The organism is Undibacterium sp. Rencai35W, assembly GCF_049340185.1.
Lineage (GTDB): Bacteria > Pseudomonadota > Gammaproteobacteria > Burkholderiales > Burkholderiaceae_D > Undibacterium.
The window spans coordinates 57,672-115,342 of sequence record NZ_JBMPPC010000002.1; the positions used below are offsets into that span (position 1 = coordinate 57,672).

At 48.8% G+C, this 57,671-nt stretch carries 56 protein-coding genes (2 of these 56 cut by a window edge); 15 read left to right on the forward strand and 41 right to left on the reverse strand.

Annotated features, from left to right (window positions below; translation table 11 throughout):
• Together ACO0K3_RS04220 and ACO0K3_RS04225 are read left to right on the forward strand one after the other, a co-directional pair.
• A protein-coding gene (locus ACO0K3_RS04220) for a carotenoid biosynthesis protein (RefSeq protein ID WP_422982203.1) crosses the window boundary here: on the forward strand, positions 1-578 show its 3' portion. It extends 1,702 nt beyond the left edge of the window; 578 of the gene's 2,280 nt are visible here — the last part of the coding sequence; its start codon lies off the left edge, out of view; the stop codon is at positions 576-578.
• Positions 579-850: 272 nt separating this feature from the next.
• Positions 851-2,617 (forward strand): diguanylate cyclase domain-containing protein, encoded by a 1,767-nt coding sequence (locus ACO0K3_RS04225; protein WP_422982205.1) that lies wholly within the window; start codon positions 851-853, stop codon positions 2,615-2,617.
• A 129-nt stretch (positions 2,618-2,746) separates the two neighbouring features.
• Here the strand turns inward: ACO0K3_RS04225 and ACO0K3_RS04230 are convergent, their stop codons facing one another.
• Positions 2,747-3,439: a tRNA-uridine aminocarboxypropyltransferase gene (locus tag ACO0K3_RS04230; RefSeq protein WP_422982207.1), complete on the reverse strand. Its 693-nt coding sequence runs from the start codon at positions 3,437-3,439 to the stop codon at positions 2,747-2,749.
• A gap of 98 nt (positions 3,440-3,537) precedes the next feature.
• Here ACO0K3_RS04230 and ACO0K3_RS04235 point away from each other — a divergent pair, with 98 nt between their 5' ends.
• The gene (locus ACO0K3_RS04235; protein WP_422982209.1) at positions 3,538-4,758 is read left to right on the forward strand and encodes a hypothetical protein; all 1,221 of its coding nucleotides are present in this window, start codon (positions 3,538-3,540) and stop codon (positions 4,756-4,758) included.
• A gap of 64 nt (positions 4,759-4,822) precedes the next feature.
• Here ACO0K3_RS04235 and ACO0K3_RS04240 read toward each other — a convergent pair whose 3' ends face one another.
• Positions 4,823-5,725, reverse strand: a complete 903-nt coding sequence (locus ACO0K3_RS04240) for a TIGR01777 family oxidoreductase (RefSeq protein WP_422982211.1) — start codon at positions 5,723-5,725, stop codon at positions 4,823-4,825.
• 132 nt (positions 5,726-5,857) lie between these two features.
• On the opposite strand from ACO0K3_RS04240, the gene ACO0K3_RS04245 reads away from it, so the two are divergent.
• Entirely contained in the window at positions 5,858-6,685 is an 828-nt protein-coding gene (locus ACO0K3_RS04245; RefSeq protein WP_422982213.1) for an NUDIX domain-containing protein, read from the forward strand.
• Between the two features lie 38 nt (positions 6,686-6,723).
• Here ACO0K3_RS04245 and ACO0K3_RS04250 read toward each other — a convergent pair whose 3' ends face one another.
• Positions 6,724-8,664, reverse strand: a complete 1,941-nt coding sequence (locus tag ACO0K3_RS04250) for a TonB family protein (RefSeq protein WP_422982215.1) — start codon at positions 8,662-8,664, stop codon at positions 6,724-6,726.
• 266 nt (positions 8,665-8,930) lie between these two features.
• Here ACO0K3_RS04250 and ACO0K3_RS04255 point away from each other — a divergent pair, with 266 nt between their 5' ends.
• Complete coding sequence (locus ACO0K3_RS04255) at positions 8,931-9,881, forward strand: proline racemase family protein (protein WP_422982217.1); 951 nt, start codon at positions 8,931-8,933, stop codon at positions 9,879-9,881.
• A 71-nt stretch (positions 9,882-9,952) separates the two neighbouring features.
• Here the strand turns inward: ACO0K3_RS04255 and ACO0K3_RS04260 are convergent, their stop codons facing one another.
• The gene (locus ACO0K3_RS04260) at positions 9,953-10,735 is read right to left on the reverse strand and encodes a helix-turn-helix domain-containing protein (protein ID WP_422982219.1); all 783 of its coding nucleotides are present in this window, start codon (positions 10,733-10,735) and stop codon (positions 9,953-9,955) included.
• A gap of 219 nt (positions 10,736-10,954) precedes the next feature.
• On the opposite strand from ACO0K3_RS04260, the gene ACO0K3_RS04265 reads away from it, so the two are divergent.
• Both ACO0K3_RS04265 and ACO0K3_RS04270 read left to right on the forward strand, forming a co-directional pair.
• A complete protein-coding gene (locus ACO0K3_RS04265) occupies positions 10,955-11,866 on the forward strand; it encodes a dihydrodipicolinate synthase family protein (protein WP_422982221.1) in 912 nt (303 codons plus the stop codon).
• 210 nt (positions 11,867-12,076) lie between these two features.
• Complete coding sequence (locus ACO0K3_RS04270; protein WP_422982223.1) at positions 12,077-12,772, forward strand: GntR family transcriptional regulator; 696 nt, start codon at positions 12,077-12,079, stop codon at positions 12,770-12,772.
• A gap of 148 nt (positions 12,773-12,920) precedes the next feature.
• Here ACO0K3_RS04270 and ACO0K3_RS04275 read toward each other — a convergent pair whose 3' ends face one another.
• The 4 genes from ACO0K3_RS04275 to ACO0K3_RS04290 all read right to left on the reverse strand — a co-directional run bounded on the left by ACO0K3_RS04275 (position 12,921) and on the right by ACO0K3_RS04290 (position 15,906).
• Entirely contained in the window at positions 12,921-13,448 is a 528-nt protein-coding gene (locus ACO0K3_RS04275) for a hypothetical protein (protein ID WP_422982225.1), read from the reverse strand.
• Between the two features lie 17 nt (positions 13,449-13,465).
• Positions 13,466-14,410: a ribosome biogenesis GTPase YlqF gene (ylqF, locus tag ACO0K3_RS04280; protein ID WP_422959635.1), complete on the reverse strand. Its 945-nt coding sequence runs from the start codon at positions 14,408-14,410 to the stop codon at positions 13,466-13,468.
• A 429-nt stretch (positions 14,411-14,839) separates the two neighbouring features.
• Positions 14,840-15,286: an SRPBCC family protein gene (locus ACO0K3_RS04285; RefSeq protein WP_422982227.1), complete on the reverse strand. Its 447-nt coding sequence runs from the start codon at positions 15,284-15,286 to the stop codon at positions 14,840-14,842.
• Positions 15,287-15,327: 41 nt separating this feature from the next.
• Positions 15,328-15,906: a cysteine hydrolase family protein gene (locus ACO0K3_RS04290; RefSeq protein WP_422982229.1), complete on the reverse strand. Its 579-nt coding sequence runs from the start codon at positions 15,904-15,906 to the stop codon at positions 15,328-15,330.
• A 352-nt stretch (positions 15,907-16,258) separates the two neighbouring features.
• Here ACO0K3_RS04290 and ACO0K3_RS04295 point away from each other — a divergent pair, with 352 nt between their 5' ends.
• Together ACO0K3_RS04295 and ACO0K3_RS04300 are read left to right on the forward strand one after the other, a co-directional pair.
• Positions 16,259-16,564: a high-potential iron-sulfur protein gene (locus ACO0K3_RS04295; RefSeq protein ID WP_422982230.1), complete on the forward strand. Its 306-nt coding sequence runs from the start codon at positions 16,259-16,261 to the stop codon at positions 16,562-16,564.
• A gap of 91 nt (positions 16,565-16,655) precedes the next feature.
• Positions 16,656-16,922, forward strand: a complete 267-nt coding sequence (locus ACO0K3_RS04300; protein WP_422982232.1) for a DUF2164 domain-containing protein — start codon at positions 16,656-16,658, stop codon at positions 16,920-16,922.
• A 27-nt stretch (positions 16,923-16,949) separates the two neighbouring features.
• On the opposite strand, the gene ACO0K3_RS04305 is transcribed toward ACO0K3_RS04300, so the two are convergent.
• On the reverse strand, positions 16,950-17,492 hold the full coding sequence (locus tag ACO0K3_RS04305) for a nuclear transport factor 2 family protein (RefSeq protein ID WP_422982234.1): 543 nt from the start codon (positions 17,490-17,492) through the stop codon (positions 16,950-16,952).
• Between the two features lie 279 nt (positions 17,493-17,771).
• On the opposite strand from ACO0K3_RS04305, the gene ACO0K3_RS04310 reads away from it, so the two are divergent.
• Entirely contained in the window at positions 17,772-18,008 is a 237-nt protein-coding gene (locus tag ACO0K3_RS04310) for a DUF2798 domain-containing protein (RefSeq protein ID WP_422982236.1), read from the forward strand.
• A gap of 74 nt (positions 18,009-18,082) precedes the next feature.
• Here ACO0K3_RS04310 and ACO0K3_RS04315 read toward each other — a convergent pair whose 3' ends face one another.
• The 17 genes from ACO0K3_RS04315 to ACO0K3_RS04395 form a co-directional block, all read right to left on the reverse strand.
• Positions 18,083-19,384 (reverse strand): tetratricopeptide repeat protein, encoded by a 1,302-nt coding sequence (locus ACO0K3_RS04315; RefSeq protein WP_422982238.1) that lies wholly within the window; start codon positions 19,382-19,384, stop codon positions 18,083-18,085.
• The gene (locus ACO0K3_RS04320) at positions 19,381-20,274 is read right to left on the reverse strand and encodes an ExeA family protein (RefSeq protein ID WP_422982240.1); all 894 of its coding nucleotides are present in this window, start codon (positions 20,272-20,274) and stop codon (positions 19,381-19,383) included. Before ACO0K3_RS04320 ends, ACO0K3_RS04315 begins: the two co-directional genes overlap by 4 nt.
• Positions 20,275-20,276: 2 nt before the next feature.
• On the reverse strand, positions 20,277-22,004 hold the full coding sequence (gene mshL / locus ACO0K3_RS04325) for a pilus (MSHA type) biogenesis protein MshL (protein ID WP_422982242.1): 1,728 nt from the start codon (positions 22,002-22,004) through the stop codon (positions 20,277-20,279).
• A gap of 28 nt (positions 22,005-22,032) precedes the next feature.
• Positions 22,033-22,455 carry an MSHA biogenesis protein MshK gene (locus ACO0K3_RS04330; protein ID WP_422982244.1) on the reverse strand — a complete coding sequence of 141 codons (423 nt, stop codon included), beginning with the start codon at positions 22,453-22,455 and terminating at the stop codon, positions 22,033-22,035.
• Entirely contained in the window at positions 22,452-23,195 is a 744-nt protein-coding gene (locus ACO0K3_RS04335) for an MSHA biogenesis protein MshJ (protein ID WP_422982246.1), read from the reverse strand. The genes ACO0K3_RS04330 and ACO0K3_RS04335 overlap by 4 nt, the downstream gene beginning before the upstream one ends.
• On the reverse strand, positions 23,192-23,875 hold the full coding sequence (locus ACO0K3_RS04340) for a PilN domain-containing protein (RefSeq protein ID WP_422982248.1): 684 nt from the start codon (positions 23,873-23,875) through the stop codon (positions 23,192-23,194). Before ACO0K3_RS04340 ends, ACO0K3_RS04335 begins: the two co-directional genes overlap by 4 nt.
• Positions 23,872-24,822, reverse strand: coding sequence for a type IV pilus biogenesis protein PilM (gene pilM / locus ACO0K3_RS04345; protein WP_422982250.1), 951 nt, complete (start codon positions 24,820-24,822; stop codon positions 23,872-23,874). The genes ACO0K3_RS04340 and pilM overlap by 4 nt, the downstream gene beginning before the upstream one ends.
• Before the next feature lie 106 nt (positions 24,823-24,928).
• Positions 24,929-28,099 (reverse strand): DUF6701 domain-containing protein, encoded by a 3,171-nt coding sequence (locus ACO0K3_RS04350; RefSeq protein WP_422982252.1) that lies wholly within the window; start codon positions 28,097-28,099, stop codon positions 24,929-24,931.
• Between the two features lie 70 nt (positions 28,100-28,169).
• Positions 28,170-28,562 carry a hypothetical protein gene (locus tag ACO0K3_RS04355; RefSeq protein ID WP_422982254.1) on the reverse strand — a complete coding sequence of 131 codons (393 nt, stop codon included), beginning with the start codon at positions 28,560-28,562 and terminating at the stop codon, positions 28,170-28,172.
• Between the two features lie 139 nt (positions 28,563-28,701).
• A complete protein-coding gene (locus tag ACO0K3_RS04360) occupies positions 28,702-29,550 on the reverse strand; it encodes a type II secretion system protein (protein ID WP_422982256.1) in 849 nt (282 codons plus the stop codon).
• 1 nt (position 29,551) lies between these two features.
• On the reverse strand, positions 29,552-30,142 hold the full coding sequence (locus ACO0K3_RS04365) for a type IV pilus modification PilV family protein (RefSeq protein ID WP_422982258.1): 591 nt from the start codon (positions 30,140-30,142) through the stop codon (positions 29,552-29,554).
• Complete coding sequence (locus ACO0K3_RS04370; protein ID WP_422982260.1) at positions 30,132-30,623, reverse strand: pilus assembly FimT family protein; 492 nt, start codon at positions 30,621-30,623, stop codon at positions 30,132-30,134. Before ACO0K3_RS04370 ends, ACO0K3_RS04365 begins: the two co-directional genes overlap by 11 nt.
• Before the next feature lie 245 nt (positions 30,624-30,868).
• Positions 30,869-31,300 carry a type II secretion system protein gene (locus ACO0K3_RS04375; protein WP_422982262.1) on the reverse strand — a complete coding sequence of 144 codons (432 nt, stop codon included), beginning with the start codon at positions 31,298-31,300 and terminating at the stop codon, positions 30,869-30,871.
• 169 nt (positions 31,301-31,469) lie between these two features.
• Entirely contained in the window at positions 31,470-31,955 is a 486-nt protein-coding gene (locus ACO0K3_RS04380) for a type II secretion system protein (RefSeq protein WP_422982264.1), read from the reverse strand.
• A gap of 328 nt (positions 31,956-32,283) precedes the next feature.
• Positions 32,284-33,513, reverse strand: a complete 1,230-nt coding sequence (locus tag ACO0K3_RS04385) for a type II secretion system F family protein (RefSeq protein ID WP_422982266.1) — start codon at positions 33,511-33,513, stop codon at positions 32,284-32,286.
• A gap of 1 nt (position 33,514) precedes the next feature.
• On the reverse strand, positions 33,515-35,218 hold the full coding sequence (locus ACO0K3_RS04390; RefSeq protein WP_422982268.1) for a GspE/PulE family protein: 1,704 nt from the start codon (positions 35,216-35,218) through the stop codon (positions 33,515-33,517).
• Positions 35,219-35,335: 117 nt separating this feature from the next.
• Complete coding sequence (locus tag ACO0K3_RS04395; protein WP_422983160.1) at positions 35,336-36,274, reverse strand: histone deacetylase family protein; 939 nt, start codon at positions 36,272-36,274, stop codon at positions 35,336-35,338.
• A gap of 272 nt (positions 36,275-36,546) precedes the next feature.
• Here ACO0K3_RS04395 and ACO0K3_RS04400 point away from each other — a divergent pair, with 272 nt between their 5' ends.
• From ACO0K3_RS04400 to ACO0K3_RS04420, 5 genes are all read left to right on the forward strand, one after another.
• Positions 36,547-37,467, forward strand: a complete 921-nt coding sequence (locus tag ACO0K3_RS04400) for an AAA family ATPase (RefSeq protein WP_422982270.1) — start codon at positions 36,547-36,549, stop codon at positions 37,465-37,467.
• A 50-nt stretch (positions 37,468-37,517) separates the two neighbouring features.
• Positions 37,518-38,507, forward strand: coding sequence for a DUF58 domain-containing protein (locus tag ACO0K3_RS04405; RefSeq protein ID WP_422982272.1), 990 nt, complete (start codon positions 37,518-37,520; stop codon positions 38,505-38,507).
• Positions 38,504-40,567 carry a transglutaminase TgpA family protein gene (locus ACO0K3_RS04410; protein WP_422982274.1) on the forward strand — a complete coding sequence of 688 codons (2,064 nt, stop codon included), beginning with the start codon at positions 38,504-38,506 and terminating at the stop codon, positions 40,565-40,567. The genes ACO0K3_RS04405 and ACO0K3_RS04410 overlap by 4 nt, the downstream gene beginning before the upstream one ends.
• Before the next feature lie 13 nt (positions 40,568-40,580).
• Complete coding sequence (gene mltB, locus ACO0K3_RS04415; RefSeq protein ID WP_422982276.1) at positions 40,581-41,717, forward strand: lytic murein transglycosylase B; 1,137 nt, start codon at positions 40,581-40,583, stop codon at positions 41,715-41,717.
• Between the two features lie 292 nt (positions 41,718-42,009).
• Positions 42,010-42,318, forward strand: coding sequence for a hypothetical protein (locus ACO0K3_RS04420; RefSeq protein WP_262835522.1), 309 nt, complete (start codon positions 42,010-42,012; stop codon positions 42,316-42,318).
• Positions 42,319-42,448: 130 nt separating this feature from the next.
• On the opposite strand, the gene cysM is transcribed toward ACO0K3_RS04420, so the two are convergent.
• From cysM to gyrA, 15 genes are all read right to left on the reverse strand, one after another.
• Positions 42,449-43,351 carry a cysteine synthase CysM gene (cysM, locus tag ACO0K3_RS04425; RefSeq protein WP_422982278.1) on the reverse strand — a complete coding sequence of 301 codons (903 nt, stop codon included), beginning with the start codon at positions 43,349-43,351 and terminating at the stop codon, positions 42,449-42,451.
• A 172-nt stretch (positions 43,352-43,523) separates the two neighbouring features.
• On the reverse strand, positions 43,524-43,955 hold the full coding sequence (locus tag ACO0K3_RS04430) for a helix-hairpin-helix domain-containing protein (RefSeq protein WP_422982280.1): 432 nt from the start codon (positions 43,953-43,955) through the stop codon (positions 43,524-43,526).
• Positions 43,956-44,130: 175 nt separating this feature from the next.
• Positions 44,131-45,048 carry a D-glycero-beta-D-manno-heptose-7-phosphate kinase gene (gene rfaE1 / locus ACO0K3_RS04435; RefSeq protein ID WP_422982282.1) on the reverse strand — a complete coding sequence of 306 codons (918 nt, stop codon included), beginning with the start codon at positions 45,046-45,048 and terminating at the stop codon, positions 44,131-44,133.
• Between the two features lie 5 nt (positions 45,049-45,053).
• Positions 45,054-46,427 (reverse strand): UDP-glucose dehydrogenase family protein, encoded by a 1,374-nt coding sequence (locus ACO0K3_RS04440; protein ID WP_422982284.1) that lies wholly within the window; start codon positions 46,425-46,427, stop codon positions 45,054-45,056.
• A 54-nt stretch (positions 46,428-46,481) separates the two neighbouring features.
• On the reverse strand, positions 46,482-47,657 hold the full coding sequence (lapB, locus tag ACO0K3_RS04445) for a lipopolysaccharide assembly protein LapB (RefSeq protein WP_422959668.1): 1,176 nt from the start codon (positions 47,655-47,657) through the stop codon (positions 46,482-46,484).
• A 24-nt stretch (positions 47,658-47,681) separates the two neighbouring features.
• Positions 47,682-47,996, reverse strand: coding sequence for a LapA family protein (locus tag ACO0K3_RS04450; protein ID WP_422982286.1), 315 nt, complete (start codon positions 47,994-47,996; stop codon positions 47,682-47,684).
• A 193-nt stretch (positions 47,997-48,189) separates the two neighbouring features.
• On the reverse strand, positions 48,190-48,495 hold the full coding sequence (locus ACO0K3_RS04455; protein WP_422959670.1) for an integration host factor subunit beta: 306 nt from the start codon (positions 48,493-48,495) through the stop codon (positions 48,190-48,192).
• 26 nt (positions 48,496-48,521) lie between these two features.
• Positions 48,522-50,237, reverse strand: coding sequence for a 30S ribosomal protein S1 (gene rpsA / locus ACO0K3_RS04460; RefSeq protein WP_422958048.1), 1,716 nt, complete (start codon positions 50,235-50,237; stop codon positions 48,522-48,524).
• A gap of 206 nt (positions 50,238-50,443) precedes the next feature.
• Positions 50,444-51,112, reverse strand: a complete 669-nt coding sequence (gene cmk / locus ACO0K3_RS04465) for a (d)CMP kinase (RefSeq protein ID WP_422982287.1) — start codon at positions 51,110-51,112, stop codon at positions 50,444-50,446.
• Positions 51,109-52,446 (reverse strand): 3-phosphoshikimate 1-carboxyvinyltransferase, encoded by a 1,338-nt coding sequence (gene aroA / locus ACO0K3_RS04470; RefSeq protein WP_422982289.1) that lies wholly within the window; start codon positions 52,444-52,446, stop codon positions 51,109-51,111. Before aroA ends, cmk begins: the two co-directional genes overlap by 4 nt.
• Before the next feature lie 210 nt (positions 52,447-52,656).
• Positions 52,657-53,607 carry a prephenate dehydrogenase gene (locus ACO0K3_RS04475; RefSeq protein ID WP_422982291.1) on the reverse strand — a complete coding sequence of 317 codons (951 nt, stop codon included), beginning with the start codon at positions 53,605-53,607 and terminating at the stop codon, positions 52,657-52,659.
• 42 nt (positions 53,608-53,649) lie between these two features.
• Complete coding sequence (gene hisC, locus ACO0K3_RS04480) at positions 53,650-54,771, reverse strand: histidinol-phosphate transaminase (RefSeq protein WP_422982293.1); 1,122 nt, start codon at positions 54,769-54,771, stop codon at positions 53,650-53,652.
• A 154-nt stretch (positions 54,772-54,925) separates the two neighbouring features.
• Positions 54,926-55,999 carry a prephenate dehydratase gene (pheA, locus tag ACO0K3_RS04485; protein ID WP_422958053.1) on the reverse strand — a complete coding sequence of 358 codons (1,074 nt, stop codon included), beginning with the start codon at positions 55,997-55,999 and terminating at the stop codon, positions 54,926-54,928.
• A 220-nt stretch (positions 56,000-56,219) separates the two neighbouring features.
• The gene (serC, locus tag ACO0K3_RS04490) at positions 56,220-57,323 is read right to left on the reverse strand and encodes a 3-phosphoserine/phosphohydroxythreonine transaminase (protein ID WP_422982295.1); all 1,104 of its coding nucleotides are present in this window, start codon (positions 57,321-57,323) and stop codon (positions 56,220-56,222) included.
• Positions 57,324-57,328: 5 nt separating this feature from the next.
• Positions 57,329-57,671 carry the end of a DNA gyrase subunit A gene (gene gyrA / locus ACO0K3_RS04495; RefSeq protein WP_422982297.1) on the reverse strand. 2,315 nt of this gene lie beyond the right edge of the window, so 343 of the gene's 2,658 nt are visible here — the last part of the coding sequence; its start codon lies beyond the right edge, outside the window; the stop codon is at positions 57,329-57,331.

A 57,671-nucleotide genomic window follows, 5' to 3' on the forward strand; every position in this document is an offset into this window, starting at 1 on the left:
ATATCCTCGGAATACAACGTGAATTAATGGCTGACGATATGGAGCAAGCCGAAGCCATGTTCGCGCAAATGCAAGCCCGCGGACGCGCAGATCCAATCTCGCCGGACCCACGTCCAGGTCTGGGTGTCGCACTGATGGCAACGATGGAATCTGTCATTCCCTTCCGTGTGATCAAAGCTTTTCCGGTTTTGATGACACGCTACCTGTGCGGCTCCGCCACTGCGCAAGATCTGGGAATTGATCAGCGCGTGGGCTTATTGCCAAAAACTGTCTTCAGCCTGTTCATGCTCATCACGGCAGCCATTGACGGCATGGTGCGTCTGGTGCTGCCGGAATTTTCTATCTCCCGCTTCATTACCCGGGTACTCGGTACGCAATTTATAAGCGACATCCTGATGGACCAGACACGTCCGCTCAAATTGCCGGAGCATCTTTTATCTAATGTGAATACGATGATGTCTGGCTGGTCCTCCGATCCAAAAGCTCCCGGCTGGATGAATTCTCTGGAAACCAAAATAGCCGAAGTGATCGAAAAAAAATCTATTCCCGATGAAAATTTATCGAGGATAAAAAACTAATGCGGCAACAAACGATTGAAATAATAAATTTGCATTATCTTCTGGACAAGTTTCACGAAATACTCATAACTTCGCACAAAATGGCGCTTGACAGAAAAACCTCAGCGCCACGATACTACATCCTTCGTTTTGTGCATCTAAGCACGTGCGTAACACGATCGCTTCCATCATTACAGGTGTAGCAGCCCATCTTGCAACTCATGAGAAGCCGACAAAATAATGCCACTCATTTTTTGATAAAAATCGCCAAATACTTTATTGGCGGTCTTCTCATGCCTGCATATTTCATTGCCATCTTAATGGCATGGTCACTAACCACAAACACCTTTGCCGCAGAACCAACGACGATGGTTCTGGCGGGGACGACACAAAAAACACTTGTACTACGTGATATAAATCCCACGATTGACGCCTGGTCCGCAGTCAATATGATGTCCGACCCCAAAGGCACGCTTAATCTAGAACAGGTCATTGCCGATCAGTCACAATTTACCCAGCCTAAAACATCCTCAGATACGCTGGGGCTGCGCAAAGATGTTGTGTGGATCCGCATCCCGCTTGCCGTCTCATCAGCCAGCGACGGCCTTTGGGTCCTGGATATTGACTACGCTGTTTTAAATAAAATCGATGTGTACCTGACTCAGAACAATCAGCAAGTACAACATAGCTTGCTGGGGAACATGCAAGCATATTCCAAACGACCAATCACCAGCCGCTCTCACGCACTAGGGCTAAAACTCAAGCCCAATACTGATTACACCCTTTACCTTCGAGTAAAAACTGTCGGCGCAATGATTGTACCGATCAGTTTAAGCAAGCCTTCGAGTTTCCATTCACGTGCGCTGAATGAGCAAATGCTGCAAGGATTGATGACAGGTCTGGCTTTATGTCTGCTCATGTACAGCCTAGCACAATGGTTCAGCCTGGGAGAGCATCTGTTCCTGAAATATGCCATCCTGCTGACGGGTAGCCTGATGTTTTCCCTGCTGCAGTTTGGTGTCGGCGCTCAATACGTCTGGACTGACAACGTCTGGATGGAGTTACACGCCGGTGGTCTTTCTGCACTGATCGCCGCATGCGGCTCCTTCCTCTTTATCGAGCAAGCACTGGCAGGCCGTGATCGCCATCGCTACTTCGGCGTCATGATGAAAGGCGGTGCCTGCCTGACGATGGTCTTCGCAGCGCTCTATTCGTTCGATATGATAGACATCCATATCGTAACCGCCATCATCAGTACGCTTGGTATGACCCCAGCTCTGATGGGCATGCCGGGCGCTATTGCCAGAGCTCGGCGCGGCGATACGGTAGGTGGCTACTTCCTTAGCGCGTGGGTCGTGTATTTTGTGACTACCGCTATTCTGATTGGTGTTATCAAGGGCAGTATCCCGGCGAATTTCTGGACCTTACATTCATTCCAGTTCGGTGCCACATTTGACATGCTGGTATTCATGCGCGTCCTTGGCCTGCGTACCAAGGCGATGCACACCGAAGCACAAATTGCGACGCGCGAACGGGATACCTTACATTCGATGGCGCACACGGATCCCCTGACCGGATTGCCGAACCGCCGAGGCCTCAATACCACACTAACCAATCTGCTACCGCATGCCTCACCCGAAAATATACTTGCCGTATATATGCTCGATCTTGACGGATTCAAACAGGTGAACGATCGATACGGACATGATATCGGCGATGAATTACTGGTCGCCGTGGCACAACGTCTGCAGGCCAATCTACGCAGTGTCGACCTCGTCTCGCGCTTGGGTGGCGATGAATTTGTTGTGATGTCGATGGGAGTCAATAACGTGCAGCAAGCACATGATCTCGGCAAGAAACTGCTTGATGCCTTCAGCGCGCCATTCAAATTACGGGAGCAAATTTGCAGTGTCGGCCTCACCATCGGTTACGCATTAGCGCCGCAAGACGGACATGATGCAATCAGCCTGCTAAAGCGCGCAGATGCTGCCATGTACTCAGGCAAACAAAGCGGCAAGCATTGCCTGCGCCGCGGGGAAGCGTCCGAAGGTTTAACCTGATAACAACGGGCATGACACCACAGCTCTGCATAACAGAGTTAATACCATCAGAATAAATGGTATTTTCAAAAAAGAATCCGCTTATTCCATGCGGCCTTCAGCCCGAAAAAGCCCTAGAAGGCGCATCAATCAAGGTGCTGATGTTTTTTTAAAACGCTTTACACGTCCCTTTTGATACATCGTCTGAATCGCCTCTTGCTGCGCAATAAACTGCTCAAAGGCCGTCAACAGAATCACATATCTTTGCTCACTCTCATCCGATTTCTCTAGCTGCATCAAGGCGTAACACGTTGCCTCTAAGGTGGACAACTGATCAGGTTTATGCGCTTTGCGAATCCGATATTGCGATTCTCCCGTATCACGTAAAGTCACACGCGGCAGAGTCTGTAGCAAACGATTTTGATAGAGCATCTTGCGACTTTTTCGCCAGGTCCCATCGAGTACGATTAAGCGCAATAACCGAGGCTGCGCCAGTATTACAGGGTCCAGCAAAGGCGCTGTCTCCATTCCTGATGATGCCTCTTGCGGCGTCTCTGGGTACAGCAACACATTATGCCGGTCACCCGCTTGCAAAATTGTAAGAAGCCAGTTCTCATCAAACACCTCACCGATATACAACTGACTCTCCTCCAGACACAGATGCAGCAAACGGGCGCTCCCTTTAGCATGCGGCACCTCCAAGGGATGCTGCAATATAACGACCTCTACCTCGCTGCTGATGGGGGTAACCCATGGGCAAATGCATGCAGATTGCGGGCGCAAGCATCGTTCGCAACCAGGTCGCCTGGTCATCACGGGTGGGTCGGTTGTGTGGTTCTGCATGGTTCAGATTCATCCGTCATAATGTTTTACATTTTCTGCGATCCCGACGCCAGCCGGGCGCGATATTATCCGCTGATTGATTATTTATTTTGCCGTTTATGATGCTGACTCGAATTCGCCCCTTAATTTACCTGATCCTGATACCGCTCTTTGTGAGTTGCGGTGGCGGCTCTGGCGGTGCTGCCACCAGTAATGCAGCCACCAATACCAGCACAAACACAGCGACGGGAACGAACACCGGTACCGTAGTTGTGCCAGACACGCCACCAGCTGCTTTTGAAAAACGTGCTGCATGGCTGGCCGCTCGCTGGGGCAGATCGTCACGATTGCTGCTAGGCCTTGGTTCTATTGATCTGGCGTCAATGCAAAAACAAACGCTTAAACCTGACATCTACGACATGTATCTGACCGGTGTCGGCGCCGGTGCCTGGCCAACCTGGAATAGCCCGTCTGGCGCCTACATTCAAGTCGTTGCAAAAAACGCCGACACCATTGGCGCCGTACCCATGTTCACCCTGTATCAGATGGCGGCTAACGGTGATGGTAATTTGAGCGGACTCAGCAATGCCAGCTTTATGAACCAATACTGGGCAAACGTACGCCTGCTGTTTCAACAAATCAAAACCTACGGCAAACCCACTCTGGTGAATCTGGAACCTGATTTCTGGGGTTACGCGCAGCGCGCTTCGACTAACAATGATCCGTCAACTGTCTTCGCCTATGTGAATACCGATGCTGATTGCAGCACTCTCGCCAACAATGTCAGCGGAGTAGCAAGCTGCCTGCTACAGATTGCGCGTAAATACGCGCCAAATGCGTACGTCGGCTTTCCACCTGCCTTGTTTGGCGATATTCAATCCTCGCATCTGAGCTTCATGCAGCAATTCGGCGCAGGCAAAGCTGATTTTATCGTTATGCAAACGCTAGACAGGGATGCTGGATGCTTTGAAAGCAAGCCACAACCCAGCTATTGCGTACGAGACGGGAGCAACTGGTACTGGGATGAAACAAACCAGACCTCACCCAATTTTTCCGAACATTTTGTGATCGCAAAAAGTTTTTATCAAGGCCTGCAACTACCGATTCTGTGGTGGCAAACCCCATTAGGTGTCGCGGCGACACAACCAGGATCATCGGGTGCATGGCGTGATAATCGTGTTCGTTATTTTCTGACGCATGCGAATGAATTGGTTGCCGCAGGCGGTCTGGGTGTCGTCTTCAGCGCCGGAGAAAGTCATCAGACGACGATCAATACGGATGGAGGTCAATACAAGACTTTATCTGAACGTTATCTGTCTGCGCCAGCGGTATTGCCCTAATCCGGATTTGCATCACGCCTTATTTTATCGGCAAACACAACAACTGATTCCGATGCATTCCAACTCACTCTTTTTGCAATAAATTTTTCAGGGCAGGTTTTAATACCGGATAGCGGAAAACAAAACCCGCTTTGTTCAAGGCCTGCGGTATCACTCGCTGCCCTCCTAACAACAAGACTGCCCTCTCCCCCATCGCCATCTTCAACAAACCAGCAGGTGCGACTATGCATGCAGGCCGGTGCAACACACCTGCTAAAGTTTGTGTGAACTCCTCATTCCGGACTGCGCCAGGAGCCGTCATGTTGACTACACCCGTCAAAGTAGTTTGCTCTAACGCGAACAGGAATGCCGCGACATAATCATCAATGTGTATCCAGCTCATCCACTGCTGACCTTCGCCAAGACGGGTACCCAGGCCGAGTTTAAAAGGCAGCAGCATTTTATGCAGCATGCCGCCAGTTGCATCGAAAACCAGTCCGGTGCGCAATATCACTGTACGAATACCGAGGTCATTTGCCTTAACGGCTTGCTGCTCCCATTGCGCACATAAACGCGCCCCAAAATCCAGTCCGGCGACCCCGTTTTCGTCATTCAGTCGATCGCCAGTATCACCGTACCAGCCAATCGCTGAGCCGCTCAAAAAAACGCCAGGCTTACTAGTCGCAGCCGCCATGCGGGCGACAAGATCACGTGTCAATGCGACCCGGCTATCGAGTAAAATTTGTTGTCGTTTTGCAGTCCAGCGCGCATCAACAATCGGTTCACCGGCGAGATTCACTACGGCATCAAATTGTACTTCCGGAGTCCACTCGCTGAGCGCTGCCATCGCTCGTACACCCGGCCCGCATATAACGCCGACCTTTGCAGGCCGCCGGCTCAAGACAGTGATCTCATGCCCCTTTGCCAGCAGTGCACGACACAAACCTCGCCCGATCAAACCCGTACCACCTGTGATGAGAATCCGCATATTCTTTGCCTGTTAGAATGATTGAAATGATTGAAATGACCGTACTGACTGATGCCAAATCGGTACAGCAAAGTACGATGCAATTGATCGCAATGGATATTCCTCATCTTGCCACAACCGGATTTTCCCGACATGCCTATCGACCTCGCCTTACTGCAAACACATCGTCCGGAATTCCAACATTATTTTGGCGACACATTAGAATTCATTGCATTTCTTGCGATAGCACCCCGTATAAAAATCACGGGACATGCCAGTTTATCTACCGCTGAGCTGGCAGCAAGCCAGCAACATGCCCTACGACTAGCCACAATCAATAGACCGGATGATCCGCATCTGATTATCACTTCTACATTGAGCAATACAAGCTGCTTAGAGGTAGAGGAAATCAATTTCTCCGGAATTTGCAGCCTGCGAGATCAAGCGCAACAACCGGCCATCTTGAGTGCAAGTGCCCTATTGGTATGTGAAGAAACGCAGGAACTCATTCTGCATCGTCGCTCTGAAAGTGTGGTCACTCATCCGAATCACTGGCATGTCATTGGTGGTGCAATGCATCCGCAACTCGACCTTGATCAAGGACAATTGAGTCTCTTCAAAACCATACAAAGAGAAGTGCAGGAAGAAACTGGCTTGATGATCGAGTTCGACAATATTCCGGCTCTGTCACTGGTCAGAGAAAGTAGTAATGGCTTCATACAATGCGCGGCCATCGGCATTGAAATCAGCGCTAAAACACTCGAGGATATCCAGGACAACTGGGAAGGTCGTACAGTGCGCATTCCGTTCACAGACCTGGCTACGTGCCTGCGAGAACCGCTGTGGGTTCCTAGCGGAAAAGCTCATGTACTTACCTGGCTGTCATTACGGGCAATGCAATCACTAGATGATGGGCAATTTCAAGAAAAGAACAGGCGATTCAATGCAGGAGAGTTACTGGCAGAGGTTTTACGTGACTGACGTGTTTTTTTACAGTAGCGCTAACGCCTGAAAAAAACTCAACGCATCTCTTCAAGAATTTTTAAAGTCTCATCAAAATTCCAGACACGGCGAATCTCTATGACATCATATTTCAGGGCGATATTCGGTGGGAATGCGGCATAACGTGCATTGACCCTGACGATACGGCGCACCGCCTCATCCAGATCAGCCCGGCCACTGGAACGGTTGATCACGACATCCTCAACGCTGCCATCACTACGAATAATCACCGTCACCACCGGATCGCCACGCGCTTTGTCTTTTGCCACTTGTGAATAATTCAGATTGCCATTGCGCTCAATTTTTTGACGCCAGCTCTCTACATACATCCGTACCGGAAATTCTTTATCCTCGCTACCCAGGAAACTGCGACGACGTGATTTACTCATATCCTCTGTGGATCGCGGCACAGGTGGATTGCCGCGCAACAAATCGAGACCGCGTGCCTGATCCAGAGCACGGCTAGCCAGATCGCTGCTGAGTAAATTTTTGGGTAAGACGATTCCCTTATCTGCGCTCTTGTCATTACCGGCGCCAGCAAGACTATCACCACTGCGATCACCACTCCGGTCACTAGCATTATTTCCAAGCGGCGCTAAGGTTCTCGGTTCAAATTTCGCTTGTCCTGAGCTTGCCTGAGCTGCCTGGGTCGCTTGTGTTACCTGTGCGGCTTGAGCAATACGTTCTCGTTCTTTTTGCGCTAATGCTTCGGCTAGCTGACGCGCCTGCTCTTCTGCCTTTTGTCGCACGACGAGTTCCTCTGCCTGCTTCTCAAGTTTTTGACGTAGGGCTAATTCTTCTGCCTGCTTTTCCATTTGTTTTTCGATCTGCTTTTGACGGGCTATTGCAATGGCTTGTTGCTGAGCAAGCTCCTCAGCCTGTTTGCGTAGCTGTAAGTCAAGTGCTTGCTTTTGCTTGCTATCTTCGTCCTGACGACGTGCCAGATCCAGACGCATGGCCTCTTGCTGCTGACGCTTTAATTCATCCTGACGTAACTGTTGCGCCAGCTCAGTACGCTTGCTCTGCTCTTCTAGCTGTTGCTTTTGCAAAGCCAACGCAGCAGCCTGCTTGGCGGCCTGCTCCGCCAATTTTTCATTTTGTTTACGTGTTACTTCTTCGGCCAACTGGCGGTTGTCTTCTTCAAGTTTTTTTGTTGCGAATTTTTGTTGCTGTTGCTGTACTTGCGTCTCAGCTAACTGGCGCATTTCCTCTTTGAGTTTTTTTTGCTGGACAATTTCTTGCTGAATCAGCTCCGCCTGTTTTTTCTCATCCGCCAATTTAGCCAGCTTTGCCGCCTCCGCCGCTTGCTGTAAGGCTGGATCAGGAGCCTCGGGCAGATCAGCAAGTTTGACTGGCTCAGATTGCTTCTCCGGTTTTGGTTTCAATTCTAGCTTCGGTGTACTTTTTCTTTCCGGTTCTTCCGGACTTGGCAATGGAACCACGAAGCTATCATCCCTCATCTCATCCTGAGCAATGATGCGTGGCGGATTCTCGGGCAAATCTTCAGTTGTAGACGGTATCGCGTTTGCGCTCGGCACGGGTGGAGTCAGTGGCGCCGGTAGTCTGGCTATTTTTTTGGTAGCTGTTTTATTTTTCACCGTAATCGACTTCGTCGGTACAGGAACAGGCTTAGGAATCGCCGGTGCGACAAGTTGTATTGCCGACACTGGCAGCGGCGTGACCAGCGCTTGCTGTGAGCTTGATGGTAACGGCGGAACAGGCACATCAGTCGCAGGCAAAGATTGCAGTGGTGGTGATGCGGGACTCTGAGCTGCTGGCAAGGCATTCACAATTTGTATACTTAAAGGAGGCGTCGGAGCACGCCGCTTTTCCCAGGGCATTTCTATGCCGGGTAGCCCCAGACCAGGAATACCAAACTGCAAAGACAGTACGAAGGCGTGGATCAATAGCGATACCAGCACGCCTATCAGCAGGCGCTTGGTTACTGGATCAGGCATTGATGATTCGCGTTGTCGTGGTCCGAAATTCATGCAAGGTGATGGTTCTTTTTCGTAATTCAGCGTGCATTATCGCATGGCAATTTTTATGTGCGCTACCCAATCTGTCAATCTGCCGTAAGCCCGCAGAATTACCCTATTTGAGAGGATAAAACCCTGAGCAACAGGCAGGCTAAGATTGTTGTCGTACTCACTATGCTCAATTCAGCATGTTTAGGATGGAATTTCATCAAGACACCCGCAAAACAATATCGTATGCTGATCGCATGAAAAAAATATCCATTATTGACTCCCATACCGGCGGCGAACCTACTCGCCTGATTATCGATGGCGGACCGGACCTCGGTACCGGCTCGTTGGCCGAGCGACTGGTGCGCTTCCGCACAGAATTTGATCACTATCGCTCTGCCACGGTGTGTGAGCCGCGTGGCTCCGATGTTATTGTCGGAGCCTTGGCCTGCGCACCGCACGATAGCTCATGTACGGCGGGTGTGATTTTTTTCAATAATGTTGGCTATCTCGGCATGTGTGGTCACGGCATGATTGGCTTTGTTGCAAGCCTGGCCTATCAACATGAAATCAATATTGGTCAGCATCGTATTGATACTCCCGTAGGGATCGTGCAAGTTGAACTACATGCAGATCATAGCGTGACCGTACATAACGTAGCCGCCCGACGCTACCGCCACGCAGTGACGCTTGAAGTCGATGGAATAGGCGCAGTCACCGGTGATATTGCCTGGGGTGGCAACTGGTTCTTTTTAATCGCCACACATGGACTGAGGTTGGACCGGTCGGATATTGATATCCTCACCGATTATTGCTGGCGAGTCCGGCAAGCAATTGAGGCACAGGGCATTACTGGCGAAAACGATGCTGTCATCGATCATATCGAACTGTTTGCAGAACCGGACTCATCGCAAAACCATAGCAAAAATTTTGTTCTATGTCCCGGCAAAGCCTATGACCGCTCACCTTGTGGCACAGGCACTAGCGCAAAGCTGGCCTGTCTGGCAGCTGATGGCAAATTGGCGGAAGCTGAAATCTGGCGGCAGGAGAGCATCATCGGTAGTGTCTTTGAGGCCTCATATAAACGCGCACCGGATAACTCTCAGGCAAACAGTATTCTGCCTAGCATACGCGGTCGCGCTTATGTGAATGCTGAAGCAAGTTTGCTTCTGGATGAAAACGATCCGTTCATCTGGGGAATTCGCTAAAGAAAAATTCGCTGACATCGTCAAAAAACATTCGCGCCATCTACCGGGTTTAGCCTTGCGGCGGCGGTAGTTTAAGCGCGACTCAATACAACATCGCGGTAGTCGCTCGGTGTCATGCCGACAGTAGATTTGAACATCCTGGAGAACGCACTGTGATCCTGATAACCGCATGCGGCGGAGATATCGGTAATAGTCTTTGTCGGATCAGCCAGCATCGATGACGCTGCATCGAGGCGGATCTTGACTATCATCTGGCGCGGTGTCAGAGCAAATATTTTATAGAAATACCGTTCTATCTGAGCCACGGACAAGCCCGTCAGCTGCGCCAGATCTGCCATCTGGATATTCTGAAAATAATGGCTATGCAAGTGCCTTACCGCAGCGGCTATCTGATGATAGATCGGATGCCGCTGATCCGGCATCGCCAGGTCGCGCGAGATTCCGGTCAAGCCGATGATGACATTATTCACATCGCGCAAAGGTAACTTCTTGGTCAAACACCAGCCTGGGTCCATATTCGGGTACAGATGCAGTTCTAGCTGATCATTCAGCGCTGTGTCGCCATTTAAAACCAGTTGATCTTGCTCATCGTAATTCACTGACAAAGAAGCCGGAAAAATCTCCGCAGCGGTTCTGCCAATTAATGCTGATTTTTCTCTTTCGCCGACCCGATTTACCAAAGTCTGGTTCACCACCACATAACGCCCTGCCATATCTTTTACGAAAAAAACGACATCCGGCATCGCATCAAATAAAGCTTCAGCAAAAAAAACGTCGGCAATTTCATTCGCAATCTGATGTCGCTTGGAATTAACGTCGGCGCTGGAGGTGATGGGCATGGAATCAATGAGCATGGATGGTGGCCGGGAGCATTATTGAAAGAATAATTAATATTATTCATTTTACATGGAACAACAGCAACAAGATAAATATTCAACAATATTTTAAAAACAATGCAACACTTTACATATATTGTTAATATATTTAAAGTATATTAACATATGAAATGAACTCTTACCCTGCTCTAAAATTTCCACTCAATCACTGGCATCATCAACCATCGAGGAAACAGCATGAAAAACAGCAAATGGCACGGCGTCTTCCCAGCAGTCACCACAAAATTTAAAGCCAATGAGGATCTTGATCATGCCGAGATGGAAAAGCATTACGACTTCCAGATTGAAAGCGGCGTACACGGTCTGGTGACTTGCGGCTCTCTGGGAGAAGCCAGCACGCTGTCGTTTGACGAAAAACTAGAGGTTGCTCAGATCGCCTTGCAGGTTGCCAACAAGCGAGTGCCGGTGCTGGTCAACGTCTCTGAAACCCGCACCGCCAATGCGGTTCGCTTTGTCCAGCGCGCGGCAGAGATGGGGGTGCAGGGTTTTATGGTCATGCCATCAGTGCTGTATGCCGCCGATGCGCGTGAGGCCAAAGACAATCTGCGCACCATTGCCAAAGCAGCCCAACTGCCCATCATGGTGTACAACAATCCGGTGACCTACAAAGTCGACCTGACGCCCGAGGATTTTCAGGATCTCGCCGATTGCGAATGGCTGGTGGCGATTAAAGAATCTACTGACAATATCCGACGCATCACGGATCTGCGTAATGCCGTCGGCAATCGCTATCAATTATTCATGGGAGTCGATGATCTCTCATTTGAAGGATTGGCCGTCGGTGCCGACGGTTTGCTGGCAGGTCTGGTCGTAGCATTCCCCAAAGAAACGGTCGCGCTCTATCAATTGATGCAAGCAAAACGCTATGACGAAGCGCTGAAGCTCTATCAGTGGTTTATGCCTCTGCTGCATCTGGATGTGTCGACCAAGCTCGTCCAGAATCTGAAACTGGTCGAAGCACTCGCTGGTGTTGGCAATGAAAATGTCCGCCTGCCACGCCAGCCGCTGGTCGGCGCAGAACGTGAACGGGTAAACGCAATCGTGCGCAAAGCACTAGATACACGCCCTGACGTCTCGGCCTATCTTTAAGCTAAGCTTAAAGCCAACCCAAGCTGGATGCGCGGATCACCACCGCGATCTCCACATCATTTCTAACACTAAAACCGGCACCGGTCTGTATAACCAATCCGTGCCCAAATAAACAAACCAAGCAAGAATTTGATAAAACATCAAAATTACAAAGTAAAATTCGAAAAATTAACGATAAAATCCATACAAAATACAGAATTCGGATACCCGATGTTTGCCACCGCCCCCAAGTCGCCCCCTGCCCCAATGATGCCTCTGAGTCTTCCGGCCCCGAAATTACGCGCGGCCGACATCGCCTACGATGCGATAGAAAGCATGATCGTCACGCTGCAACTCAAGCCAGGTTCACCCATTGTTGAAGCCGATCTGGTTGACCTCACAGGTATGGGACGCACGCCGCTGCGCGAAGCATTGATGCGCATGTCATCGAACGGTCTGATTGAACAATTGCCGCGCCGTGGACTAATCGTCAGCGATATCGAAGCCGCTGAACACATGACCCTGATTGAGACCCGCCGCGTGATCGAACGACTGATCGCCAGTAGTGCCGCCCGCCGTGCGACACCTCAGCATCGTATCGATATGGTCGAATGTGCGAATCACATGATCGTCGCCGCCAAATGTGCGGATCTGAATGCGTATATGGCAGCGGATCAGGCGCTCGACCATGTGGTACACGAAGCTTGCCGCAATCCCTCTGCTGTCGCTGCTGTCGTGCCTTTAGTAATTAAATGCCGTCGCTTCTGGTATGCGTTTCAGCATGAAGGTGATATTGAAGAAGGTGCGCGCTGTCACCTGATGCTTGCCAAAGCGATCGCCAAGGGCAATGAAGAACAAGCGGTCAAAGCCGCAGAATCATTGATGGATTATCTAGAATCATTTGCGCGCAAAGTCATCAACGGCTGAGAGAACTGGTATCGACCATGCTATCCGATGCCGCGACTCCCCACGCTGCGCCATGCATACCAAGGCAATCGTTGACCAATCGCTGACCAATCGTTTACTCAGGTAAGAAGCGGGACAAAAATCATTGCACAATACATTTTTCAGGCAATCATCTGGCATTTGCCCTTGATACGGGCAAGCGTTTGACATTCGGTAACGCGCTGCTTACCAACCATAATTTCAGCCGTATCATTTGAGGATCTGCGCGCCGGTGTTCGGTGCGTGCCGTTAACAATTTCAACAAACCTGATTCAGTGACGCCAGGCATCGTATGTTCAGGGATCGTCGCATAGCCTGCACCGAGCAGACGTAACTCGCGTTCGGCGACGCCTGGCTGAATCAGTTCAGACACATCTTTCAGCGGCACCCACACCACATCGTCAACCAGATAAAAGCGCAGATGATAGCCGTCAAATACATAGTATTTGCCCTGCCATTTATTCAGCGCAGCATACTCGGCCCAATATTTGATTGCAGGAAGGATGGCCAGCAGATCGCGGGCAAATAAATGGCCCCATAAGGGCGATGTGATTAACAGCCCGATCGGAGCATATTTTTCATCAAGAATAGCGCCGATTTTCCACGCCACGTAGGACATGGCAAAACAAAACAGCAAGCGGAAGAAGAAAGAGGTCATCGCCGCTCACCGATTGTTTATTGACGTGGCAGCGGATCCAGCTCGCCCTGTTCGCCTTGCGAGACATCGGTCGTTTTGCCCTGACCAAGCAGCACAGGCGGCACATAGGTTGCCAGCAGATGTTCACGGCTTGCCGGTGTCTCCAGACTGACGCGACCGAGAGCGCCACTGCGATAATCGAGTAGCAAAGTATGCGCGGCTTTTTCCAGATCCCACTCACCGCCTTTAAGTCGATACGCACGTTTTTTTGCCACACCTTCGATCACGCTGACACCATCGATGCCTTCGGTAGAAAAGCCATAACGCGCTGTGAGAAACTTAGAATAATTCAGCAATAAACGCTCTGCCAAAAAGGTCGCAACCTCTTCTTCGATCAAAGCATTCACACCGACCGCATGACTCGCCGCCAGCATCAAGCCATCGGTAGGATGCGCAATCTTTGGCCACAACATACCGGGAGTATCTACCAGAATCATATTCTTACCGAGGTACAGACGTTGCTGTACCTTGGTCACAGCAGGCTCATCACCCACATTGGCCACACGTTTTTTCAGCAAGGCATTCATCAGCGTCGATTTACCGACGTTAGGAATCCCCATGATCATCATACGCAAAGGCTTGGTCGGCACGCCACGGTGCGGTGCCAGCGCCAGCGCCAGACCGGGGACTTTGGCAACATCCGACGGCTTTTTACAACTCAGTGCAACCGCGTGTACGCCTTTTTGCGCATTATAAAAATCCAGCCATGCCTTGGTCGCATGCGGATCGGCAAGATCGCTTTTATTTAAAATTTTCAGACAGGGACGCTGACGAAAATTGCGCAACTGCTCAACCATAGGATTGCAGCTCGCTTGCGGGATACGTGCATCGAGCACTTCTATCACCAGATCGGTACTTTCCATGGTCTCTGCGGCTTTTTTGCGCGCAGCGTTCATGTGACCGGGGAACCATTGTATGGACATGCTTATTCTTCTTTTTGGTAAAACAAAGCGATATTGTACGGAAGTCTGTCGCCAAAGAGCCGGAAGTTTCTGGATTAAGCCGATAAAAGTTCAGTTTTAGGGGAGTATTAGCTAATTTAATGCCAATTCCGCATATTTTATGCGGCGATAAAAAAATACTCTACCCCAGTATATTTTAGTATGTCTATCTGATAAAACCTTGCAATTTGGACTTTAGCGACATCCGATTCGAGATTCTATGTCCTGCCTCAATCAGAACTGTCCATGACAGACCAGACGAGCAGAGGCGAATCCAAGATCTGATGCTGATCAGTGCCAATCAGTAACGACAAATACTGACCAGCAAAGATTGTGTGTCAGCCTGCCACCAATCCATGGTGGCAAGTTAAGAACACACTAATCTCGCCTAGTAAAAGGCAGGACCCCTTGTTACCCGGGAATATCAGGCTCAACCAGCGCCGCCAGTTGCACTAGCGATTCCTGCCAACCGAGATAACACATTTCGAGCGGAATGACATCCGGAATACCCGCCTGAGTTACGCTGAGCTCCGTCCCGCACAACACAGGTCTGAGCGTCACGGTCACCTCGATCACTCCGGGCAAAGCAGGATCGTCGAATTTATCGGTATAGCGAATCCGCTCATTCGGCACCAGCTCCAGATACTCGCCGCCAAACGAGTGACTATTCCCGCTAGAAAAGTGATGAAACGACATACGGAACGTACCTCCGACCTGGGCATCCATGTGATGCACCGTGCAGGTGAAGCCATACGGAGGAATCCACTTTGCCATGGCACCGCTCTCAAGAAAAGCGCGATACACTTTTTCAGGTTTAGTACGCAATACCCGATGCAGTTGGATGGTACGGTCAGACATAGTAGGTCTCCTTCGCTATATGTGAAATAACCAGATCAATCTTACTTTCGAACACCGCCAGGCACACTGAAATCAATCCCCTCCGCCGCGGCAATCCCGTTTACGCGACCAGGATAGCTCAGCCAGGTCATTGCGATATTGAGTTCGCTGATGATGCTTGAAGCCTCAAGCTTTGTGCCATGATCGAGATCCATACTTTTGGTCGCATGGGCATCCTTGACGAGAGTCAGGTCGTATCCACGCTCCAGTGCACCATAGGCCGTGGCGCGAATACACCAGTTGCTTGATGCCCCGGCGAGTACGATATGCGTTACGCCTAGTCTGGCAAGCTCCTCGTCTAACGCGGTTTGCTCAAACGAGGAATTGAAATGCTTGTGGATGAGCAATTCATTCTTTAGCGCCACTAACTCTGGCACCCATTGCCATTCCGGACTGTCATAGAGTAGATCCGCGTCGGCATGCTGAACCCAAATTACCGGAATCTCCTGCAGGCGAGCCCGCTCCACCGTACGTGCAATGTTTTTGATAATTCTCGACGCATCCCACGCGCCGTTCATTACACCAACCTGGACATCAACGACCAGTAAAACGCATTTATTACCGTCTCTTAGTGTTGCCATTACAAATACCTCCGGCTAAATATTAAAAGTTCATACAATCATAAAACATGGATATGTGTTTGCGTCATTCATATTTAATCATCTCAGCAACTGTCGAAACGTCGTTACGAAGGCGTTACAATGGCTGCACCAAATCGCATCAGCAAATTAAAGTCGTCCGAGAATTAGCATTTGGTCGCACAGAAGCAGGGGAGCGCATCGCACCAACTACATTAAGCGCCCACAAAAATAGCGGAATTGTGCAAATCGGTTTGCGATAATCTAGCCCACTAAATAGTTATTCGTGGATATTTCAACGTCACAAGATCGAACTCAAATCACTCAAAATCACTCAACCAGATCAGGAAAATATATGATCAGCCGCCGCCAATTTATCATCCAGATTAGTCTGGCAAGTAGTGCATTAGCCGGTCCTCAGCTTAGCGCAGAAAATACCATGCTCAGTGAGAGCGATCCAACGGCAATGGGCTTGGGCTACAAGTCTGATGCGAGCAAGGTCGATAGCAAGAAATTTCCTGATTATGTCGCAGGACAAGAATGCGCGAATTGCGCTCTTTATCAGGGCAAATCTAGCGATGCCAGCGGCGCATGCTCTATCTTCCCTGATAAGCTGGTCACTGCAAAAGGCTGGTGTAGCGCCTGGAATAATTTGGCATGATGCACGGATACGCCGTCGATCAATTTACATAGCGTCAACTAACAAAATACCTGCAACCGCTTAATCAGCAAGTTCAATTTTCAATCAAATCATGAGCATCGACATCCCAAAAGAAATCCGCAACAGAGCAATCTCCTCCATTGAACGTTACTTTCAGGAAAACATGGACGAGAAGATCGGCAACCTCGCTGCAGGCGCTTTACTGAGCTATTTTCTGGAAGAAATTGGTCCGGTTATTTACAACCAGGCCGTAACCGATGCGCAGCAGCGGCTAGCCGCGCGGGTGCAGGAATTAGATTTTGAGGTGCACGAAGAAGAATTTCAATACTGGCAAAAATTCGATCGCAAGCGCAAGTAAGGGAATCATTCTTGTCGGCAGATACGCCTACTTTTTACCTTCATCTGCCTCAAATTTTTTGATACTGTCGACAAGCTGATTCACCAGTGGATTTGGCACAGCAATCGATAGTTGATAGTGTTCGATCTCAAATCCGTTGTCCGTTTTATGTACGACACCGGATGCCTGACAGATGCCCATTTGCGTGGCTAACTGCTCGTCGAACCAGAACCAGGTTTTGTCAGACGACATGGCAATATGGCGATTGATTGCTTTGAACGCCCAGGCGCTGGGTCGTTCGAAATGGACTTTGCCCCAGGCTTTAAATTCATCGCGAGTCCAGCGTTCGGTTTTATCGGTACCTATGTACACACCGTTTTTTGCGATCTTGTCGAAATAGGCCAGACGGGAATGCGCGGCGTCGTCATGCCATTCGTCGAGAAAAGCATGCAGCGCCTTTATCTCGGCGGGTTGCTCTGCTTGCGACAGGGCAGGTTCTGCCACAGGCGCTGCACCGGCAATTGAGGCCATTGCAAACAAACTCGCTACAATAAAAAATATACGGAAATAATGCGAACATCGTTGGTTCATCGCGGCACTTTCGGTCGGCTTTCTGCCGACAAGGTCTGCTGACTCGTATCAGCAGACAATAAAGGGAGTATATGCATTTTTAATGCTTTATACGCTTGTAATACGTAGAGTTTAAAATATACACTAACCAGTATAGCAATTGATCAATGTTCATAAATGGTGAGTTATACGCTGTTGCATAATCAATCTGAAATGCGACCTGAGATGCGATTTATCAGTAATTCAGATGAAGATGAACGGGTCTATTTTGCTTGATCCTTCAGCACAAAGGAAATTGACATGAAAGGTCGTATCCCTGCCCGCTTCGCGCCGATATTATTTGGTGGCATGCTGTCCATCATTATGGTGTCAATTATTTCTGCGGTAGTGCTGGTGGTCAATCAGGGCATAACACCCGATTTCGCTATACGCTGGCTCAAAAGCTTTTTGAGCACGTGGCCGATTGCTTTCCCTACCGTACTGGTGATTGCACCACTCGTGCGTAAGTGCGTGGTATATCTGACGACGGATAGTTAGCCGCAGTTTTTGCGGGTGAAACATTGTAAGCGTACTCAGAAGACCAGGCTGTACGGCGTAGCGCTCAACTATCTCTAGCGCGTATGTAATTGTGCGATTCTTTGCTCTACATAGGCTTGCAATTCGGGACTGAGGCTGTTACTTGACTTTGCCCGCTGGAACGCGTCAGCCGCTTCGCCGGAACGCCCGTCGGCCTGTAATGAAATCCCCAACCCCATCCACCATACCCCACTCTGTGGATTTTTCTTCAGCGCACTTAAGTAGAGCTCTGCGGCTTCTTTATGACGTCCCTCACGCTGCTGTAATGCGGCCAGAAACGCGAAGTAATCTGCGCGTTCTGCGGCATAACTGACACTACGCTGCAAAGTCTCAATCGCGGACGGGACACTCACTTTTTCAACTTGTAGCCGAGCCAGTATCATCGCCAAATTGACTTGACTCTTGTCGAGCGCCAAGCCACTTTGCAGCCAGCGCATTGCCTCTTCATGACGTTTGCTGTCGATCAGTATGCTGATCAGGGTTTGTCTTGCTGCAGCATGTTGAGGATCAAATTTCAGTACCTGCTCAAGGCTGGCAATCGCATCGGCATTACGGCCTTGTTGCAGAAGGACTCTGGCTTGCCGATACTCGTTATCTGCTTGTTGTTGCGGCGTGATTTCTTTGACAGTTTTCACTATAGTGGCGACGGTGTTTGCAGTAGATACCGCGGAAGGCGTTGTTGATGTGATTGATACTGTCGCTGGTGTGTTCGACGACGCTGCCGAAGCAAGATTCGTATTGCCAGTTAAGGTACGTCCGTCCGCCTTACCCGACGTACTGCTTGGCGCTAATCTGGTCGCTTGCTGTTGCTGGCGCTGATTGTTGCGGTCGTCCTCTTGAGAACGGGCATTTTTTTCTGCAATCGCCCAACGCCCCATGGCATCAAGGTCCGAACTCATTTTCAGATGTAGTAATTGTGAGGATAAGGGAGGCAAAGTATCGGTACTGAGCTGCTTTTCTACGGGACTTAAAGGAGCGGTATCTGCTCCCGCTGATGCCGTAGTAGTAACTGCTGCAACTACCGTCTTAGCAAGCGATGCAGAGGCTGGCGTAGCAGTAGAAACTACAGGCACATCAGCAGATTTTTTTTGCGCTGACGTTGCTGATGCTGTGATGCCACTAACAGGTCTTACAGGTCGCCAGCTCATCCAGACGGCCACACCGGCAACGATGACGATAACACTAGCGATCAGTATTTTCATTAACAGGCCGTTACTGCCACTACGGTCAAACGACGTGTCAGGAATCGCCCGGACCATTGCAGGACCAGTTTCAACCGGATTAATCGCAACACCGCGTTTGTCCAGATCCTGCAACATTTGATTGATCAGACTCATTTGAAATAGATCCAGACCGAAATAAAAGCCAGCACCACAAGTCCTAGCGAGAAACGAGAAAGCCAATTACGGATACTGAATAAACTAACGCTGCCCAGAGTGTCATTAGCGGCCAGCAATACCTGGCGCAGACCAACCTGTTGCTTGCCCGCGCCAAAGCTGAGCATCAGTGCCTTGTTCGCAAGTATATTCAGCAAGCGCGGAATGCCACGGCTGCACAAAAACAGCGTGCTCAGCGCGACAGGGGTAAACAGATTACTCCGCTGGCAGCCCGCGACCGCCAGACGATGAGCAATATAGGTCTGGATTTCTTGTCTGTTCAAGGGGCGTAGATGGTATTGGAAAGTGATGCGTTGTGCTAATTGGCGAATATCATTACGGGCGAGCTTGATGTCTAACTCGGGCTGTCCGAACAGGACAATCTGTAGCAGTTTTCTTTTTTCTGTCTCCAGATTACTCAGCAGACGCAGGGCTTCCATGGTCTCCAGAGGCAGCGCCTGCGCTTCATCAATGCATAACAAAACACGCTTACCTTGTCTGGCAAGATCCAGCAGACGATGGTTGATCGATTTGAGTAACTGATGCGGATCCTGATTTACGGGTGCCTCAAGCTCATCCGCTACAGCTCGCATCAGGCTAGCCGGATCCAACAAAGGATTAGGGATATAGGCAGTGAAAAAATCCGGTCCCAGAGTCGCCATGAATTTACGGCACAGCATTGTTTTACCGGTACCGACCTCACCAGTAATTTTGATAAAGCCTTCACCATTTTTTGCGGCAATCAGCAGGGTATTTAGAGCAGCCTGAAAAGTTGCAAATAAAAAGAAGTAACTCGTATCCGGCGTGATACTGAACGGGACTTCACGCAAACCAAAGTGAGACTTGTACATACCTAATTTTTTTCTATCTTCCCGCGCGGTGCCAGATTCTGAATACGGTTTTGACTTTCCAGAATGTCCTGCTCCCATGCGCCGTCGCCCTGCACGATAGTCGGTTTGATCAATATCACGAGCTCACGCTTTTGTACCACCTGATTCGTATTACGGAACAAGGCACCGACTAGTGGCACATCACCAGCTCCCGGGATCTGCGAGCGATCATTCGTCGTTGCCTGGCGCATTAGTCCGCCGATCGCAACGATACGGCCATCCTGTCCGCGCACGACACTGTCAGTCTCTGATACGGCACTTGATGCCAGTGGCAATGTCAGCGTACCGGAGGTTCCGAGATTCAAAGTTTTTTCTACCGTCGTAACATTGCTGACAGACGGGTGTACATGCAAGGTGATATTGCCGTTCTCATCAATCTGAGGTGTCACGTCCAGAGCCACACCGGAAAAGAATGGTTGTACCTCGACACTTGATGTCGGCGCTGAAGAACCTGTCGTTGAACTTGTCCCGGGTGTAGAGGTCACCTTGGTAACGAAGAACTCGTCTTTACCGACTTTAAGCACGGCCTTTTGATTATTCAGTGTGGCAATCCGTGGACTAGATAAGACATGAACATTACCTTGCGACTCTAAAAAGGACAGCAGTGCAGCAAAATTACTGGTTTGAAAAGCCAATCCGAATAAGGACCCTGCAGCGGTGCTGACAGCACCCAGTGCAGTGCCACTGGTTGCCGTCAAACCCGTATCTGTCGCCGTCACCGTCGTCGTACTGAGGTTAGTACCGGGCGATACGAAGCCCAGCGAAGCACGACTGTTTGGCGCTGCGTTCAACGAAGCGAAGGACGCCCAGTTAATACCAGACTGAAAGCGGTCATTCAATTCGACTTCAAGTATCTTCGCCTCCAGAATCACCTGGCGATCAACCGACAGTTGGGTCGCCTTCAGATAGGCACTGACATTACGCATCTCGTCGGACATTGCACGGATCACGACAACACCGGATTGAGGACTGATGACGACCTGACGACCTTCTTTGCCGGCACCAACGATAGTGTCTAAAGACAGCTTTAACTCAGACCAAAAATCGCTATTGGAAGTCGTTGTGATTTTGCTCGAATTAATCGATTGTGAATTGTTTCCCTGATTGTTTTGACCCCCACTATTCGACGAGCTACCGCTACTTTGTACTGAATCGGAGACTGAGCCAGAAATGACACGAATATCAGATGTACCTTTACGACTTGAGGCCAGATAACTGATCTGAAAAATTCTAGTCTGCAAGGTCAGTGGTTTGATATAAATACGCGTCCCCTCAACCTTGTATTCATAACCGTATAACTCTCTGATCGCATCCAATGTTTCCATCAGACTGACGTCTTTCAGGTTCGCCGAAATCGTACCGGTAACATCAGGATGAACCAGCATGTTATAGCGCGTTCCGGACACAATTCCCATAAAAAACTGATTTGCCGGGACATTAATAAAGTTCAGATTAAAGCGCTCTTCTGCCGATTTGCTGGCTAATGGCAAATCTACTTTAAGCTCGGGCAATAATGATAACGACACGGCTTCAGGCGCGGCTGGCTTCACTGGCACAATCGCTGCCTTGCGCATTTCCTCCTTGATCAGGTCATACGTCTCTTGCTTCGATGCAGGCGTAGTGCATCCCGCTAATACGAGCAAGACCGCGGGGAATGCCGCTAGCAAAGGTGACAATAAGTTTTTTCTCATGCTGATATGCCTTTAAAGTCGTGCAATATTATTTTTTTGCATTAGCGGGAGGAGTATTTGATGCACGAGTAGGTTTTTTTTCAAAATCCGGAAATAATTTCAATGTCTGTAGTTCTTTGCCGTTGCGCAGAACAACCTCTGCCTCATTAATTTTGATCACTGTCTGCTCATTGAATTTATCATTCAGCCCAAGGGTTTTTCCACTAATGATCGCCAGCCTGCGACTGGGTGAAATCAATACTGATTGCAATACCGGGCCAGCAGCTATTTCATTACTACCCATCGTCGCTGGCAGCAACAAGGTATCCGGTGGCCGGGTAGGATCCGGGATACTTTGTGCCGCGACTAGTGCAGACTGACTCAACAACGACAACGCCATAAACAAGCTCACAATAGGCAGGATCAAAGTCTGACGGGAGCAATATCCGGGGTTCCTACTGAGGCAAGTCATAAATTGAGCCATTTCTTTTCCAGACTCAAGGTGAATAAAGTCAGTGTCAGGCTTGCGGTAGGATAGGTGTCTACCCGAATCCTTGCCTTGCTCCAGTACACCTGTTCAGGCATTTGCTCAAGCTCACGCATGTACGTCAACATATCGAGATAATTACCGGATACCACGATCTCAAATCCATGCTTATAAATGACACCATTTTCGGCAATCAGACCGTCAGCGGCAACGCTGGCTGGCGCACCTGCCGGATTAATTACTGGATTAATGACCGGCACCGCTCTGGCATTGATATCGACTTCCTCTGCGACACTGGATACTGGCAAAGTTTTCAGTGATACGAGCTGCAATTTCTGATTACGCTTTAAGATATTTTCTAGTAAAGTCCCCATCTTTTCAGGAGGAATCAGATCTTTTTGCACGTGCTGCATACGCTTTTCGAGCTCTGCTAACTGCTGCTGAGCTGAGAGCAATCTTTGCTTGTTCTCCGCATCTGGATCAACTTGCTTGATCGTGATTTTCTGCGCGATCTCTGCTTGTATTGCGCTGATTTGCGCTTGCTCTTGCTTGATTTTTTCTGATAGCGTTTTCTGTTTTAAGAATTGCGGTTCAATAAAAAAAGTATTTGCTCCAAGCATGATCGCCATCACTAAAACGGCAAACGTAATGCATCGTTCACGCAAACTCAGTTTGTCGATCTTAGCGGCAAAGTTAGTCCATTGCTGACGTAATTGTTGGTTCATTTTAGTTTGACTCCGACACCATCTGCTGCATCGATACTGCCAGAGGATCTTAGCGAGAACTCGATAAACGGAACCTGCGTTTTTGATTTTAATAAAGCGGTAGTACTGGCATCTGGCTTATCCGCGTCAACGGATGGCATCTGCATCTGTAAAGAAGAAAAGCTTTTTCCTTGCAAGCTATTTTCTTGCTTTAGCCGGTTGACATAGACAGGCAGCAGCTCAGGTTTAAGCGCTCTTCCCTGCAATCCAATATCGCTACCGGCACCGTCAATACTTAGTCCCGTGAGCCAGACGCCATTAGGAATCTGCCTTGCAAATGCCTGTAAATAAGCTGAGTAACCTTTGGTGTTACCAAAATCACTTTTCTGCAATAAATTCAAAATTTTTTGCTTGCTAGCTAATTCAGTTTCTGTTTTCAGAATTGAATTTTCGATTTGCCTGTTTTTTTGTGGCTCGATAGCATTGGCTCTTACTTTTCCCACTTTCGCTTCTGCGTCGCGCAATTGTATATTGACGATATCTGCCGTTTTGACAAAACTAGCCGTTTGTAGCGAGGTGTAGATGGTGATGGCGAACACACCTAACATCAGCAAACCCGCTGTCTGCAACATGGTGGCAGCTGAAAAATACGTATTTTTCTTGAGAAAAATCGGATTAAAGAGATTAATCTGCTGGCTCATAACACAGTCTCTTCGTGACGTAGCGCAGCACCGATTGTCATAAAAAACGCTTGCTGACTATCCTGGTGCGCCAGCACAGGCACCTTCGATATATCCAACACATCTGCAAAATTCAAAACCTCTACCGCCATATAAATATTGGCAGCAAGATAGGCCTGTAAATCTTTAGATATCTCATCGCCTAATGGTGCCAATACCAATTTAGCCGTGGTGATAAAAGTATGCTGCCGGTCAAAATTATCGAGTGAGCGTTGCAGCTCAAGCGCGATCCGTTCATAAATAGCATTTTTGCTATCGGCATCTTTAGTCTGCAGCTGCGGGAGACTGATATCAATTCGACGAGACAGATATAACTCACCTGCATAGCTGACTGTCAACAGACCACCGTTTCCATCAAATGATAATAAGGCCAGCCCTCTACCCTCCGGCTCTAGCAATACGGATACATTGCGCTGTGCGAGGTCAGTGATGTCGATGACATCCAATGGAATACCGGCATTCTCAAAAGCAGCCTGACGCTCGGAAATAATTTGATTACGAGCAGCTACCGCATACATGGAGTGTGCTCGCCCCTGAATAGCTTTATCTGCGGGAATATCAAGAACGTCAATGGTGGCATCGTCAATGTGATAATCCAGCATATCTTTCAACCGCCAACGCATCGCATTTTTTAGTTCATCTGGCGGCACATTCGGCGACTCAACCGAGAGCAACTGAAATTCACCTTGCGATAGCATCAGGCTGTATCGATAATTTTGTGCATTCAATTGTTTTTTGAGGAGCTTCAGCGTTTCTATCATGTTTGCTGCATTAGGAAATGAGGTAAGCATCTCTAGTACCGGCTTCCCATTTGCAGGCCGGGTGACGTGTGCAATTCGCGCACAATCACGCTCCAGACTGATTGCCATCCATCCTGCATATTTCTTGTTTTTTGCAAAAAATCTCATGCACAGAATCCAAAGAATTGTTTCACTTGACGTTAAGTTAATATCGAACCAGTGTCAATCAATGATACGCAAAAATGATGCGCTAACGACGATAAGCAGACAGATGTCAGTGATTTTCACGCAAATAGATAAATTCACCAGCGTTCTTGTAAATACCAAAGCTGGCTTTTGATTTTGGATTATCTACGCCTGTACCCAGCCAATTGTATTTAAGCCAGGGGAAATTGGCCGTCGTTGCAAGCGGTCCGGTTCCTCCAACAGCTACACACCGGTTACCCGCGGCGGTGCTATCCAGATTCAGCGTCAAGTCTGTCCAGCCAAAATTGCCTGCACCGGGAGCACTTAATTTAACAGTCTGATTCGGCGCAGTACCAGTTACGGTGATTGCCGTCTCACATGCTGTCAATTGAGTTTTAGTACTCGTTGCAGGATAGGCAAACGCCATATCGCTGGCTACGATATTACTGCAGCTATCCAGAGTATTCAGATTCCATCCAGAAGCTGCATTCCAGTATTCCAGTCTTAACGGAACAGGCAAGGCAAGCAATTCTGATCCAGATGCGTTTGATAATTTCAATCGTCCGTAACGCATTTTAGTGCTGGCTATTTTGACAGCTTTACAGGCACCGGCGGCGTTGCTGCTAGTGCCTGTAGGGTCTGGGACGCAGGTAGGATTGGTGGCGTCCATGTCTCGGTCCCAAAGCGGAACAAGTCCATTATCAATGCCTGAGCTCTCTGTCACGCCTAGCCCAATTGATAGAGTATCAAATGGACCATCAGGAGCTGCCAGTCGCGTAAATTTATTTGCAACAAAAGAATAGGCGCCATTCACCCATGGTGATGCCGGAGGTGCCGTAATCGCCAGGCGATTAATAGCAACCGTACTAGAGCCATCCAGCATCTGCCCCGTAACGGTGGCGTGTCCATATAGCTGCTGATAATTCAAGGTCTTCACATTACTGAAATTACGCGCCTCTATGGATGCAGTCAGGTTAAAAGGCTGATCCATATAAATGAATCCGCCTGCAGTACAAAATCCATTGAAGGTCGTCGGTTTGACAACAGAAAAGTGATCCGGAATGAATCGACCAAATGACTGTGTTGTTTTGTTCCCGATCGAGCATCCATAACGTCCGTTCGCGTCAATTACATCTGAGAGGTATGCATTGCCTGTCGTTGAGGTCACACAATCACACGTATTACTAGCCGCGCAGTTGGCAGGCTTGAGATCGATACTGGTGAAATTATCGTCGCGAAAACTACCGGTACTTGCATACAGATAACCAACCTCGGAATAACTCGCATTATTACTGACGCCAGTGGCGTTGGTGCCGACAGTCAGGTTATTCGTCGTGTTAGCGAGGTATAGGTTGCCTACCTGACCGCCATTTTGTTGGGAGGCAGTACTTGGATCTTGTGCTGTTAATTTGGATGTATCAAGAAGTAAGGTGCCGCTATAACCTGAGGCGGGGCTGGTAGTCGCGCCTAATGTGAAAGAGGTGCCAGCCTTGATAACGGTTGTATCATTAATCGAGGCCGGTACAGCCAAGGCTGTCGTACTCATTAAAGGCGCCACAGGCCGGACGGAAAAATTATCCGACGAACAGCCATAAATATTCGGCGTCATATTCTGATCGCGGACGCGGCAACGCAGATTTTTATACGACTGAGGAAGATTAAAATCTGCCGCTAACGTCTTGCGTCCGGCATCCCCTGCAACAAAAGTGATCGACTGGCTCGCAACCGGTGAGCTGTAAGCGCTGCACGATGCCGGTGGCGTCGTATCATCAAAAAGCTCGACCACTACATTTGATGCAGCGGTGTAACTGGTCGCTTGAGATCCATCTGCCAGTAAGGCAACGATATCGAATTTAAAATTACTTCCGGCTAGTTTGGTATAAATGGGATTTCTTGCAGATGGTGTCGCGATCAGATTGCTGTATGCCAACTGAGTCGGTTTACCCGTTTCCATACATTCAAAATTAGCAACGCAGGGCGTATTGGCGAAAACAATAGCGCAACTCGCCGTACTAGTTGCATTGTTATAGCACTTGACACCGTTTAGAGGAAGCGAACTGAGGCTGCTGACACCCAAAACATAGGCACCACCAGGTGCAGTGGGCTGCAAAGCTACGGTTGTGCTAGGTGCTCCCGAACCTAGTGTAAATGTAGATGGCGTAGCCGTTACAACAGGTGCTGCGGGAGTAAGTGTCAGACTGCCAGTCAAAGTACCGGAGTTCACATAGTCACTGGCATTGCATGGTACAGCCGAAGTCTTACATGCCAGGACGGTCACGTTCTCTGGACATAAGGTACCGATACCGTCATGCTGAATCTCCAAATGATCATAAGGTGGCACAACTGGTGAGCCAATTACAAAGTCATAGCTAAAAGTATAGGTACCGGGTGCGATGAAATCATATTCAATACCGATACCGGTATCCTGATAAGCCGTCACAATGGTATCGTTCATTGAGGCTGCCTGTAAAACTGAACAGGTGCTACCTGTAAAAAAAGTACTCCATCCTGAAGCGCAATAATGTGTGAAGGAGAGCCCACTACGTTCGCGAAAGGACTCTACAATATTAACTCCTGCAGGAATACTCGTACTTGATGTACAAGTAGTACTCGGGGAGGGGGGAGGATAAGTACCAACTACTACGGATGCACCATTACCACCGTACTTAACGCCGCAACCGCTATCACTACCGCCTAAATAAGTATCGAACACATGGTAGTAACGAACCGGATTTGCTGCACTAACGGCATAACCTGCTGGAATCACTAATGTAACCTCTGCCGTCATGAAATCCAATGGGGTCGTATAGCGCCACACTACAGTAACCTGAGGTCCGGAAGTGATACCAAAATTACCGGTAGCCGTTTGCTGAACACCAATTGAGGACGGATTAGCAGGCGTTGCCGCTGAAATAGAATAAGTGTTAAACATACCACCGGTCGGCGTAAATGTCGTTACATTATGCCCAGGGCCGTACACCTTACCATTTGCACGTATAAACACGCCATTGTCCAGACTGGTACTGGGAGGGACGGCAGTAGGGCTGTATACCTGCCCTGTGTTGTTGAGACGTTTAACCTGAATATGCGTCGTGTCTTCGACATAAATATGCAAGCCGTTATTGGCGTTCGTACCGCCAGCAGTATTAAATTCAATGCCCGCAGCTGATGCTACCGTTACTACACCGACGCCGGAGAACATCAGGCCCACGGCGTACAAACACAATTTATAACAGGCTGACTTGATTTGATGATTCATTTCGCCCACTTCCAATGTTATGTTGCGGACCACATTCATTGAGCAATCACTACCGGCATAACCAGGTCTTTTAACAACTGGCACCGTTTGCCACCTTACGGCAGGTATTCACACTGGCAGAAATTTGTCGCTCTACAAAATTTGATGCCGGTGATGTACCAAATGTTGCGGTCGATGTAATCTGATACACCGTAATGACGTTGCCTCCCTCAGGCAGGCTGGTGCTTTGGCAGCTCACCTGAACAGAAAATTTATTTAATCCTCCGGCAAGAGTCGAAATAGTAGTTGGTGATGAGGGACAAACATACTGAGTGGTAAATGGTGTCGTTGCAGGATTTGTATTTTCCGGTGCCATGATCTGATAAGTGCCCCACTCTATCCCGGTTTTTGCCGCCTGATAGGCTTTACTTCCCAATAAATCCTGCGTTGAACTGGCCTGCTCCATAGTTGAAAGGGACAGCATAAATGTTCCCAGAGCAGATAATATGACCAATAAAAAAATCGCAGCCACCAAGGAGAAACCACGTGCGCGCACCGCGTTCATAGAATCGGCCCGATTAGCGCAACAGGCGGACTTCGCATTCTCACGGAGTAAATAAAATTCAGGGAACATTACTGACATGAACATCATGGTAAAGCGTAACGGTTTCATTACTCTTGGTGATACCCAACCGTATCGAGACCAGACCGGTTCTTGCTGTCACACCAGAGGCAAAGTTAAAACTACAACTGCTTACATTATCGGCCAATACAGGAGTGCTTGAGGTCACGGTCGGACAGCTACTAACACTAGAATTGATGCCATAACCGGAAAAACGATATAAGTGTCCCAGGCCATTACCTGCCGCATCTAAGCCTGTTAATTTACATGCATAAAACACGGCTTGCTCTGTTCCGGAAATGATATGAAAGCGATTTGCCGGTGAGGTAAAAGGAAATAATTTAGAAGGTGACAAGGTGATCTGAGTCGATGTAGCACCAGTCGTAATGGATGCAACCACACCTGAATTATCACTATTATAAGCATCAGCTCCAGTGATGCCGAGATTGTAGATGACTACCCTATCGCCAGCGGCAGGTGCGGTACTCAGCGGGCCGATGGTCTCTACAATCGATGTTGCCACGGCCGTATCCACCACATTACCCGGTACATCGGCACGATAACGTCCACCAGTTTTAGTCGGTAAAAATTCAATGCAGCTGGTATCGGCAGCCACTGTTCTGACGCTATTCGGTAAAGCCAGATGCAAGTCACGCGAAATACGCCGCACCGCTGTGTCTGCGATATCACTCAATTCTGTACGCCTCGCCAGGTCGAAATAACCCTGCACCGGCTTTTGTATAAACACGGCAACACCTGCAGCTAATATGCCGGTGATCGTCATTACCATGATGGCTTCAACTAAGGTGAATCCTTTTTGGTAATACTGAAAAAGCGAATGATGAGGCATATCAGGGTACCGCCCGGGGTGCATAACGCAAGCGGTAAGCAGTGAGCAGTATCGTATTGGCAGCGGGATCCTTGACTGTCACATCGATCTGCAGCGCGTCATTATTATTGAGGGCAGGCGTAAAAGCAGTAGCCCCCACCTGTGTAATTGCGACTTTGGCGCTATAGCCAGTTGTGCCGACCGCGTTACCGCTAATGTCGTAGATAGTCGTCGGTAAATCCAGATTATTGTAGTCTGCCACATTATTCGCAGTGCGAGGAACACCGGCAAGATTACTTACTCTGGCGGTCGCAGGTAGTACATCCTCTGAATTTGGGGCTCCACCAGTACAAGCCGCCGTATTGGTCGCGGTACCTACATTCGCATCAGTGGGGAGACAGTAAGTGAATGCTTGCAATGTAATTTCTTCCAGCAGAGACTCGCCTATCGCAATCGCTTGTTTACGCAACATAGGATCGGCACTGGCCTTACTCGTTACGTTCATCACAGACAAAATACCGACCATGGCTAGGCTGACGATGACGATAAACATGATCAGCTCGATCAGCGATATGCCCGATTGCCTATTGATAATGATGAATTTAGTGGACATAACCAGTGTCACTTTCTATGGTCATCGTCCGTGTGGAGCCATCACCTGTTACGCCTAAAGTAAGTGCACTAGAAAAACTCGGTTTACCAAGCGCATCAAAAGAAAAAAGTGCAGCGCCGGTAAAACTGATCGCACTAGGAGGTATGCGGGAAAATATTTTTTGATCTGCCGGATTCAACACTGCATTGGCAAGTGTGGCCGACGAACAAGTGACCGTTGACACGTATAAAACACAAATAGGACCTGCTGTGGAATCAATCCGGACAAATACATTTTTTCGCTGCGCAATCGCTACTTTTTGCGCATAGCGCACCATGCTTTGGCTCTGGTCAAAAAAACCGCGCGCATCAAAGGCTTTTTTATCGGAGAAACGGGGGATGATTGCTACGGAGAGAATACCGATCAATACCAGTACCATGATCATTTCGATCAAAGTAAATCCTGTCGCCCTTAATGAAATGAAGATGGTGTTGGTTCGCATAATCAGATCGCTTACCAAGTTGATTTGTCTGAATCATATGACACGCCCGGCAGTCCAGACATGTAAGAATAAAGCTAGCTCGATACGGTATTGATACAACACTGGTGCATATCATGATGTTGTGCTCACTTAGGAAGCCCAATATTACTGGCATTAGCTCCCGACAGTGACATCAATACAATAACGGACATGAACTAGAAAAAATTCATGTCCGCCTCATTACTATCGCAACCAGACTATCAGAATCAGGTACCAGTTATTGAATAGGCAAATGTCACACCGGCATTCGTGCCATCGCCATAGACAGCATTGCATGTAGCAGGAGCACTTGTCGCCGCGGCAGTATCAGTCACGATATACAAGGTTTTTGCCACCGTTGGTGCTGGCAATGCACCGACAGTTATCGTGACAGCAGGGTTAAGTAAAGCGCCTGCATCTGAGCATTTTGCTACTTTCACGCAGACATTCGCTGTTACAGTAAAATTTTTGGCTGCGCAACCGGCATAGTTAATGCCTGCAGCGGAACTAAGCGCGCCGCCATATCCTGCAGCAACAGATGCATTTGCATCAGATCTCAAATCGACAAACTTAGGCAAGGCTGTTGCAGCCAAAATGCCAAGAATCACAATTACCATGACCAACTCAATAAGGGTAAAACCCGATTGTTGCTTATTCATTTGCATCTCCTGTTTTTACGTGAACTGTTACCTGGGGTTTGTTTCGTGTTTGTTTCGTGCCTACTTCATTTGTATATCCTTTGAGTAGACATAATAAACTCTTAGTGCAACTCAATTACAAATCGTACCGGCAATAAATTTACTGATTAAATCTCGATCTCATTACACATTAACAGTTAGCAGCGGTCACACCTGCGTTACTGTATGTTGGTGCGAAACCAGCGCCGGTAGGTACGGTATAGGTTACCGCGCAAGCAGCATGCGTAGCATCAGCACTTACAGTAAAAACTGTTGCAGATGTTGCAACGGGTACATAATCGGATAAAGCAACACCTGCAGCCGTCGTAAATCCGGCAGCATGACCAATCGAGGTCATCGCACTGGTCGGGTAACCATTCGCCATCAATATGGTAGAACCTTCCATCACGACCGATGTACCCGGAGCAAGCTGTTGGGTCAACTGAATAGAGTGAGCCAGCACTGCCGCTGCTTTAATTGTACCTAAAGCACCATTCATCTTGGCGATACGCGCATCTGTCTGTATTGCCGCAAACCTAGGCAAGGCTAAAGCGGCCAGAATGCCGAGAATCGTAATAACGACAATCAGTTCAATCAGCGTGAAGCCATGTTGTCGTTTAGCTATTTTTTGATTCATGATGTACTCCAGATATTCGGATAATGACTATGCTATTAAAAGATACAGAGATACGTAAAAATATAAAAAGCATCTAAAATCAGGTTCAATTCAGACTAGCATTTCCGTATCGCAATAGTAGCAAACAATTGTTAAAGATTGGCATTCGATCAGCGCTCACCTAGCCTGTTAGCGCCACTCTGTCTAAATTACAACACTTTTACGGCTGAAGCAGAATCACACAAACAGGGCGTACACTTCCTGCAAACAGCTCACACTCGCCTCGCTGGCGCGTCTTAGCGTAAAAACGACGCATCAATTTTCCACGCATGTTCGCACAGGGGAACATTCATTTTTTGAGTGCGACTTTTCCCAAATCCCAAATCGGTAAGAAAATACCCAGAGCGAGCACCAGCACCAAAACACCTAGCCCGACAATCAGTATTGGTTCAATATTAGAGGACAAGGTTTTTAATTCGTATTCAACATCTCGCTCATACATACTGGCGATCTCGTCCATCAGATCATCCAGCTCGCCACTCTCCTCACCCACTGCGATCATCTGCAGTACGATGGGGGTAAAAATCCCTGCGACGACAGCGGTACGTAGAATGCTCTCTCCACGCTCTACACCGTCACGCATTTGCTCTATACGGACAGATATATAGCTGTTATCGACCGTTTGGGACACAACATTAAGTGCCTGTACAATCGGCACGCCACTTTTGCTGGACAGAGCGAAGCTACGTGCAAAACGGGCCAGAGTTCCTTTGAGTATGATGCGGCCAACAATCGGGATTTTTAATTTCACTTTATCCCATTGATAACGGCCATTACGTGTACCTACATACGTTTTGAAAGCAACGATCGAAGCAATTAACGCAAATAAACAGACGGGCCAATACTCCACTGTGAAATTCGAAACGCCTAGTAAAATCCTGGTCATCAGAGGTAGCTCTGCATTAAATCCGGCAAAAACTTTAGCGAATGCAGGAATAACAAAAATATTAATCACCGCCATCGCGAGTACCATCGCAATCATGACGAAAGTCGGATAACGCAATGCCGACTTGACGCGCTCCTTCATCTCTCTTTCAAACTCAAGATGCGCGTACAGGCGGATAAAAATATCCTCTAGCTGCCCCGTCATTTCTCCTACACGCACCATACTGATATAAAACGTCGAAAATATATCCGGATGGCGTCGCATCGCGGCAGAGAGTTCGCGTCCACCATCCAGGGACTCACGCAGATCCAAAATTACTCTGGCAAATGATTTGTTGATTGCAGACTCTTGCAAGCCCGCTAGGCCGCGCATGATGGGTACACCAGATTTAAGCAAAGTATAGAGCTGACGACTAAAAAGCTGCACATCCAGCGACAATACTTTGGGCTCGGTAAATTTTTTCCACCAGGTCATCTCGCCGCTTTTAGCTGGTTGACTGGTGGGATTAATATGTATTGGTGTAATTCCGCTATTAAATAACTGACTCGCTACCGCGCCACTATCCGCGCTTTCCAAGACACCCTCGACTAGCTCGCCGCGAGCGTTTCTGGCTTTGTAAGCGAAAAAAGGCATGTTATTCCTCTAGTTGATTACTGATGCGCATTGCTTCAGCAATCGTCGTTTTACCGGCAATAGCCAAATCTACTGCATGCTTACGCAAAGTGTGTCCGGCCATCTGCTGCTGGCCGATTTTTATAAAACTTGCCGGATCCCCGTGATTTGCCGCATCCGCTACGGCTTGGGTGACTTCCAGTAACTCATAAACACCAACCCGGCCACGATATCCTGTGCCATTGCAATGACTGCAACCACGGCCTTTATGGTAGACGTATGCATCCACGTTCTCACGAAGCTCTTGCTTTAGCCACTCCCTCTCGGTGGCGCTGAGCAGTGTCGGCTCGCTACAACTTTCACAGATAACCCTGACCAGCCTTTGCGCCAAGACTGCCTGCAAAGAACTGCCGACCATAAAACGTGGCACACCCATATCCATCAAACGGATTGGCGTGCTGACGGCGTCATTCGTATGCAAAGTAGACAATACCAGATGGCCCGTCATCGCAGCACGCATACCGATTTGTGCTGTTTCCTGGTCACGCATTTCACCGACCAGTAACACATCGGGGTCCTGACGTAAGCTAGCACGCAATACTCTGGCAAAACTAAGTTCAATCTTCTCATTCACCTGCACTTGATTGATGCCTGCGAGGCGATATTCAACCGGATCTTCGACCGTAATCAGCTTACGCCCCTCGGTATTTAATTCGGATAAGGCGCCATATAAAGTCGTCGTTTTGCCGCTACCGGTAGGACCGGTGACTAATACCAGGCCATTGGGCCGGTTAATGATAGTACGAAATCTCGCCAGCATATGCTTGGGCATGCCGATACGTTCCAGATTTAGCGTACCACCACTTTGATTCAGTAGCCGCATGACTACCGATTCACCGTATTGAGTCGGCATCGTGGAAATACGGACGTCAATCTGTTGCTGTCTTACTTTGATTACAAAGCGGCCATCTTGCGGTATGCGTTTTTCTGAAATATCCATATCGGACATCAACTTCAAGCGCAGCACCATGGATGGAGCGATTTTAATATCGGTTTCAGTTTGCAGATGCAAGACACCGTCAATCCGAAAACGTATTTGCAAACGCTTTTCCTGAGGCTCTATATGAATATCCGAGGCACGTATCTGAGTTGCATCATCAAACACTGATTGCAGTAACTTGACGACAGGAGCGTCCTCCATCCCCGGCGTGACGCTAAGCATGCCAAAATCGATATTGGTATCACCAAGTTCTTGCTCCAGCTCTTTGGCCAATCCCGATATTTCGTCGGTACGTCGATATACCTGATCAATTGTTTGCAATAGTTCTGTTTCATTGACGACAGCTAACAGAATTGGGGATTTGACGATGCGAGTGATTTCATCATACGCAAACAGATCGGTAGGATCGGCCATACCGACCAGTATTGCACTGCCTTGATTCTCCAGAGCGAGCGCCCTGAATCGACGGGCCTGAATCTCAGGCAGCAGCTTTACAACACCGGGACTGAGATTGTATTGCTTCAGATTGATGTACTGGATGTTAAGCTGCTTCGCCAGTGCGCCGGATATTTGCTCTTCGGTGACAAAGCCGTTTTCTACAAACACTTTACCGAGTTTTCTGCCGCTACGTTTTTGTTCAGTCAATGCTATTTGAAGCTGCTCTTCTGACATCAGCTTCTGCTGCAGCAAAATTTCCCCTAAACGGACTTTCTCTGGTCTTGCCATTCGTCTTCCTTTCTAGGGTCTTCAATGCAGTGAAATGTGACTTACTCTACACAAGCGGAGAGAGGCTTGCAAAGTCTTTCATCATAAATTATGCAGAAATCGTCTTTTGACACCATCTCAATCTAATTCGGCTAGCACTTTAATATGTGCAACAACGCTGCGACCGAGTGCAGACAAGTTATAGCCGCCTTCAAGACAGCTCACGATCCTTCCTCTTGAGTACTGTTTTGCAACCATCATGATTTGACGGGTGATCCAGCTGTAATCCGCTTCGACTAACCCCATCTGTCCCATATCGTCTTCCTTATGCGCATCAAATCCCGCAGAAATAAAAATCATCTCAGGTTGATGCTGATGTAGGGCTGGCAGCCATTTTTCGGTAATGGCTTGGCGCACAACATCGCCATAGCTATGCGCTGGAATCGGCAAGTTCACCATGTTTGCAGCAGGATGATCTGTGCCGGTATAGGGATAAAAAGGGTGCTGAAAAAAACTCACCATGAGTACCCGCGGATCATCACGGAAAGTCTCTTCCGTTCCATTTCCATGGTGAACATCAAAATCGACAATGGCGACTCGCTGAAGCCCATGTACTTCCATCGCATGTTTAGCGGCGACCGCAACATTATTGAACATACAAAAACCCATGGCTTCACGCGGGGTCGCATGGTGTCCGGGTGGGCGAACCGAGCAAAATGCATTGTCTAATTCACCGGCGATCACTGCATCTGTAGCTGCGATTGCTGCGCCCGCTGCACGCAGCGCAGCGCGCCAGGTATAAGCGTTGAGCATGGTGTCCGCATCAAGCGGGAAGTGCTGATATTCAGAATTGACCCCGGGGCAGTTCTCGCGGATACGATAAATGGCATCCTGCGTATGTACTCTTGCCAGAGCTTTTTCATCAGCGACTGGAGCCTCTCGAAATTCCAGCAAACTATCGATACGGCTTGCAATCAACTGATCCTCAATTGCCTGCAGGCGTTCGGGTGATTCTGGATGCCACGAACCCATTTCGTGGCGTTTGCAGTCAGCGTGGGTATAAAACGCGGTTGTCATTAGTGTGCTGTCGTAACAGGACTGGCGCTTCTCATCAAAGGCCTGTTCAGGCATCTGGTAAGTTTGTGCGCGTCCTAAGTAAATTAGTACGTCTCCATTGAGAAGTGTCACCCTATTTAGTGTTTTTTGCAAATCGCCTATGGTTTTGACATGGTTTTTGATGCTGATTCGCGCTTATGCTGGTGCGTCAAAAATACAGAATGCCTTGATTCGGTTTACACTAACCATCTTGTGCTTTGCATGCTTTCTCTGACTGACCTAACAGGCCCACCATGTTTTCTAAAGTTCACGCTGTCGCAAAACAAGTTAATCAAGTCATTATTGGTAAAGACCAGCAAATACGTCAGGCCTTAGTCTGCCTGCTCGCCGGCGGTCACTTGCTGGTCGAAGATGTGCCTGGTGTAGGCAAAACTACGCTGGCACACGCTCTAGCGATTTCGCTGGGCCTGCAATTTAATCGTTTGCAATTTACCAGTGATCTTTTGCCTGCAGACGTAGTAGGCATTTCGATTTTTGACAGGGAGAAAAGTCAGTTTATTTTCCATCCTGGCCCGGTATTTACGCAAGTATTGCTTGCCGATGAAATTAATCGTGCCACCCCAAAAACTCAATCAGCATTATTAGAAGCAATGGAGGAGCGCCAGGTCAGCGTAGAAGGTAAAACGCGCCCACTCCCCTCGCCCTTCTTTGTGATCGCCACACAAAATCCCACACATCAAGTTGGCACGTTCGCGTTACCGGAGTCGCAGCTTGATCGCTTCCTGATGTGTCTGTCTCTTGGCTACCCGGACGCTGCAGCAGAACGTGCCTTGCTGATGGGCGAAGATCGCCGGACTTTGCTGCAAAACCTGCCGGCAGTGATGCGCGCCGAGGAATTAGTCGAAGCGCAAAAATTATTGCGTCATATTCACACCTCCCCATCGCTGATTGACTATGTGCAGTCTCTAGCGCATGCAACTCGCCAGAGCGATACCTTTGCCGACGGGATGAGCCCGCGTGCTGCAATTGCGCTGTTACAAGCTGCCCGCGCCTGGGCTGCCCTGGAGGGACGTGATCATGTCATTCCCGAAGATGTGCAGGCCGTGCTGATACCAGTGATTGCCCATCGCTTACGGCCACTCAAATCTGTGAGCGGTAAAACCAATGCAAGCAGCGAATTGCTCCAGCAACTGATGTTGCGCATCGCAGTGTAACGATAGCCAAATAACAGTCAACGGACCACCATCGTTATTATTGCCAATCTATGCTGACCTCTATACGCGAACGCTTTCGTCGACTGGTTTTTCTTGAACACAAACCGGAGAGTGGTGAGGTACTGCTCAAGCAACGACGTGTGTTTACATTACCTAGCAAAGCCGGATGGATGTTTGGCTTGCTCATGATTGTTTTATTCATTGCCTCCACTAACTACAATCTGAGTCTGGGTTTTGCACTGACTTTTGTGCTGGTTGCGTGTGGCATGATCAATGCATATTTTGCTTTTTTGAATCTCGCCTACCTGCATTTACTTGCCGGGAGTGCACAGCCCGTATTTGCTGGTGAGGATGCGCAATTCATCCTGCACATCATCAATCGACGCAAACGTCATCGTTATGCAATCTGGATAGGCTTTTCTCAAAAAGGTGCGACAGATCATGCCATCGACGTCGCACACGAGAGTCGCACCAGTGTCACACTGAGTTACCCGACAGCGGAGCGCGGTTACATGTCGATCCCCAGGGTACGCCTGCAAACCTGGTTTCCATTAGGTCTGTTACGCGCCTGGAGCACGTGGTTACCTGATGCACAGGTATTGGTCTATCCTCGACCAGAAGAAAATGCGCCGCCGTTGCCACAACAAGGTACAGAAAAAAATGATGGTCAAGGCCACGCCGGAGATGAAGATTTTTCGGGAGTACGCGCCTACCAGACAGGTGATGCCATGAAACATCTGGCGTGGAAGCAAATAGCCAAACTTGATCTCGAATCGGGCGGCCAACTCGTGACGAAGCAATTTTCGGGCGGATCCGCCAGCGATATCATTCTCGACTTTGCCAGTTTACCAAGATCAATGGATCTGGAATTAAAACTCGCCAGAATGACGAGCTGGGTACTTGAGGCAGATGCGGCGGCCTTGCCATACGGATTTCGGCTTGGAAATATAGATTCTCCAATCACGACAGGTCAGGCTCATCGCCAGGACTGTCTGCGTGCCCTTGCCTTGCATGACCTCACCGATACGCGTCGCTCATGAACCAATCGACCCCGAACATGTTGAGTAAAAATGGAATCGCCTCCATGCATACCAGCTGGCGCAAGCTGCCCCTGGCGCGTGACAAGGCTGATACCTTGCTACTGATGTTCGCATGTTTACTGGTGCTGCTGCCACATACTTTGCACGCAGCATGGTGGGTATCGGCGAGTTGTCTGGGACTGTTTGCGTGGCGAGTCTGGGTCACCCTGACCGGACGCCGCCTGCCACCATCATGGGTGCTAGTACCGATTGCCGGCATGATGATGTGCGCTGTGTTCTGGCAATTTCACACTTTCTTTGGCAAAGAAGTCGGCGTGACCATGCTGATGATGCTGCTGGTTTGCAAATTACTGGAAATGCATGCCAAGCGGGATTTATTTGTCGTCATCTATTTGGGTTATTTTCTGCTATTGACGCATTTTTTTGACGCACAAACGATCGGCACCGCCGCGATGTCATTGTGTGCCTTAGCCGCTTTACTTACGGCGCAATTATCGTTTCACTATACGGGCGTAGTGCCATCATTGTGGCAAAGATTAAAATTAGGTTTGTCCATTTTAGGTCTCGCGATTCCGCTAACTATTGTCGCGTTCTATCTGGTGCCCAGGATTCAAGGGCCTTTGTGGAAATTACCCGGTGATGCACAAAGTGGACATACCGGATTATCAGACTCCATGGCACCGGGAAATATCAGCAAACTTGCTTTGTCGGAAGATATTGCGTTCAGAGTCAAGTTTCCAGATTTTACGCCATTCAAAGCACCACCTAAAAATCTGCTGTACTGGCGCGGCATCGTTCTCACGCACTTTGACGGGAGGAACTGGACTCATGGCGAGATACCGTCAGGCAATAGTACTGCCAACGCTAAAAGCGCCATCGCATTTTCTGACAAACCGATACGCCAGGAAATCATCATGGAGCCAAACAATCAGCGCTGGCTTATGGCGCTGGATATGCCTGCCGAACCGGCAAACCTGACAGACCTTGGCAGCAATCTCAATAAGCTCAAAGAAATGACCGCCTCCCAAGCGATCCATAGTCGGCTTCGCTATGAGGTCATGTCCTACCCGGCTTATCAATGGCAAGCAGAATCTGAACTAGCCGATCTGATCTCTGAAGTCGAACTGCCGGCGGGATTCAATCCGCGCACACTAGCGTTCGCAGCGGATCTCAGGCAAAAATTTCAAGATGACGAAAGTGTCATCAAGGCGGTACTTAATTATTTTCGTGATGAGAATTTTGTTTATACCTTAGAGCCCACGTTATTGGGCACAAATAGTGTTGATGACTTTTTGTTTAAATCACGCGAAGGATTTTGTGAACATTATGCAAGCGCATTTGTCGTTTTGATGCGTGCCATCGATATTCCGGCACGAGTCGTGACCGGGTATCAGGGTGGTGATATGAACATCATTGATGGCTATATGGAGGTCAGGCAATCAGACGCTCATGCCTGGGCAGAAGTCTGGCTAAAAGGTAGGGGCTGGATAAAAGTGGATCCTACTGCTGCTGTAGCGCCAAATCGGGTCATGTTAAGTTTAAACGATGCCATTCCCCGCAACGGCATCACAGGTGCGATCAGTAACGCTCTTGGCAACAACTCCCTGCTGACCGGATTGCGCATGCAGTGGGATGCCGTCAATAACTCCTGGAACCAATGGGTTCTGAATTACAACCAGGCGAAACAGCTCGACTTCATGCGCTCTTTTGGCCTGGGAGATTTGGATTGGCCGAAAATGACGATGTTATTTTTCGCCATCAGCGCGCTATTGATGGCGCTATATGCGCTCCCCTTAATACGGTACCGTACGCAATTATCACCGCTGGATGAGATTTATCTTGCGTTATGTAAGAAACTGGCGTCCAAGGGATGGAGTAAAGCGGCTCATGAAGGGCCTCAGGCATATTTGCTAAGGCTAAAAACGATCATGCCAAATAATAGTTACGGTACGGTAAAAACCTTTTTGAATCTATACACAGCAGCAAAATATGGTAAAGCCGAGTTACCATCTGCTATCCTCGTCTCCCGTTTAAAAACTTTACTTAAGCAATATCGCTGACCTATTGATTTCCATGCTCAAACTATCTGCATCAACTCATTCTCCGACCAAGTATATTGGGCTCATTACAGCACTGACCATCGCCTTAACAAGTGCGCCCTATGCGGCAGCGACGGTAAAAAAATCGAGTCCTGTGACAACAAAAAAAACCGCTTCCAAACAGGAAGAGAGTGCAGAGTTCGCGCACTTTGCGCAGTGGAAAGAAGTTGCAGACTTTATTGATCAGATGGTAGTGAGACATGGCTTTGATAAAGCAGAACTGATTGCGACATTTGATCAGGTTCGATACGTAGAATCAGCAATCCAGCTCATGAAGCCCGCCCCTGCAGGTAAACCCAAAAATTGGAAAGCCTATCGCGCCCGCTTTGTCGACGCATATCGCATCAATGCTGGTATCGCGTTTTGGGATAAGTATACGGATGCGCTGAACCGGGCAGAAAACCAATACGGCGTTCCTGCTGAAATCATTGTCGGTCTGATCGGTGTAGAAACGGTGTTTGGTAAAAACACCGGCAATTTTCGTGTGATGGATGCACTCACAACATTGGCGTTTGCCTATCCTGACACGCCAACACGCGCAACTCGTATGGAATTTTTTCGAGGGGAATTAGAGAACATGCTGTTGATGGCCAGAGAATCGCGTCTCGATCCATTTCAGTTCAAAGGGTCTTATGCGGGGGCAATAGGCTGGTCACAATTTATGCCTAGCAGCATCAGAAAGTTTGCTGTTGATTTTGATGGCGATGGGCAAATTGATTTACTGGCGTCACCAACCGATGCCATCGGCAGCGTGGCGCACTATTTATCTATGCATGGCTGGAAGAAAAATTTACCGACGGCATTTCCAGCTACCCTGGTGATTAATCCGGATAATGAACAAGATGTGAGCAAACTCAGCTCAATATTAGGCCAAGGATTACGGGCAAACTATAAACTTGACGAATTACGCCCGGTTGCAACAACCGCTAGTCCTGATGCGACCGACAATTTGCTCTATGGTTTGATCAATTTGCAAAACGGAAATGATCCAACGGAATACTGGCTTGCTACCGAGAATTTTTTTGCCATCACTCAATATAATCGTAGCTATTTTTATGCGATGTCGGTGATTGATTTGGGTAAAGTCATTGCCGCCGCACGTACAAAATAGGAGGAGTTTCGATAAAAATCACCGGAATTAGCTGAAAGTTGCCACACAGAATTTTCCACGCCTGAATGATATTTTTCCCGATTAATATTGCTAAATAGTATGACTTAAACTACATTAATATTATCTAATGATACATTTACGTTATCAGAAAGCAATGTGTCAAGAGATTTAACAATGTTTTGCTATTCTTCTGGCAAGAAAAATCTATTTTAAAGATACAATATTACCGTTTGATTAATCTTTTATTGAAGCAATGTTTTTTTGAATCAATAAGCTAAATAGCGAGGTAATTATGGCAAATCTGACACAGCTTGAATCCGATGAAATCGACTACGATCCAAATAATTTGTTGGACACATTGATTAAACAGTTGCATTTAAAAAATGATGCCGCTTTGTCTAGGGCCTTGGAAGTAGCTCCTCCAGTAATCAGTAAAATCCGTCACCGCCGCCTGCCAGTTGGTGCGTCCCTGTTAATTCGCATGCACGAAATCAGCGATGTCAGCATTAAAGATTTACGTGAACTGATGGGTGACCGTCGTGCGAAATTCCGTATCAGCGACAAACAATTCAAACCAAAAGAAGCTGCGGCGAATAGTTAAAAATTTCGACAAAAAATTTGTCGTCAGGCACTAAATTGATTGAGAATGCCGTAAATGTATCTGAGTACATTTACGGCATTTTTGTATCTAAAACGTATTGTGACACGCCATTTCAATCCACAATACTATGTCAGGCAGGAAATACGCCTGTAGACAAATAACGATCACCACGATCGCAAACAATAAATACGATCGTTGCATTTTCTACTGTATGAGCAATACGTAATGCTACCTCACAGGCACCTGCCGCAGAGATACCACAAAAAATACCCTCCTCGGCAGCCATACGACGCGCCATATGCTCAGCGTCCGACTGGCTGACTGATTCTTCCTGATCGACTCTGGCTTTATCATAGATTTTTGGCAAATACGCTTCTGGCCATTTTCTGATACCGGGAATCTGTGAACCTTCTTCTGGTTGCGCACCGATAATACGAATTTCAGGATTTTGCTCTTTCAAATAAGCAGATACGCCCATGATTGTTCCTGTCGTACCCATCGCACTCACAAAATGCGTGATGCGACCGTCTGTATCACGCCAAATTTCAGGGCCAGTGGTTTCATAATGCGCAAGCGGATTATCTGGATTCGCGAACTGATCAAGGATCACCCCCTTGCCTTCTTTTTGCATTTGCTCGGCCAGGTCACGAGCATACTCCATACCACCAGTTTTAGGCGTCAGGACAATCTGCGCGCCATATGCGGCCATACTTTGACGGCGTTCTATACTTAAATTTTCTGGCATCAACAATACCATCTTATAACCACGCATAGCCGCAGCCATGGCTAATGCGATTCCGGTATTGCCGCTAGTTGCCTCAATCAGGGTATCGCCGGGCTTGATACGGCCACGCAATTCGGCGTGCTTAATCATGGACAATGCTGGTCTGTCTTTCACCGATCCAGCAGGATTATTGCCCTCTAATTTGCCCAAGATAATGTTGTTGCGACGCTTGATTTCCTCGCCGGGAATTCTTTGTAGCATCACAAGCGGTGTATTTCCTATCGTATCTTCTATGGTCAAATAAGGCATGGTGATCGTTGGTATGAAATTTAAAACATCATTTTAAACGCTGTAGCGCCTTACTGCTTGGATCACAATAAGGCACAACCAATTTGCAGTGTAAATAAAAAAACCTCCTGAGTATTTCCATACCCAAGAGGTTGTTTGATTCTGATTTTTTAGCTGATACAGCCGGATCTTTTTACTTAGAGGCAGATGCCTTAGCAGAAGCTTTGGCAGTTGAAGCCGCAGCTGATGCAGATGCCGGCATTGATGCAGCGGCGGATGCGCTAGCAACTTTTTCAGCCTTATCAGCCTTAGCTGGTTTTGCCGGTTTTTCTGCTGGCTTTGCTTCTGCACCTGCTTTAGGCTGGCCATTGACCGTCAAACCTGCAGCGGACAACTTGACTGCGCTCTTTTCACCGATGCCCTTAACGCGCTTTTCAAAATCGGCCCAATCTTTGAAATTTCCGCCTTTGGTACGCTCTTCGATAATTGCTTTAGATTTTGCTGGCCCGATACCTTTAATGCCATCCAATGCGGCCTGGTCACCCTTATTCACATCGACGTCAGCAAAAGCGAAACCCATCGTGACAATCATTGCGGCGATAGCTAAAAGAAATTTCTTGAACATGTAAGCACTCCCAATTAAGTTGAATTGAACTGCGTTCATTATTGACGCTGTCGAATTGATTTATAAGATCAGACCGAAATACCACCTCGTTCTGTTTCAATTAACGACCTGAGGATGCGCAGGTTGACAGCGATAACAATATTAACAGTAAATTAACTTTGATTAACAAAGTGGCTTACGCTGTAGCAAATAATTCTTCTTTGGATACGGTGGCAGTACCGAGCTTACCAACGACGATACCACCCGCGCGGTTCGCTAACATCACCGCATCTTTCATGCTCATGCCAGAAGCCAGGCTTGCTGCCATCGTCGCAATGACGGTATCTCCCGCACCCGAGACATCATAAACTTCTCTCGCCATCGCTGGCACGTGAGTGACGTCATGCTCTGTGTAGAGGCTCATTCCCTCTTCTGAGCGAGTCAGTAATAAGGCATCTAAAGATAATTGATGGCGGAGGGTTTGCGCTTTTTCTGTCAACTCAGTCTCGCTAGTCCAGTCGCCGATTACCTGACGCAATTCTGCTTTATTCGGCGTCAGCATGGTCGCTCCCGCATAACGCGCAAAATCACTTCCCTTCGGATCCACCAGCACAGGCTTGCCCGCTGCCTTAGCCGCTGCAATCATCGCAACGACATTCACCAAACTACCTTTTGCATAATCGGATAGGACGATTAAATCATACTCAGAAATGAGTGCGTTGAAACGAGACAGCTTGTCTTGTAAAACGTGCTCGGTCGGTTTTTCTTCAAAATCAATTCGCAATAATTGCTGCTGCCGTCCAATCACGCGCAGTTTGATAATGGTGGAGATCGCCGTATCGCGGCTTAAATAACTATCTATGCCTGATTGCCTTAGCAAGTGTTCGACGCTGTTACCAGCCTCATCATCACCGATCACACCCAGCAAGCCAGCGTGTAAGCCTAAGGCTGCGGCGTTACGTGCGACGTTAGCGGCACCGCCGAGACGTTCTTCGCGCTTCTCTACCCTGACAATCGGTACCGGTGCTTCTGGAGAAATGCGATTGACCTCACCGAACCAATAGCGGTCCAGCATGACATCGCCAGCGACCAGAATACGTTTTGATTCAAGCATGCGAATCATGTGCGTGTCAGGACAGAACGGCCGATGCCATGGTATTCAATACCGATTTCGGTCATGACCGCTGGTTCGAATAAGTTACGACCATCAAAAATAACCGGATGATTCAACAAGGATTTCACTTTGTCAAAATCTGGGCTGCGGAATGCCTTCCACTCAGTGACAATTGCCAAGGCATCCGCCTGGTTAAGGGCATCCATAGGATTGCTGGCGAAACGAATTTTTTCAAGCAATGCCGGACTATCAGCAAAGTCCAGTGCAAATACACGCTTTGCCTCTGGCATAGAGACTGGATCGTACACGGCAACACTGGCGCCTTTACGCAATAGCTCGCCTAGCAAAATACGTGACGACGCAGCGCGCATATCATCCGTATTCGGTTTAAATGCCAAACCCCAGATCGCAAAATGCTTACCGCGCAAATCATCGCCGAAGCGCTTCACTATTTTTTTACCAAGCACCAGTTTTTGCTGTTCGTTGACGGCCTCAACTGCCTGTAAGACTAATAAGTCCAGACCATAATCCTGTGCAGTACGCTCTAAAGCCTGTACGTCTTTCGGGAAGCAAGAGCCACCATAACCACAACCGGCATATAAAAAGCTATGTCCAATACGCGGGTCAGACCCGATACCGTGCCTTACCGCTTCAATATCAGCACCAACATGATCTGCCAGATTCGCTAATTCATTCATGAACGAAATCCGCGTTGCCAGCATTGCATTGGCGGCATATTTGGTGAATTCCGCAGAGCGCACGTCCATCCAGAAAGTACGTTCGTGATTGCGGTTGAAAGGGGCATACAGTTTTTTCATTTGCGAATGCGCAATACTGCCTTGTGGCGTATCGTCACAGCCAATCACTATCCGGTCAGGACGCATGAAATCTTCTACAGCAGCGCCCTCTTTCAAAAATTCTGGATTAGAAACAACAGAAAATTGTCCCTCTGAATTACGCGCAGACAATTCTGCTTTGACCGCAGCAGACACTTTATCCGCAGTGCCGACAGGCACCGTTGATTTATCGACGATGACTTTAAAGCCCGTCATGTATTTGCCAATATTACGAGCTGCGGCCAATACATATTGCAAGTCAGCTGATCCATCTTCGTCCGGCGGAGTACCTACCGCGATGAACTGGACATCACCATGGGCAACACTGGCGGCAACATCAGTTGAAAACTGGATACGCCCGGCAGCACGGTTACGTGCAACCAGTTCCTCCAGGCCCGGCTCATGAATAGGAATACCACCGTTATTCAAAATGTCGATTTTGCGTTGATCGACGTCAAGGCAAAATACATCATTACCCAACTCAGCGAGACAAGCACCGGTGACCAGCCCGACATAACCCGTGCCAATAATTGTAATTTTCATTTTATGATCACAATCCCTAGATAATTTTTACGTTATTTTTTATGAGTAAAAAACTCAATTCATCACATTTAATTCTTCGGTACGGCGCGGTGGATAAGTTTCCCAACGGCTGCACCCTGGACACTGCCAGTAAAATTGGCGTGCTTTAAAACCGCAATGAGAACACTGATAGCGTGCAAGTTTTTGTGCATAACCATGTACCAGATTTTTGACTAAGGACAATTCAGGCCTGACCTCTGGCGGCGCCACCATCAGACGCGCATCGAGCAACTTATCCAGACCTAATAAGGTTGGCGTGCGGCGTAATTCGTCACTGACCAATTGGTTCGCTGCATCAACCGTATCCAACTCCAGAGTCGCTTTGAAGACGACCTCTAATAAATCAATGGAGGACGCTTCTGCCAGATAGCCTTTAAGTAAATTCAAACCTTCTTGTGGGCGGTCCAGCTTACGATAACCATCCATCAGTCGTTGTGCGACAAGCGCAACATGAGGAACACTTTGCTGCTCTACACGACGCCACGCAAGCAAGGCTTTTTCGATTTCGCCGTTTGCCAGATGGACATCACCCATCAGGATCGCTGCGCGTACATTATGGCGATCAGCGGCCAGCGCTTTTTCTAACATCGCCAATGCAGCATCTGGATGTGTATGTACCAATTCATCCTGTGCCATTTCACAGTAAAACTGTGCGATTTCTTTTTGTCGTCCGCCGGCACCAGATTCTTGCAAGGCATACGCCGCCTCAATCGCCCTAGCCCATTCTTTTTCACGCTGATAAATTTCTAGTAGCGCGCGCCTTGCCTGAATCGCATATTGTCCGGCAACCAGCTGGTTAAAAGTTTCTTCAGCGCGATCCAGCAGACCTGCTTTCAGATAATCCTGACCAAGCTCAAACATCGCCTGGGTCTGTTGATCTAGCGGCAAATCGGGGCGAGATAAGAGATTTTGATGTACACGAATTGCACGCTCAGTCTCACCACGACGGCGAAACAAATTACCAAGCGCAAAATGCAATTCAACGGTCTCAGGATCAAGTTTAACGATTTCGATAAAGGCATCGATCGCTTTATCATGCTGATCATTGAGCAGAAAATTCAATCCTTTGAAGTAGCCGCGCGGCAGACTACGGGACTCCGAAATCAACTGACGGATATCGACGCGAGCGGCGATCCAACCCAGAGAAAAAAACAAGGGGATGCCTAGCAACCACCAGATATCAAATTCCATTTTTTATTTTCGCTTATATGGTGATCAGATATTTCGAATGCCATCGGGTTGAGGCGCTTCGGTGCTTGCACGTTGCGCTGCAAGTCTCTCTTTTTCAATTTCTGCGATGGTTTTTTTATGTTTAGAAATATCACGTTTGTGGCGAAAAACCATAGGAACCATCGCCAATGCACCGAGAATACCGCCGCACAAAAAGAAAGCGAGTAGCAGTATAACCAGAGGTGCAGATTGCTGATATCCCAAAAAATATTGCAAGGTGACGATTTGATCGTTCTTCATCGCAAAGCCAAAAAAAATGATGAATAAGATCACAGTAATGATGCGAGAAATGATTTTCATAACAGTATCCTAAGTAGCTCTTATGGAGTTATTGACACCGTAACACAGAGAGGAGCGACAAGCATGCATGGAGGCATCTTTAAACTCATACGGAATTGTACGTGAAAAAAAACGGTATATCGGTCAAGCCGATATACCGTTTTCACTTTTTTGCATACTTTTTAAGTGTCAGGCCGCCGAACTGACGACTAAACTAATCGTCTTGTATCGGTTGCCCTACCATTGCATCCACACGCTCACGCAATTCCTTGCCTGGTTTGAAATGGGGTACCCGTTTTTCAGGCACCATCACTTTGTCACCAGACTTGGGATTACGTCCAATGCGCGGAGGCCGACTATTCAAGGCAAAGCTGCCAAAACCACGGATCTCAATGCGATGCCCTGTTGCCAGCGCATCCGACATTGCATCCAAGATGGTTTTGACCGCGACATCCACATCCTTTGCTACCAGTTGTGGATATCGCTCAGCCAGGCGAGCAATCAACTCAGACTTTGTCATCTAAAACTCAGCGTCTTAATTGATGCTTAGTTTTTGTTGTCGAGCTTAGCTTTCAACAATGCGCCCAGGCTTGTAGTGCCAGAAGCTGCATTGGAGTCAGTTGTCATTTTTTGCATTGCTTCTTGTGTTTCAGCACTATCTTTTGCTTTGATAGACAACTGAATACCACGAGCTTTGCGGTCAATGTTCAACACCAAGGCTTCAACGCTGTCGCCAACTTTCAGGTGTGTACCGGCATCTTCCACGCGATCACGGGAGATTTCAGAAGCACGCAAGTAGCCTTCAACATCATCAGCCAATTGGATTACAGCACCTTTAGCTTCGACAGACTTGACTGTACCAGTCACGATTGCGCCTTTGTCGTTCATTGCGCAGTAGTTGTTGAATGGGTCGCCTTCCAATTGCTTAACACCGAGGGAAACACGTTCACGCTCAACGTCGATTGCCAATACGATGGCTTCCAGTTCATCACCTTTCTTGAAGCGACGAACTGCTTCTTCACCTGTTTCGTTCCAGGACAGGTCAGACAAATGTACCAGACCGTCGATGTTACCGGACAAGCCGATAAATACGCCGAAGTCAGTGATGGACTTGATCGCGCCGCGAACTTTGTCACCTTTCTTGTGATTGATCGCGAAATCATCCCAAGGATTGGCTTTGCACTGTTTCATGCCCAGGCTGATACGACGACGTTCTTCGTCGATTTCCAGAACCATGACTTCAACTTCGTCGCCCAACTGAACAACTTTGTTTGGTGCCACGTTTTTGTTAGTCCAGTCCATTTCAGACACGTGAACCAGACCTTCGATACCTTGTTCGACTTCAACGAATGCGCCGTAGTCGGTCAGGTTCGTTACTTTACCGAACAGACGTGTGTTCGCTGGATAACGACGTGACAAACCTGTCCATGGGTCGTCGCCCAATTGTTTTACGCCCAGGGAAACACGGTTTTTCTCTTGGTCGAATTTCAATACTTTTGCAGTGATTTCCTGACCAACTGTCAACACCTCGGAAGGGTGACGTACACGACGCCATGCCAAATCAGTGATGTGCAACAGGCCATCGATGCCGCCCAGATCAACGAACGCGCCGTAGTCAGTGATATTTTTGACGATACCGGTAACTACTGTGCCTTCTTTCAGGGTTTCCATCAATTTTTGACGCTCTTCGCCCATAGACGCTTCAACTACAGCGCGGCGGGACAATACAACGTTATTACGCTTACGGTCGAGCTTGATAACCTTGAATTCCATGGTTTTGCCTTCGTAAGGAGTTGTATCCTTCACTGGGCGTGTATCAACCAAAGAACCTGGCAGGAAAGCGCGGATGCCGTTTGTCAGAACAGTCAGACCACCTTTGACTTTGCCATTGACAGTACCGATAACCATCTCACCAGACTCCAGCGCTTTTTCGAGCGCGAGCCATGAGGCCAGACGTTTAGCTTTGTCACGGGACAAAATTGTGTCGCCGAAACCGTTTTCCAGCGAATCAATCGCTACGGAAACGAAATCGCCGATGTTAACTTCCAGTTCGCCCTGGTCGTTTTTGAATTCTTCAACAGGAATAAAGGCTTCAGATTTGAGGCCAGCGTTCACGATCACGAAGTTGTGGTCGATACGAACGACTTCAGCAGAGATTACTTCACCGGAACGCATATCCTGGCGTGACAGGGATTCTTCGAATAAAGCTGCGAAGCTATCTGCACCGGTAGCAAAATCTTGGGACATAAAAACAGTAGACATAAGGTACTCGAGTTATCCAGAACACGGCAAAAACGCTGTGTACACTGGGTTAGGTTAAACAAACCCGCACTGACTTTGCATCAGCACAGGCACTTCAGCATTGATTTCCAGAAGACGGATGCACCGGAAATCAATTAAATTCACAACTTACTTTACCAACCAATTTGCAACATTTTTACTAGCATTTTGCCAGTGAAGTTATTGCGTTACTGGCTTGCTTTAGCGTATAAATCCAGTACGATTTGCACCGCCTGCTCGACTCCCATTGCTGAGGTATCGAGGATATACGCCCCTGGCGCGGGCTTGAGCGGCGCTGCGGTGCGGGCACTATCTCTCGCATCGCGTTCCGTCAAATCTTTTACCAAGTCTTCCATATTAGCAGAAAAACCCTTTTCAATCAATTGCTTATATCTTCTTGACGCACGCGCTTCAACACTTGCCGTAAGATAAATTTTTTGGGTAGCATCGGGAAAGATCACTGTTCCCATATCACGCCCGTCCGCCACCAGTCCCGGGGCATAGCGAAACGCTACCTGCAAGTCAACCAGCGCCTTGCGGACCTCAGGCAACACCGCGATCTTAGAGGCAGCGACACCGATTGCCTCCGCCCGCACGGCATCGGTCACATCTTGCTCGTCGAGCAACACATGACCATGCACAAAACGACAAGGCAACACTCTTGCCAGCTCAGCCAGCTTCGCTTCATCATCGAGCGCAATGTGATTTTGCTGTGCCGATAAGGCCGTCAGGCGATACAAAGCGCCTGAATCGAGATAATGAAAACCCAGTTGCTTAGCGACGCGATGCGCTACCGTGCCTTTACCTGAGGCAGTTGGCCCATCTATCGTAATAACTGGCACAGTCGGCATACTCAAAACAATTCCTTGTGGTTGATTTTGGCAAACGCCTCGAAATAATCGGGGAAGGTTTTCGCTACGCATTTGGGATCATTAATACGCATTGCAGCACCACGGCGGGCAGCGCCATCAAGGGTGGCCAGCGAAAAACACATTGCCATGCGGTGATCGTCGTAAGTATCAATAGTAGCAGGCTGGATCTCGGCGGGCGGTGTAACGGTCATATAATCTGCACCCTCTTCGACAATCGCACCTAGCTTTCGCAACTCTGTCGCCATGGCAGCGATACGATCCGTTTCCTTGACGCGCCAGCTGGCGATATTGCGCAAAGTCGTGGTGCCATTGGCATATAAAGCGGCAACCGCAATCGTCATCGCTGCATCAGGAATATGATTGAAATCCATGTCGATCGCCTGTAGCACGCCATTCGACCTGGCCTCTATCCAGTTGTCGCCACGAATGATTGTCGCGCCCATTTTCTCTAATGCTTCGGCGAAACGAACATCACCCTGAATACTATGCAAGCCAACGCCTTCGACCCGTACCGGCCCGCCCGCAATCGCTCCGGCGGCAAGGAAATAGGATGCCGACGACGCATCGCCCTCGACATGAATCGTCTGTGGCGATACATAACGCTGCCCCGTTATGATCGTAAATGCCTGCCAGCCATCGCGTTGCACAGTTACGCCAAAACGCTGCATCAGATTCAAGGTAATTTCAATATAGGGCTTAGAAATCAACTCACCGATCACTTCAATGGTCACATCATGATCGCGCGCCATCAGCGGCGCAGCCATCAACAGCGCGGTCAAAAACTGACTGGAAACATTGCCTTTGACTTGCAAGCGATGGGCGTGAATATGACCGCGACGAATGTGCAGCGGCGGGAAGCCGGGATTGCCGGTGTACTCAATCTGCGCACCAACTTGATTTAAAGCATCGACCAGATCACCGATCGGGCGCTCATGCATACGCGATACGCCGTGCAAGGTGTAATCACCACCAATCACCGCGAGGGCCGCGACCAGCGGGCGAATCGCGGTACCCGCGTTCCCCATAAATAAATCGGCCTGATGCTGCGGCAACACGCCATCGGCTCCCGTGACCGTGTAGTTCTGCGTCGCGCCATCCTGCGTCCACTGCACCCCCAATTGTTGCAAGGCATTCAGCATGACCAGGGTATCGTCAGACGCTAGCAACTCAAGGATTTGCGTCGTTCCTTGTGCCAGCGCAGCCAGCAATAAAGTCCGGTTAGAAATACTCTTGGACCCCGGCAAACGCACCGTGCCTTGCGCCTGCATCACAGGATGTAAATCGAGGTAGTGCGGATAGTGTTTGGCTTGTTGGCTCATGCGGATGATTTATATCGACTAAATAAGGTTGGAACGGATATTCATGCACATTCATTGCGCATTTGTTATGCACTCATCATACTAAGAGAAGCAGATACTCCTATCAGTATATTTTTATAGTCCGCATCAGTATTGCGGGGTTAAGCATGTTTTAAGTAAAAAATGGGGGAGTATTTATTTCAACGCATAGCATCATGATCGGAATCAAGCTCAGTCCCCGCCCTCTTTACTCTGCTTCTCAGCAGCTTCTATTGCCGAGATCCAGTTATGGCGCGCTGCCTGCGCATGACTATAAATGGATTCAATGCCAGACGCATCGGCATTCACCAGATGCTCCCGCAGAATCGCCAGTCGCGCAGTATAAGAATCCAGCTCCTGCAACATCGCACTACGGTTTGCCAGGGTAATATCGCGCCACATTTCCGGCGAAGAACCGGCAATCCGGGTAAAGTCGCGAAAGCCGCTGGCAGCATATTGAAACAAGGTATCGGCATGCGGCTTGCGTGCAATATCATCCACAAGAGCGTACGCCAGCAAGTGCGGCAAATGACTGACCGAAGCAAACACCGCGTCATGCTCAGCCGGACTCAGGTAATGAATAATCGCGCCGCATTGCTGCCACGCATACGCGACTCTGGCGACTGCCTCATCCGTATTCTCAGGCAAGCGCGTGATAACGGCTTTTTTTCCCACATACAAATCGACTAATGCCGCCTCGGGGCCGTTTTGTTCGCGTCCGGCAATCGGATGCGCTGGCACGAATTGCGCAAGCTGATCGCCCATCACCTGCCGCGCCGCCTCGACCACATCGGACTTAGTACTACCCGCATCGGTAACGATGGTGTCGGGCTGCAAATACGGCTGAATCGACGACAAAATTGCTGCCGTCTGGGCGACTGGCGCAGCGATCAGCACCAAATCTGCACCACGCACCGCAGCGGCAGCAGAATCCGCAATCTCATCGATAATGCCGAGTTGCTGCGCGCGCTGCAATGAGACCAGACTGCGGCCGACGCCGACCACATGCTCAACGGCTCCCGCCTTTTTTAAGGCCAGAGCGAATGAACCGCCTATCAGACCAACGCCGAAGATAGCGACCCGTTTCAGCCGGTGTTGGATCGACTGCTGCGCTGTCGGTTTCAACTTATCAGCGCTCATCATTGCTTGTCATTAGCCATCATCAATCTCACAAATATCCAGCGATCAGGCTGCCAGTATTTCTTTTAAAGCAGAGATGAAAGCAGCATTTTCTTCCGGCAAACCAATAGAGATGCGCAGAAATTGCGGCAAACCGTAGTTACCAACTGGACGCACGATGATGCCGCGCTTCAGAAGTTCGAGATTGATACGCGCTCCTGCACTGTCTTCGTCACCGACTTTGACTAAAACAAAGTTACCGAACGAAGGAACGAATGCCAGATTCAGTTCTTTAAAAGCCGTAGTCAGCTGTGTATATCCATCGGCATTCAGCTTCGCACTTTTTTGCAAAAACTCTGCGTCATTCAAGGCTGCAATCGCAGCGGCTTGCGCCATAGAATTGACGTTAAACGGTTGACGTACACGGTTCAATAAATCCGTGATGCCAGGTTGTGCGATCCCAAAACCAATACGCAAACCAGCCAGGCCATACGCCTTGGACATGGTGCGCGATACCAATAAATTAGGGAACTGTCTGACCCAGGCAATCGAGTCATATTGCAAGTCGGCGGCAAGGAATTCGTTATACGCTTCATCGAGTACCACGACCACATCAGCTGGCACTTTTTTCAAGAAGCTCTCGATCTCCGCCGCTGGCAAAAACGTCCCTGTCGGATTGTTTGGATTGGCGATAAAAACCAATTTAGTATCCGCAGTAATCGCTGCCGCCATTGCATCTAGATCATGACCAAAATCTTTCGCTGCGACCACAATCGCCCGCCCGCCAACTGCTTGCGTCGCCAATGGATACACGGCAAACGAATACTGCGCGAACACGACCGACTGCCCTGGCTCAACAAAAGAATGCGCAGCTAATTCCAGTATGTCGTTACTGCCGTTACCTAAAGTAATCCAGTCCTGCGGCACAGCGTATTTCGCCATAATCGCGGCTTTTAATTCAAAGCCATTCGCATCAGGATAACGCCCCAAATCAGCCGCCGCTTTCAGCATCGCTGCCTGTGCGGATTGTGGCACGCCGAGCGGGTTTTCATTTGATGCCAGCTTGACGATTTTTGATTCGTCCAGACCAAATTCGCGCGCGACTTCAGAGATAGGCTTGCCGCCTTGGTAAGGGGCAATTGCGCGAACATAGGCGGGGCCAAATTCAGTACCAAATTGTATAGACATAGCGACTCCAAAAATTGTCCAGCATCTGGCTGGATTGATAAAACAAATGATATTTTTAATTACATCACGCAATATTGGTGCGGGTTTCAGAGCATTTTCGGCTTGAAAGGCGCACCCACGTTGCGGATAGCAAGTTCAATGTATTTTCCATGCCTTAAATCGTGCAAGGATAAGAGCCCAGTATTTTAAAAAATGCGGCATTGTCATTCAGATCCGACATCGCCCTGGCGACTTTATCGTCGAGTACATGGCCTTCGACATCGACGTAAAAATAGTATTCCCAGTTGCCAGTACGTGCCGGGCGTGATTCGAAGCGCGTCATCGAAACGCCGTGCTTGGACAAAGGTGCTAACAGGTTGTACACCGCACCGGCTTTATTCGGCACCGCCAGCACCAGAGAGGTCTGATCCTTGCCGCTTGGCGTTGTATGCAGACGTCCGATCACGGCAAAGCGGGTGCGGTTGTGCGGGTCGTCCTGAATATGCGCGCTGACCACACCGAGCTGATATTGCTGACCTGCGATTTCACTGGCGATGGCAGCCATGGTGGCGTCGCCACTGGCCATACGTGCGGCTTCGGCATTGGATGCCATCGCTTGTCGTTCGATATGCGGATAATGCTGATTCAGCCAGGCCTGACATTGCGCCAATGCTTGTGAGTGCGCGCAAATACGCGTCACACCATCCATGTTGCCGGTCTTGGTCATCAGACTATGCTGTACCGCAATCGCGAGTTCACCGCTAATGGCGAGACTGGTTTGCAATAACAAATCGAGCGTACGGTTAATCGCGCCCTCGGTTGAATTTTCTATCGGTACCACACCAAAATCGGCAGTGCCCGCCTCGGTTGCGCGGAACACTTCATCAATCGATACACATGGCAAAGCCTGAATCGCATGTCCAAATTGCTGATATACCGCCTGCTCACTGAAGGTACCGACCGGCCCCAAAAAGGCAACTACAACGCGGCGCTCAAGCGCACGGCAAGCAGACATGATTTCACGGAAAATCAATTGGATATCCTGGCTCGCTAACGGCCCCGGATTGCGCTCAGCAACACTGCGCAATACCTGCGCTTCGCGTTCCGGACGAAACACCGGTGCATTGGTCTCGGCTTTGACATGACCGACCTCTTCCGCGACACGAGCACGCTCGTTTAACAAAGACAGGATTTGTGTATCGATGGCGTCGATTCTTTGACGCAATGGGAGTAATTTATTATCGCTCATAAGAAACCTAAAAACCGTTTAGCGAGTTGATGAAAACGTCGCGGCGTAATCACACTTGTACCAGTCACAGCATTCCCGCCGGTTAGCGTAGCGTGATGGTAATGATGCTCGCCTCTCTTCCGACTTTTGATCTTTATCCTTAGCGCCACGGTTTCCAGGTGATGGTGAGTGCCATGCAAAGAAAGGGCTAAAGAGGAGAGGCTATCGGGTCGCTCGCAGCTCAAGTATGAGCGCGGGCAAATTCTTTCATAAAACTAACGAGGGTTTGCACGCCTTCGATCGGCATGGCGTTATAAATCGAGGCGCGCATACCGCCGACCGATTTATGTCCCTTTAATTGCAGCAAGCCGTGTTGCTTTGCCTGCGTTAAAAATGCGGCATTCAAACTTTCATCACGCAAGAAAAATGGTACGTTCATACGTGAGCGGCAATCCTTAGCAACCCGGTTGACATAAAAATCCGATGTATCCAGATAGTCGTACAGTAGTTGCGCCTTCGCGATGTTTTTCTGCTCCATGACAGCAACGCCACCCTGACGCTTTAGCCACTGGAACACCAGGCCGGCAATATAAATCGCATAGGTTGGCGGCGTGTTATACATGGAATCGTTGTCGGCGACGATTTTCCAGTCGAAGGCTGAGGGGCAAATTGGCAGCGCATCGCCGAGCAAATCCTCTCGCACAATGACGATGGTCAGCCCGGCAGGACCGATATTTTTTTGCGCGCCACCGAAGATCACACCGTATTTAGCAACATCAATCACACGCGACAAAATGTGCGAGGACATATCCGCCACAATAGGCGCGTCGTCCGTGTCAGCACTCACATCCGGTACGAAATGGTATTCAACGCCATCGATGGTTTCATTCGTACAGAGATGTACGTAGGCGGCATCTTTTGACAATTTCCAGCTATCACAGGGCGGTACTGCCGTGTGTCCGTTCGCTTCGGCGGAAGCGGCGACATTCACCTTGCCGTATTTTTGCGCTTCTTTGATTGACTTGGCGGTCCACGATCCGGTATGGATGAAATCTGCGGTTGCCGGTTGCGGTTTGCGTCCCATCAGGTTCATAGGAACAATGGCGTTTTCACCTAAACCGCCACCTTGCAGAAACAGAATTTTGTAATTGTCCGGCACTGCCAGCAACTCGCGCAAATCGCTTTGCGCTGCGGCGATGATGGACATAAATTCCGGTCCGCGGTGACTCATTTCCATCACTGACATACCGCTGCCATGCCAGTCCAGCATTTCTGCTGCGGCCTGCTGCAATACTTCTTTAGGCAATACGGCAGGTCCGGCAGAGAAATTGTAGATCGTCGTCATGCAATTTACTCCGCAGCAGCTGGCTCGTCATTAGCGCCGGTGTCAGCAGCCGTATCCGCACTTGCATCGGCATCCGGTTCGTCAACATCCGTTTCCACAATGCGCTGCAAGCCAGACAGCTTGGTGCCATCCTCCACAGCGATCAAGGTGACGCCTTGTGTTGCACGACCCATCTCACGAATCTCTGAGACACGGGTGCGTATCAGCACACCACCAGTTGTGATGAGCATGATCTCATCATTGCTATCCACCAGCGTCGCCGCAACCACCTTGCCGTTACGTTCAGACGTCTGGATCGCGATCATGCCTTTGGTACCGCGGCCATGACGGGTGTACTCAGTAATCGGT

Coding starts and splice junctions, on each gene's coding strand:
- ACO0K3_RS04225 (WP_422982205.1), top strand. CDS start 851: ATGCCTGCATATTTCATTGCCATCTTAATGGCATGGTCACTAACCACA.
- ACO0K3_RS04230 (WP_422982207.1), bottom strand. CDS start 3,439: ATGCAGAACCACACAACCGACCCACCCGTGATGACCAGGCGACCTGGT.
- ACO0K3_RS04235 (WP_422982209.1), top strand. CDS start 3,538: ATGATGCTGACTCGAATTCGCCCCTTAATTTACCTGATCCTGATACCG.
- ACO0K3_RS04240 (WP_422982211.1), bottom strand. CDS start 5,725: ATGCGGATTCTCATCACAGGTGGTACGGGTTTGATCGGGCGAGGTTTG.
- ACO0K3_RS04245 (WP_422982213.1), top strand. CDS start 5,858: ATGCCTATCGACCTCGCCTTACTGCAAACACATCGTCCGGAATTCCAA.
- ACO0K3_RS04250 (WP_422982215.1), bottom strand. CDS start 8,664: ATGCCTGATCCAGTAACCAAGCGCCTGCTGATAGGCGTGCTGGTATCG.
- ACO0K3_RS04255 (WP_422982217.1), top strand. CDS start 8,931: ATGAAAAAAATATCCATTATTGACTCCCATACCGGCGGCGAACCTACT.
- ACO0K3_RS04260 (WP_422982219.1), bottom strand. CDS start 10,735: ATGCTCATTGATTCCATGCCCATCACCTCCAGCGCCGACGTTAATTCC.
- ACO0K3_RS04265 (WP_422982221.1), top strand. CDS start 10,955: ATGAAAAACAGCAAATGGCACGGCGTCTTCCCAGCAGTCACCACAAAA.
- ACO0K3_RS04270 (WP_422982223.1), top strand. CDS start 12,077: ATGTTTGCCACCGCCCCCAAGTCGCCCCCTGCCCCAATGATGCCTCTG.
- ACO0K3_RS04275 (WP_422982225.1), bottom strand. CDS start 13,448: ATGACCTCTTTCTTCTTCCGCTTGCTGTTTTGTTTTGCCATGTCCTAC.
- ylqF (WP_422959635.1), bottom strand. CDS start 14,410: ATGTCCATACAATGGTTCCCCGGTCACATGAACGCTGCGCGCAAAAAA.
- ACO0K3_RS04285 (WP_422982227.1), bottom strand. CDS start 15,286: ATGTCTGACCGTACCATCCAACTGCATCGGGTATTGCGTACTAAACCT.
- ACO0K3_RS04290 (WP_422982229.1), bottom strand. CDS start 15,906: ATGGCAACACTAAGAGACGGTAATAAATGCGTTTTACTGGTCGTTGAT.
- ACO0K3_RS04295 (WP_422982230.1), top strand. CDS start 16,259: ATGATCAGCCGCCGCCAATTTATCATCCAGATTAGTCTGGCAAGTAGT.
- ACO0K3_RS04300 (WP_422982232.1), top strand. CDS start 16,656: ATGAGCATCGACATCCCAAAAGAAATCCGCAACAGAGCAATCTCCTCC.
- ACO0K3_RS04305 (WP_422982234.1), bottom strand. CDS start 17,492: ATGAACCAACGATGTTCGCATTATTTCCGTATATTTTTTATTGTAGCG.
- ACO0K3_RS04310 (WP_422982236.1), top strand. CDS start 17,772: ATGAAAGGTCGTATCCCTGCCCGCTTCGCGCCGATATTATTTGGTGGC.
- ACO0K3_RS04315 (WP_422982238.1), bottom strand. CDS start 19,384: ATGAGTCTGATCAATCAAATGTTGCAGGATCTGGACAAACGCGGTGTT.
- ACO0K3_RS04320 (WP_422982240.1), bottom strand. CDS start 20,274: ATGTACAAGTCTCACTTTGGTTTGCGTGAAGTCCCGTTCAGTATCACG.
- mshL (WP_422982242.1), bottom strand. CDS start 22,004: ATGAGAAAAAACTTATTGTCACCTTTGCTAGCGGCATTCCCCGCGGTC.
- ACO0K3_RS04330 (WP_422982244.1), bottom strand. CDS start 22,455: ATGACTTGCCTCAGTAGGAACCCCGGATATTGCTCCCGTCAGACTTTG.
- ACO0K3_RS04335 (WP_422982246.1), bottom strand. CDS start 23,195: ATGAACCAACAATTACGTCAGCAATGGACTAACTTTGCCGCTAAGATC.
- ACO0K3_RS04340 (WP_422982248.1), bottom strand. CDS start 23,875: ATGAGCCAGCAGATTAATCTCTTTAATCCGATTTTTCTCAAGAAAAAT.
- pilM (WP_422982250.1), bottom strand. CDS start 24,822: ATGAGATTTTTTGCAAAAAACAAGAAATATGCAGGATGGATGGCAATC.
- ACO0K3_RS04350 (WP_422982252.1), bottom strand. CDS start 28,099: ATGAATCATCAAATCAAGTCAGCCTGTTATAAATTGTGTTTGTACGCC.
- ACO0K3_RS04355 (WP_422982254.1), bottom strand. CDS start 28,562: ATGCTGTCCCTTTCAACTATGGAGCAGGCCAGTTCAACGCAGGATTTA.
- ACO0K3_RS04360 (WP_422982256.1), bottom strand. CDS start 29,550: ATGCCTCATCATTCGCTTTTTCAGTATTACCAAAAAGGATTCACCTTA.
- ACO0K3_RS04365 (WP_422982258.1), bottom strand. CDS start 30,142: ATGTCCACTAAATTCATCATTATCAATAGGCAATCGGGCATATCGCTG.
- ACO0K3_RS04370 (WP_422982260.1), bottom strand. CDS start 30,623: ATGCGAACCAACACCATCTTCATTTCATTAAGGGCGACAGGATTTACT.
- ACO0K3_RS04375 (WP_422982262.1), bottom strand. CDS start 31,300: ATGAATAAGCAACAATCGGGTTTTACCCTTATTGAGTTGGTCATGGTA.
- ACO0K3_RS04380 (WP_422982264.1), bottom strand. CDS start 31,955: ATGAATCAAAAAATAGCTAAACGACAACATGGCTTCACGCTGATTGAA.
- ACO0K3_RS04385 (WP_422982266.1), bottom strand. CDS start 33,513: ATGCCTTTTTTCGCTTACAAAGCCAGAAACGCTCGCGGCGAGCTAGTC.
- ACO0K3_RS04390 (WP_422982268.1), bottom strand. CDS start 35,218: ATGGCAAGACCAGAGAAAGTCCGTTTAGGGGAAATTTTGCTGCAGCAG.
- ACO0K3_RS04395 (WP_422983160.1), bottom strand. CDS start 36,274: ATGACAACCGCGTTTTATACCCACGCTGACTGCAAACGCCACGAAATG.
- ACO0K3_RS04400 (WP_422982270.1), top strand. CDS start 36,547: ATGTTTTCTAAAGTTCACGCTGTCGCAAAACAAGTTAATCAAGTCATT.
- ACO0K3_RS04405 (WP_422982272.1), top strand. CDS start 37,518: ATGCTGACCTCTATACGCGAACGCTTTCGTCGACTGGTTTTTCTTGAA.
- ACO0K3_RS04410 (WP_422982274.1), top strand. CDS start 38,504: ATGAACCAATCGACCCCGAACATGTTGAGTAAAAATGGAATCGCCTCC.
- mltB (WP_422982276.1), top strand. CDS start 40,581: ATGCTCAAACTATCTGCATCAACTCATTCTCCGACCAAGTATATTGGG.
- ACO0K3_RS04420 (WP_262835522.1), top strand. CDS start 42,010: ATGGCAAATCTGACACAGCTTGAATCCGATGAAATCGACTACGATCCA.
- cysM (WP_422982278.1), bottom strand. CDS start 43,351: ATGCCTTATTTGACCATAGAAGATACGATAGGAAATACACCGCTTGTG.
- ACO0K3_RS04430 (WP_422982280.1), bottom strand. CDS start 43,955: ATGTTCAAGAAATTTCTTTTAGCTATCGCCGCAATGATTGTCACGATG.
- rfaE1 (WP_422982282.1), bottom strand. CDS start 45,048: ATGCTTGAATCAAAACGTATTCTGGTCGCTGGCGATGTCATGCTGGAC.
- ACO0K3_RS04440 (WP_422982284.1), bottom strand. CDS start 46,427: ATGAAAATTACAATTATTGGCACGGGTTATGTCGGGCTGGTCACCGGT.
- lapB (WP_422959668.1), bottom strand. CDS start 47,657: ATGGAATTTGATATCTGGTGGTTGCTAGGCATCCCCTTGTTTTTTTCT.
- ACO0K3_RS04450 (WP_422982286.1), bottom strand. CDS start 47,996: ATGAAAATCATTTCTCGCATCATTACTGTGATCTTATTCATCATTTTT.
- ACO0K3_RS04455 (WP_422959670.1), bottom strand. CDS start 48,495: ATGACAAAGTCTGAGTTGATTGCTCGCCTGGCTGAGCGATATCCACAA.
- rpsA (WP_422958048.1), bottom strand. CDS start 50,237: ATGTCTACTGTTTTTATGTCCCAAGATTTTGCTACCGGTGCAGATAGC.
- aroA (WP_422982289.1), bottom strand. CDS start 52,446: ATGAGCCAACAAGCCAAACACTATCCGCACTACCTCGATTTACATCCT.
- ACO0K3_RS04475 (WP_422982291.1), bottom strand. CDS start 53,607: ATGATGAGCGCTGATAAGTTGAAACCGACAGCGCAGCAGTCGATCCAA.
- hisC (WP_422982293.1), bottom strand. CDS start 54,771: ATGTCTATACAATTTGGTACTGAATTTGGCCCCGCCTATGTTCGCGCA.
- pheA (WP_422958053.1), bottom strand. CDS start 55,999: ATGAGCGATAATAAATTACTCCCATTGCGTCAAAGAATCGACGCCATC.
- serC (WP_422982295.1), bottom strand. CDS start 57,323: ATGACGACGATCTACAATTTCTCTGCCGGACCTGCCGTATTGCCTAAA.